The organism is Providencia alcalifaciens DSM 30120, assembly GCF_000173415.1.
GTDB classification, from domain to species: Bacteria; Pseudomonadota; Gammaproteobacteria; order Enterobacterales; family Enterobacteriaceae; genus Providencia; species Providencia alcalifaciens.
The window spans coordinates 1-57,671 of record NZ_ABXW01000044.1; the positions used below are offsets into that span (position 1 = coordinate 1).

A 57,671-nucleotide genomic window follows, 5' to 3' on the forward strand; every position below is an offset into this window, starting at 1 on the left:
GTCGCCCACCTGAATTTGCCATTTACCGTCTTGATCGGCACTGCTGTGATAGCGTTTGCCGTCAATCTCCAGCGTCACCGTCAACCCTGCTTCGGTCTCCCCGCTGAAGGTTGGCTGAGCCAGATTAGTGAGTGTCAGTGGGGTGTCTTCCGCTAAAGTCGGTGCTTGGGTATCAACGGTGATAACACCAGTTTGTTCGGTATTCGCTTCCCCTAAATTACCCGCGCTATCCTCCACTGCTACACGATAAACATATTGTCCATCCTCTAATGCGCTAGAAATAGGTAGTGTCAAAACCCAGCTACCATTCTCATCCGTTCTTACGGTTTGGCTTATATCTATCGTGTGAGATCCTACCTTGCTAATACTTAATATTACCAATGCAAAAGGTTCGCTTTGACCTTTAAAAGTGGGTGTCGCAGAGTTTGTTAATACCGTATTTTTAATGACTTGTTCTGATTCATGCCAAACACCTGCCGTCAGCTCAGTTGGTGCCGTTAAATCAATAGTGAACTCACCAGCCATCTCACCACGAATACCTTGCTTAACGTCATTCACTGTAACAATATAGTCATGATGCCCCTCTGCCAGTTCGGAAGTAACCTCGATAAACCAATGACCATTTTGGTCTGATTTTGTTTGGTAGGGTTGAGCCAATTGGTTATCAAAAATTACCCGCACATCCGCATTTGGCTCAGTCATCCCTCTTAATTTGGGTTTCTGAGTATTGGTAATATTGTCATTTTGCACTCCGGAGTCCGAGTCACTATCCAACCCAACTTCAACTAAAGGTGCAGTTTTGATCTGAATACTGCCGCTGAGACTTTGTGTACTCACCTGCCCTAAAATATCAGTCGCTGTTATCTGATAATCGTAATGGCCATCTTTCAACGCATTCTTATCCGGCAGTGTAAATAACCAATGACCGGCTGTATCTGCGGTCACTTGGTGTGTTTTCCCATCGATGATGATCGTCACAGTGGCATTCGCTTTCGTTTGTCCACTCAAGGTCGGTGTATTATCATTCGTTTGATGACCTAAAGATAAAACGTCTTCTAATTCAGCCGTTATCTCTGGGGGTTGGATATCGTAAACCAAATTGAAGTTCAGGTGAGTTTCTCGACCGATGAGGTCTTGTGCTGTCACCGTGAATTTAATTTCTTCATCTTGTTTAAGATTAAACGGAATACTTGTTTTAGGCAGTGAAATACGCCAGTTACCGCCATTATCTGCTTGAGTTGAACCAATCACTTTTCCATTGGCGTCTTTGATTTCAATGTGACTGGCAGATGTCGTTTTCCCCGTCAAGCTGAGAGCATCGCTATTAAACATTAGCTTACTGTTTTCTGCGGAGGTGAACTGTTTTCCATTGAGTTCAAATTCAACCTTAGGCGGAATATCTCGCTCTGCACCACTGAGCACTTTCAGTTCTAATTCATGTTCCGTCTTATTTCCTGCCATATCAAAAGCCGTAATTTTCGCGGGATAGATACCATTCGGTAAACGGATACTTTCCCCAATCATGGTCTCTTTACCATTAAATTCTTTTAGCTTTGTCGTATGTTTATAAATTTTTCCATTCACTTCGATCATGTAATAATCAATATTACCCGTGTACGTAATACGTAATCCGGCATTACTGTTATTCGCAACCCCCGTATCACCATGTAATTCACTGGATTTTATATAGAAATTATCGAATTGCGGTGCTGTTGTTAAGATATTTAGCGTGACCTGCCCGATGGCTAATCCGCTGTCCTCTTCCATAAATGTCACAGGATAAGCACCTTCACCATGAATCGGGACTTCAAAGCGCCATTCGCCATTAGCATTCATATCAACAGGATAAGATTTCCCATCTATTTTTGCGTACAGCATTGCCCCTGGCTCAACTTTACCTTTATAGGCAGGTTTTTGATGGCTCGTGTAGTGATTACCGGCAGTACCAGTATCAGTATCCGGGTCTAACCAAATTTTAAAGTCTGATACCGTAACATAAGAAGAATACGTTCGAATGGAACCGTAAACATCAGTAAATTCAAGGGTAAATGGAGTATCCCCTTTTGGTAATTGAAGTGTATCAGGTAGCTGCACCTCCCAATTTTTACGCCCATTTGACAGTGTTAATCCATAACTTTTACCCGCTATTTTAATCACGCCTCTTAGTTCATCGCGGTCAGCACTTCCCGAAATTGTCCCTTTTAATTTAGGGGAGCGAGAGACACTGAGATAGTTATCATCCATGCCTGTGGAACTCGATATGGCAGCAACTTGGCTAGTAACATGCAACACGCTGTCTTTAACCTGCATACCCACCTTATCAAATACTTTTTGTGAAACGTGACCTGCTGGCGATGTTGCAATGACAGTAATATTGTTGAGAAGGTAGCCTGAGTCCTTCACGAGGGTTCCTTCTGGAATACTAAAAGTCCAATGACCTTTCTCATCAATGTTAGTGATTGGAAAGGAAAACTTATGACTCTTTCCGCCGTGTACCCGTTCGAATTCAAATTTTAGCGTTGAGTTTGGAGAGGCTTCACCTGAGAAATCGGGGGTTAAGTCATTGGTTGATTTCGCACCATCAAACTTACCCGCTTTCCAAGGTACGTCTAAGCTAATCTCTGATAAATAAGGCGCGTGGCTTTCAATCACTAATTGTGATGTTTTTTCATAAACATTCCCTGCGGCATCCGTGATAATGATTTGATAATTTCCAATAAAATCCTTTGGCAATTCTTTGGATAGCTGTAGTGACCATTGACCATGCTTATCCGTTGTGGTTTTTATGGTTTCATTATTCAATGTCAGTGTGACTTGGCAGCCCACTTCACCTTGTCCAGTAAAGACGGGTTTATGGTGGCTCGTAATGAAATTACCTTTCGTGCCAGTGTCAGTTTCTGAAGTGAGCTCAATCGTTGATATTGGTAGCATCGAGTCAATGAAAACACTGCCTTGTACATCCAAGCTTCTCCCATTGATAGGATGGGTTGCGGTCACGATATAGCGATTATTTCCATCCTGTAGTGTTTCGGTCTTGATTTCCCACTTTCCAGTAGTGTGGTCGGCTGTGGTTTCATACCGTTTCCCTCCAATATCAAAACTGACTTTCGCCCCTTTAGTCGCCAGCCCTTTAAAACTCAAGATGTTAATGTTCGTAATGTAATCTTCTTTTACGCCACTATCACTACGTTCATCTAACATCACTGATAATGTAGGAAGTGGCGCTTCTGATGCACCGTTTCCTAGTGGAACGAAGGTAAACTGTTGTTCGATTGTCGTTTTATTTCCGGCAAGATCCTCAGCAATAATCCGATAATTATTCTCTTTCCCGACAGCTGCGTTGGTGTCAAAGGTCAAGGACCAATGTCCATTTTCATCGGTATAGGCTGTTTTTGTGGTTCCTTTAAATTCAGCCGTTATTTTACTTTTTGGTTCAGAGGTGCCGCTGATTTGGGGGCGGATTAAATTTGTTGTTATGCCATCAACCGCATGTTCACTTTGGCTCGTCGTATCTAGCTTCGCCGTTAACTCAACTTGGGTATCAACGGTCAATGATCCTTTATCTGTCGATGTATTTCCCGCCAGATCGTTAACTGTAATCTGATAATCATAAATACCATTGGCTAATACCTGTGGTATCGACCATGTCCACTCACCTGCGGTATCTGCGGTTACTGGATAATCTTGATTTTCAAAGTGAATTGTTACCGTTGCATGAGGCTTGGTTTTTCCTATTAGAGTCGGACTCGTATGATTCGTTAGCTGATCGCCTATTAGCCCACTATCTGTAGCAGTACTGAGCGTTGCATGGCTAGAAGGGTGCGCAGTATCAATATGTATGTTTTCAGTGAATGAAGCTTGATTGCCGGCAATATCCGTTACCGTAACCAAGAATAAATGATGCCCATCATGTAATGCTTCAGGCACCGCAAATGACCAATGACCTTGATCATCCGCTTTTGTCGTATAAATTTGCCCAGCAAGATTAATGGTGACAACGGCTTGTGCGTCTGTTTGCCCTAACAGCACAGGCATAGCCTTATTAGTGATAAAATTATCCGTATTTTCTAAATATGTTGTGGCATCTGGTAACGTCGTTTTGATCGTAACCACGCCATGGATTGTTTGGCTGTTATCGGCTTTATCTACCGCAGTCACTTGATAGGTTAACTCGCCTTCAGGCAATGCTTGCGCTACCGTAATCCGCCATTCCCCCTGCTCGTTCGCGGCTGTAGATAAATGTTGTCCGGCGATCACTAATGTAATCACACTCTTGGGCTCAGTTTTCCCCATGAATGTGGGCAGTGTTTGATGAGTGATAGCATCATTATCCACCCCACTATCTGAATAGCTTGCTAAATGAACAGTCACCTCAGGTAGCGTGGTATCAATGATTATATTTCCTTCCACAATCACAGGCTTATCGTCAGCACGAGATGCCACTAACTGATACTCATAAGCATCATCGGGTAATGCCGTATTGATTGATAACGACCAATTCCCTTCTTGATCTGCGTTAATCGGATATTTTTTGCCTGCAATTTCTAGATATGCCGTTGCATCAAGTGACACTTTCCCAATAAATGTCGGGGTATTTACTTTGGTTATCTGAACGCTCGAAATATCAGAATTCGTTGTGTCATCGAGCCGACCTTGAATAAAGATATTGGTTTTTAAAGGCGTAACCACATCCTTAGCCTTATTGACGGATGATGGTGTTGATGATGGTGTTGACGGTGAGGGAATGGTTGAAGAGGCTGGAGAGGACAAATCATTTTTTGTGATATCTATTTTAGTATCTTCAGCTTTAGTTTTTTGATTTAATTCATTTTTTGCTTGATTTAACTTTGTTAACGATGAACTTAATTGCTCTTTTTTTTCTTCATTTGACGATTCTAACGTGCGAACCGTTTCAGAGAGAGCCTTATTTTTTTGTTGTAATTCGGCAAGTGTCTCTTCGAATCGCTGCTCAGCATCGCCTTCTTCATTGTTCTGTTTTTTTTGTTCTACCGCGTCGACCTCCACCGTGTCGCTGACAAATTGTTCCTTAATATAAACAGCATCGGCTCCCACATTCATCGATATTGATGACAAAATCTCATCTTGGGTAAGCACAACCCCCTGCTCTGTGGATAAAACGACATCACCTAAAATGACATCCGATAAACCATTTTTTAATATTTCTGTTTTTCCATCGGGGGTTGTAATAATAAGGTCTAATCCTTGAACCTTAAAGTTTTTTACTTGAATCGTATTTATGTTATTTGAATTCATTGAGCTAGCCATTTAAAAGATATTAATGTGATTAATTAGATGCCAATTAGCAATTTTCATAAATCGCATTATATCTATTTTAAACCTAATTAAATCATGCAAAGCATATCGTGAACTCAGAACCTATATTTATGAACTTAAAACCAGATGTGTCAAAATTAATTATAATTATAATACCTGACATGAATTTATTTTAAAGAAAACAAAAAATGGAAGAAGACTATGATGGCTCAGATGAAGAGCTAGCACCTATGGTAGATGGATTAAGCGGAACACTTTGTATTATTATCTTAGTATCAATGGTATTTATTTTCAGTGGTTTAAAAACTGCAAGCACGTATATTAATTATGGGGAGTTGAAGTTTGAACATGTAGAGATCGATATATCAAACCGAGTTCTTTATTTCAAAGGCGGAATAAACCTTTCTGATGAAAAGATCGATTTATTAGCAAAAGAATTCAATGAGAATGATAAAAACAGCATTATTTTACATGGTTATATAGATAAAAACATCAAAAACAGTCAAGAAAAAAACACCTATAACTTACTTTATGTAGCATCAATCATTAAAAATCTTGGTCGCAATAAAAAAGTCATTCTAAAAAAAGGAACGAATGAAATTTGCCCAGGATGGAATTCATGTATCTATTGGGAATACAAATAAATGTACTATATCGGACTATTTCTTTACCTTATTACCTTTCTTGCATGCTGGCTAATCACTGGAATAAAAGACATGATACAGCAATGTATCCTACTTGCTCCTGAAATAAGCTATACCATGATTGGTATTTATATTTATCCATTGGCTATTTTCTTATGCCACAAGATCCTTAAAAAGAAATCACAAAAAAATTATATTTTTCTCGCTAATCAAACAAAATTATCAGCCTCGGTAACCGTATCCTTAGGTTTAGTCGGAACATTTATTGGTTTAACTGGAATGATAACGGCAATATCGGCATCTCTTGCTGGAGAAGGTGATGTAGCAGAAAAAATGAATGCGATGATTTCATCAATTTCCATGGCTTTAGACTCTATGTCATTTGCCTTTTTGACCTCTATTTTAGGTGTCTCAATTTCTGTTTTACTGTTAGTTAGCTTAAATTTCTTCCAATTCTTTTACATTAAAGATCAAAGCAAACATTCACAGCCTAATTTTGAAGAACTCAATGATATTCATAAAACCCTGTTTTCTCTGCAAGCCGTAAATGTAGGCATTGCCCAAAAGTTCGTATCAGTCTCAGAAGATAACCAATTAGCGACAGAAATTTCTAATACACTCAAAGAACTAACAAAAATAACAACAGCGAACTTACAAACATTAGTTACGATGAAAGATGCACAAAATGATTGGTATATAAAATATGACATGCATTTATTAGAAGAGAAAAAAAGCAGACTGTTGAATAATGAAAAAATAGAGAAAGAAATTTTAGAAGTAAAAAATTCTATTCAATGGATAAAATCCAAAGCCTTAGAAAGCAAGAAAAAATTAATATCATTATTATCAGTGGAATAGTTACATGCGTATATCTTATATTGTCTTAGGCTTATCACTTGGATTGATTTTAATCAACACCTGTTTAGCGAATAAAAAAGAAGATGGTTTCGAATCATTTATGAATAGAGTACTAGATAATTCTAATCCTATTAAAATAAAAATGTTAGAACTAGAATCTGAAGGGTATAAAGCAAAACAGACCGATTACTTTTATTTACCTAAAGTGAGTGCGACAAGCAAGTTGAAACATGGCGATGCTAATGTAAACAGTAGCTTGACGGCAACATCTCTTATTTATGATAGTGCGTTAAATCATCGATTTAATGAAAAAGAGCTGAAACTAAAAGTTTCACAATTGAATTTAAATAAAGAGAAAGACGATTTATATGCATCGATTACAAATAATCTTCTTAGCATTTATTTTCTTAACGAATTAACTAAAAAAACGGCTAATTTAAACAAAAACTCAAAAGAAATTTTTGATTTAATTGATCGTCGTTACAAAAATGGTGTTGCTAAATCCAGTGACTTAGAGCAAGCAATGCTACTAATGCAACGCATAGATATTGAGCAAAAAAATATTGAAAAAGAGATAATGCAATATAAATCCAATATTGAACTCATTTCCGGATTAGATTATCCAGTCAATGGCGTTAGTTTACCCAAAAATTTTATTAAAAATATACATAACATTAAAATTCAAAATGACCAAAGTATTCAAAATAACATTGAATATAATATATTGAAAATACAAGCAAATGTAATCAAGGAAAACGCTCAACAGCAAGATCCTTTTTTTAATGTGAATTTAATAGCTGAAGAACGATATTTAAATCAAAGTAGAAACCATAGCGAATCATATGTCGGCGTCGAGCTAAAGTTAAATATTTTTGATATTGATAAAAAATTGAATGAGTTATCCCAATTGAAACTCTATGAGGCCGCAAAGGGGAAAGTCGATTATAAACACAGTGAAATGACAGCCAAAGTCAAAAATTTAAACATCATTGCGACGTCGAATGAAATTGAGATAAATAACTTAAAAAATCAGAGAGATACATTATCTTCTATGATAAAAAGTCAAGAACGTGAGTATGATATCTCTCAATCTTCATTCTATGAAATGGTTAACACTTTATTTGACATGTTGACCATTGAAAGAAGAATCACTGAATCAATGATCGCTGATATGAAAAATAAAATGGAATACATCCAATTAACAGGGAAGCTCGCTGAAATTGAAAATCCATCTTAACTATCTAAAAAAAATTCCTAAAAAGATAAAAATTGTCTTTGCTCTTACCATCATTTTTTGGGGATATATTTTTCTTGCTGAAATTGATGTTTCATCCCCAGGTGATGGCGTCATTTCAGGCTTATCTAACAAGCTAGAGATAATCAGTCCAGCATCAGGATTTATCAACCAATTTAAGATTAAAACCGGTGATCATATAGAAAAAAATCAAATTCTATTTTCTTATACAAACTTAGATGTTTTTCATCAAGAAAAAACGCTGTCTAACTTAGTCAATTTTGCTAATGAACGCATTGATGATTTAGAGGAGAACAAAAAGTTATTAAATGGGCTTATTAATGGTCTAATCAATAATGAAGATGAATTTCAGTATATGGCAAAAAATGACAGAAGCAAAACCCTCAGTGCGTATAAAGAGTTATCTGAGCATATGCTTTTAATCATGGAAACCAATAACTTACAAGCACAATATTTAGCGCAGAACAAAGAGCTTACTGAGCTTCAAAATCAAATAAAAATTCTAAAAAGAAAGGAGGTGCTTTTAAATAATGCGAGAGCACCCGAGCTTGAAAAATTGAATAACAATACGGAAGTTAGCCGGACATTAGCACTGATCAATTCAGGTGAATTAACTGCTCAAAAATTAATACGTGAAATTTCTTTATTGGAAAAAAAGCACAAAACACGATTAATTAGTGAAATACAAGAAAATGAAGAGCAACTCAATCGCTTGAAAAAAGAAAAATTAGAAAATAGTGGTCAAATTGAATTACTAAGAAATAAAATCAGGGCAAACAGTGTTGTTTCACCCACTGATGGCATTATTCTGAGTATAGAAAAAGAGTTAGAACAAGGTTCATACGTTGAAGCTTCTAACCTAGTTATGGTCATAAAAAAACAACAAGATACGCGGGTTATCGACGCTAAAGTATATGCAAAATATCGCCCTTTTATTGCGGTTGAATTACCGGTAAAAATTGTCGTTAACTCTCCTGGATTTAAAAAAATAATCCATGGGAAAGTGTCAAAAATTAGTGCCGACTCATTTTCTGATAAAGATAGAATGACTCAAGAGCGCTTTTATTCTGTACAAATCACGCCAAATCAAGATTCGGTCATTGAACCGGAACATGATGGGTTACCCGTAATGATATATATTTCTAGTAAGAAAATTTCAGTATTAAATTATCTAACGGCACTCATTGGCGATAATATTTCATTTAACGTTTGGTAACGATATGTTAGGTTTTGTCTCCGCGCTTTCCGCGTCAGTTTCCGTCATGATTTTATTAATGGCCGTTCTTTTAGCGAATGTCATGTCTAGTGCTATGGATATGGAAGAAAATAAAAATAAAGCAAAAATATTGGGCATTGAAGATAATGGTGGTGAAAGTAAAGATATAAATAAAAATAAAAACATTCACAACACAATGAAATCATTAACTTTCAATTACGAAATACTCAATACGATTGATTATAATAAAATTAAAAGTATTGAAATCTATTGTAGCTATGGGAATAACCTAACACTTGATACTGCACTAACTTATACGGTTTACAATACTGTTTATCTAAAAAAGAACATTCCTCAAATAAGCATAAAGGCACTCAAGCCCGCTGAAGATAAGAATGGATTAAACAGTTGTTTCCTCAAGGGAAAAGAGAAAGAAAGTGAAAAAAAACAATCTAAACAATATCATTTTTATATACTTCAATGAACTTGGAGAAAAAATAAATTTAAAAAATAAACCTTATGAGCAATCCAATATTCTAAAGAATATTAACAGCTTTATTGATAATGATTTTTTTACTTATCAGTATTCATCCATTATTTACTCAAAAAATGAAAATTTACCTCAGCTTTTCATCATGGAGCTGAAAGATAGCGAGTACATTCTCATTAAGAATCAGGTTGGAATACTTTCTAACTTAACCAACAATGTCATTGTCACGAAAGAATTACTTGAAAGTAAAAACTTATTTTTCTTTCGCGGCATACCAAAAGACTTAGCTGAAGATTCAATGTTTAACTCATTAGTTAAGCTAACCCCAAAATCTTCTCTATTTTCTTTACCTTTAATTTTATTCGCTTTACTACTCCCTTTATATTCAAACTTATTTAATTCTCGATTAGTTTATAGCGAATCCATTAGCTCATTATTATATATTAGCTTTATTTTTGTTTTTATTATTGGAATTGAGTTTTTCATTAAACATTTCATTCATGAACAAAATCTCCAAGAAATAAAAATTAATATTGGTATTTTCAACCGCTATTTTCTGGATTTGCTGCAGCGTTCTAATTGCAAAAGTGCTTCAATTAAAGTCAGAACAGCGGAATCTTCTATTCTACAAGTCTGGGAGCTTAAGCCACAAATTATCTATGATATTGGATTAACGATTTTATTTTCATTATGCATTATCAGTATGCTGGGTTTTTATTCTATTTTGTTATTTTTATATTATTCTGCCCTTGCGTTTATCTGTGTGCAGGTTCGCTTCCGCTCTTATCAAAACATGTTGCGAACCAATAGCATTAACTATGAAAAATCAGCTCTGTACTACTCATTAGAGCAAAAAAAGCAGGAGCTTCGCTTCCTTGATGAAAATAATTTTCATCAATATGTCGATACCAAGAACCATGAAGATGAGAACGTTAAATTAAAATTAAATGATGCAAATCATCATTGGGCAGAGATCATCAGAACCAATTCATTTCTGTCTATGATGGTCATGTATATCACTTGCTACCTAGCCGTAGGAAATGGAATGCTCAGCTTGGCATCCATTATCGCCGTTTTAATTATCAATGGACGACTTTCAGCAGCCATCACAGGCGCAATTAACCGCAGTTTTGTTGTTAAAACACATTTATTTCACATCAGATCCAGTATTAATCAACTCATCAATAACCTAACACCTAGGTTTAAAGAAAATGGTTTGAAAATCAGTAAGTCACATATTTTTCAAACAACAAATTTAACACTCAATATTGATGAAAAAAAACGAGTTGATAATCTCAACATGACAGTTAAAGCAGGGGAGTTTATTGGTATTACTGGTATATCGGGGTCAGGGAAAACATCTCTGATAAACGTGCTTTGTGGTATTTCTCAAAATTACTCTGGCGATATCTCGATTAACAATATTAAATTGAATGAAATTTCCAGATCCTATTTTCAGCAAAAAATCGCATACTACTCGGGTGTTGCTGCCTATTTTAATGGTTCCTTGAGAGATAATTTTAATCTTAATGGAATTTTCGATGATGCAACTATGGCTCGCCTCATTATGCTTTGCTGCCCCCAATTAAAAATCAGCCAAGAAACCCTAGAAGATATACTTATCGCAGATCTTCCTATTTCTACAGGGGAAAAACAGAAACTCATGTTAGTGAGTTCCTTATTCAAGCAACCAGAGATCATATTTTTAGATGAAGCTACGGCTTTTATGGCATCAAAAGATGCACTCAACTTTATGCATCTCATTAGAAAAGAACTTAAGTTAGAAGACTCAATTGTTTTCTGTGCAACCCATGATTTAGGTCTCTCTTCACTGTTTACTCAGCATATTTCCTTAACGACTCAAGCCTCTCAGGCTCATAGAACATCGGTACCCTCAAGTAAAATGAACGACGTCATTTTGCCTAAAATATCATTAAATAAAACAGTGCTATAACGTAAAAAAGCCCACTTCAGAATCTGAAGTGGGCTTTCCATCTTGTCTACCAAAAAGAGTCTTACAAGAACGTGAAGAAAATCATTCCAACAACGGCCCCTGTGGTACCCAAAATAGTTTCCATCAGAGTCCACGTTTTCAAGGTTTGTGCTTCAGTCGCACCCGTAAATTTACCGAATAACCAGAAACCAGAGTCGTTCACATGACTCAGAATTAATGAACCACCTGAGATACAAATTGCTAGTGCAGCAAGTTGAGCACCGGAATAACCTAACTCACCGATAACTGGTAATACCAAACCTACGGTCGTTAAACACGCGACTGTCGCAGAACCTTGGATAACACGCACGGCGCCCGCTAACACGAAACACGCAACAGCAATAGGCAAGCCTGCACCAATCAGTGAATCACCGAGGGCTGGACCCACACCAGAATCCACCAGCACTTGTTTAAATACGCCACCAGCACCTGTGACTAACAGAATGATACCCGCAGGTTGAATTGCCGCAGAACACACTGCCATCACACGCTCTTTGTCCATACCGTAACGGAAACCCAGACCATAGATTGCCAATAAGCACGCCAGTAATAAGGCAGTAAATGGGTGACCAATAAACTCTAACCAGTTTTCTAAGTTAGATCCTTTTTCAACAAAGTGCGTACCAATCGTTTTTAATCCAACCAGTAACAGTGGGAACAACACGAGGCTTAAGCTGAATCCAAAGCTTGGCATTTTACCGTCAGCTGCTTTTGGCGCTTGGTAATCAGCAGGAATATCAATGTGAACAAACTTGCTAATAAAACTTCCGAACAGTGGACCGGCTAAAATCATGCTAGGGATAGCAGCACATAAACCGATTAAGATCATCCAACCGTAATCCGCCCCCATTTGCGAAGCCACCAGCATAGGAGTCGGTCCCGGTAACAAGAAGGCGGCCGCAGCAGCAACCCCTGCAAACAGAGGAATGGCTAAGCGCACAACGTTATGGCCTGTGCGGTTTGCGACGGCAAATACCACACCGATTAATAAAACGATCGCAACATCAAAAAATAGCGGTAATGCACAAATTAATCCGGCAATCCCAACAGCATAGTGCGCGCGTTTTTCACCGAATAAATCCAGCAGCTTATGAGCAACTTGGTCTAATGCCCCAGTTTCATGCAGAATTTTTCCGAACATAGCGCCCAGAGCAACCACTATTGCGAGAAATCCAAGCGTTCCTGCCATTCCTTTTTGCATGGTTGCGGTAATATCTTGAACTGGCATTCCAGAGAATAACCCTGCGCCAATCGAGACAATCATCAAAGCAACAAATGCATGTAAACGTGCGTACATGACTAAAAATAGCAATAACACCACCGAGCCAACGGCAGTCAGTACCAATGTTAAGGTACTTAATGTTTCTACAGGTGCGTTCATGCTTTATCTCCCGTCATAATTTGACGAATAGTGGCACAGGTATTATCGATAACCACATCGAGGGCAGGACGAATATCGACAGCATAAGCATCAGTTTCTTGCGCGTCAGGTTCTTGTAACGTTTCAAATTGTGATTTCAACATTTCAGGTTTAAAGAAATGACCACGACGTGCTTTTAAGCGTTCTTCAATAACGACTGCATCTCCTTTTAGATAAATAAAATATAGATTTTTATTATCTTGGCGCAGAATATCGCGATAACTTTTTTTCAATGCTGAGCAAACAACTAACGAGACTTGATTCGTTCTTTGCATTGCAAAAATAGCACTGTTAAGAGCTTCTAACCAAGGACGACGGTCATCATCATTCAAAGCCTGTCCTGATGCCATTTTCATGATATTGGATTTCGGGTGCAAAAAGTCCCCGTCTAAAAAAGCCGCGTTTAACTGCTGAGCAACGCCACTCGCTACTGCTGATTTGCCGCTACCCGATACCCCCATTAAGACAAATGAGTAGTTTTGATTTTGGGTATCACTCATAGGAAACTCCTCGGGTGTTGAAAAAAGGTGACTTAATTCTAGATTTTAAATTTGATTTAGGCTCTTAGCCTTGAGCTACCAAAGATGTTACCGGTAACAGGTTACGGGTAACATTATTGCCAGTGGATATTTATTTAGCAATTAGATAGGCGAAGAAAACGACGGAACTGTGATGATAATCGCAATAATATTTTGCTGACTCGATGCAACCTTACTAGATACTTTCACCAGTTAGTAACTTAAAACCAACATCGAATTTTTTCTGCGGTAATTTCTCTCCACGCATTCTGGATAACAACACTTCCGCAGCCTTGCGCCCCATCAGGTCTCGGGGTGTTAAAATACTCGCCAGTTTAGGGGTCATCACCTGCCCCACATCATGTCCGTGGAAACCCGATATTGCTAAATCGGTAGGAACGTTGATCCCTAAACGCTGGCATTCAAAAATGGCACCGATCGCTAAGTCATCATTGGTACAGAATAAGCCATCCGCATCAGGATATTTCACGCGGCACTCTTGAAGCAATTGTGCACCAAGGGAATATGAGGAGCTTTCTTGGGTCATCAAATTACGCGGGGTAAGCTTGGCATCAAGCATCGCTTTTTCATAGCCTTGCAAACGGATAATTGTTCGCTCATCCTGCCGAGCGCCTAAATAAACGACTTTACGGCAACCGCGTGCAATCATTGCTTCGGTCATTTGACGAGAAGCTTCAAAGTTGTCGATTCCCACCGCAATATCAAAACAAGGCGAAATACTGTCCATGATTTCAACCACGGGGATACCTGCTGTTTTTAGCATGCGTTGAGTACGGGCAGTATGAGTACGTTCGGCAAGAATAACGCCGTCAATATTATAAGAAAGTAGAGATGTTAAACGCTCTTCCTCTTTTTCCGCCCGATAGCCATAGTGCGCCAACATGGTTTGATAACCATAGCGATCCGTCACAGTTTCAATACCGCGAATCACTTCAGCAAAAACTTGGTTAGTTAAAGATGGAAGTAGGACACCAATGGCATGGCTTGTGGCGTTCGATAAAATGTCTGGTGCTTTATTTGGAATATAGCCTAACTCCTCAACTGCATTCGCAATTTTCCCACGCAACGACTCTGAAACTTGCTCAGGATTACGTAGAAAGCGACTCACCGTCATTTTCGTGATACCGACGCGGTCGGCTACATCTTGCAAAGAGGGTCTTTTATTCTTCATATATCCCATATATCTATAATACGCCTTTATATTTCATTATGTTCTGCGATCTGCCTATGGATAGCAATCCTTGTTATTGCTTTAAATCACAGAAACGTCGACTTTTCAGCCGTATCGCATTTTTACTGTTGACTCTCTTGCCTGACTTCGCTAATTTTCGCGCTATATAAATATAAGTATAACGATACTAATTATGGCAATGAATAGACGACATTTTCTCCAATCCTGCGCGGTCCTCACGGCATTCTATAGTTTACCTGCATTTAGCCGTAGCCCTGTCGCAGAGGCATTATTTGGTCATTTACCTTCCCATGAAAACATTCAAAAAGTGATCACGGCGGGACCGCCCGCAGATTTACTGATGTTTGCCCTTGCCCCTGAAAAAATGGTGGGTTTTGCCTCGATTTCGCTAAAAAAAGGCAATAGCGATTTGTTTGCGCCCCAATGGATGAACTTACCCGTTTATGGACGCCTTGCTGGGCGGGGTAGCACATTGTCCCTTGAGCAGTTATTGGCTTTTCATCCTAATTTGATCCTCGATACAGGCAATCTGGATGATACTTACCGTTCTCAAGCAGAAAAAGTCGCCAAACAAACGGGGATCCCTTATCTACTGATGGATGGCAAGCTTCTTGATGCGCCACAACAACTGCGCCAACTCGGTCGCCTATTGAATGTAAATCAACAGGCTGAAAAACTGAGTATGATCGCAGAACGCTATCTTAGCAATGCGCAACAATTTGCACTGACCCAACAACAAAACCCCCGCAGTTTTTACCTCGCAAGAGGTGCGAAAGGATTACAAACAGGTACAAAGGGCTCGATTCATACCGAAGCGATTGAAATGTTGGGTTTTCGTAATGTCGTGGATATCGAAGGATTCTACGGTTTAACCGATGTTTCCATGGAACAACTGTACCAATGGGAGCCTGACATTATCATTACCCAATATGATGAAGCCGTTGAACTCCTTACTCATTCCCCTCTGTGGGCAGGGCTCAGTGCCATAAAATCAAACAACCTATTGGTATTCACTGGCATGCCATTTGGTTGGTTAGACGGACCACCGGGCATCAATCGTTTACTGGGTATGAGACGCTTACAGAGCCACTTCGACAATGCCGTTGAAGAAACCATGACTCACGACCTCAGGCAATTTTTTGAGCTGTTTTATCATTCATCATTAACCTCACCACAGGTTGATTTGCTGATGGAAATGTCATGACTACGGGCTGGCTGAACACGAAAACTAAGCCTTTGCTGCTGCTGGTCATTTTACTGCTCTGTGCGTTGATAGCATTAACCAATGGTAAATACTCACTAACCTTGGAAGAACTGTATCGCCTATTCATGCAATCACCCGTGGATAACCCACGCAGCAGCACTGTATTTTGGCAAATTCGATTTCCTCGTGTCTTCGCAGCAATCATTATTGGTGGAGGACTTGCGATTGCAGGCGCGGCATATCAAGGCATGTTTCGTAACCCACTCGTGTCTCCTGATATTCTAGGGGTCTCAGCGGGTGCCGGTGTTGGTGCGGTTTTGGGAATTTTTTTAGGGCAATCCCTCGTTTCTATTCAGCTGTTCGCTTTCATAGGTGGGCTCATCACGGTAGCCGTGGTGTATCTGATTGCCCGTCTAGCGCACCAGCATGACCCTATCTTGTCTCTGGTACTGGTTGGCGTCGCGATCAGCGCTATGTGTGGCTCAGCGATTTCATTAATGAAAATTTTAGCTGATCCCTACACTCAACTCCCGTCTATTACATTCTGGTTATTAGGTGGGTTATCCTCCATTACTCAACAAGATTTATGGTCCGTGCTTCCTGTCATGATGGTGGGTTTTATTCCCTTATTGATGCTGCGCTGGCGTATGAATTTGCTCAGTTTGTCCGACGAAGAAGCCAAAAGTTTAGGGGTCAACGTCACCTTAAATCGAACCATTTTAATTATCAGCGCAACACTGATCACTGCCAGTACCGTGTCAATTGCAGGGATTATTGGATGGGTAGGGCTAATAGTGCCTCATATTACTCGAATGATAGTGGGTGCTAACTTTCGCTATCAACTTCCTGCGGCAATGGCAATCGGGGCGATATTACTCCTCATCACCGATACCCTCGCACGAACGATAGCAGCCATTGAGCTACCTTTGGGTATTTTAACCTCGGCGGTAGGCGCACCATTTTTCTTAGCCATTTTGCTGCAAACAAGGCGAGTAAAATGAGTATGTTAACCCTAAATAATGTCGCGATTGGTTATCATCGACAAGCCATCATTGAAGGCATCAATCTGCATTTACCTGAAGGGGAAATGACCTGCCTTCTTGGGGCGAATGGTTGTGGTAAAACCACCCTAATAAAAACATTATTAGGGCTGCTTCCTGCGATTCATGGAGATGTTCACTTACAAGGCAAATCTATCAGCCTGTTAAAACCACGGGATATAGCGAAAGTGATTGCTTACGTACCACAAGCACACGATACGCCATTTACATTTTCTGTTGTCGATATGGTCATGATGGGGCTTACACCGCATTTGTCCTTATTCTCAGTCCCGAGCGAGAAAGAGCAAACCGATGCTCTCGAGCAATTACAAAAATTGGGTATCGCCCACCTTGCCACTCGCTTGTACAGCACGCTCAGTGGCGGAGAAAAACAGCTCGTGCTCATTGCCAGAGCCTTAATCCAAAAACCGCAGTTATTGATTATGGATGAACCTGCCGCTAGTCTCGATTTTGGTAACCAAATCCGCTTGTTACAGCATGTCCAAGGGTTGAAGCAGCATGGCATCACCGTATTGATGTCCACCCACCATCCCCAGCATGCGGCTGCCATTGCCGACCATGTCATTTTGTTAGATAAGCACCATCAAGCGCGGCAAGGCTCTACTCAAAGTATGTTAACGCTCACTAACTTGGCAGAACTCTATAATATTGATGCGCCGAGCATTACGGCTCATTTTCAGCTTCCACTCAATTTTACTTGTTAAGGTCAGGGATTATGCTTATTCACCAACTCGATTTTGCACAGATGTACAAGCAGCACATGCAACAGGCTCAACGTTCACGTAAAGAACCTGAACATTGGGATAAAAAAGCCCAACAAATGGCACAAAACTGTGCCAACCCGAATGATCCATACTTAATTCGCTTTCGCCAATTAATGGATTTTACGGGCGCCAATACATTGCTGGATGTCGGGTGTGGACCGGGTTCCATTAGCCTATATCTCGCAAACCAATTTCAATCCGTTACAGGTATTGACTACAGTTCCGGCATGCTAGAGATGGCGAATATCCGAGCCAAAGAAATGAACATCACCAATGCCCAATTTAAACCACTAGCATGGGAGGATGGCTGGGACGAATTACCAAAAGCCGATATCTCCGTCGCATCCCGTTCTACCCTTGTAGATGATTTAAAAGCGGCGCTCTTAAAGCTGAATCGCCAGACTAACTTACGCGTCTATACCACTCATACCGTAAACCCAACCTTTATAGATGAAAAAATTATCCGTGAAATTGGGCGTGAGGTTGTTAGCCTGCCAACGTATATCTATGCGGTCAATATCCTTCATCAAATGGGAATTCATGCTCGTGTCGACTTTATTAACAGTCATAATGCTGGCGGATTTGACAGCGCAGAAGCATTCATTGATAGCATAAACTGGTCACTCAAAGATCTCACTGCCGAAGAAAAAGAAAAACTGCACGCCTATTACAATAAACAAACCGCAGAGGGCAAAACACTGCCATTCCCATCCCGAAGCTGGGCAATGGTGTCATGGGATGTCGTGGATGAAGCGGACCTCACATTATGATCTATATACCTGATGCTCTTATTGACCAGCTGCTCCTCGATGATATTCAGTACGGGGATTTAACCAGCCGTACTCTCGGACTTGATCATCAGCAAGGTTCCATGACATTCACCTCCAAATTAGGAGGCTGTATCAGTGGATTGGCTATCGCTCAACGCATGCTAAGTAAATTAGGCATTACCAGCGAATGTCACTGTCGTGATGGAGATATCGTGGAGCCACAAAGCTGCGTAATAAGCGCCTCAGGCTCAGTAGAGGCATTGCATCAAGGCTGGAAAGCCGTACAGAATGTGTTGGAATGGTGTGGCGGTGTCAGTCACTACACCTACCAGATGGTTACCCTATTAAAAAAATATCAGCCCAATGGGCAACTGGCTTGCACGCGGAAAACCATTCCCAATACGAAGCCACTCGCTCTGACGGCCATTCTTGCTGGTGGCGGGATCATCCATCGTGCAGGAAGTGCTGAAACTGTTTTACTGTTCACCAACCATCGCAATTGCTTAGCTGATCCTCATGATTGGCAAGCTCATATTCATACACTGCGAACCGCTGCACCTGAAAAACAGATTATCGTCGAAGCCGATGACTATGACCAAGCCTTACTCGCGATTGATGCCAAAGCCGATATTGTGCAGCTTGATAAGCTACCGGCAGAACAGATACAGCAATTACAGCGCAAAGTGGTCGATACCCAATCCCATAGCCGCTTATCCATTGCCGGAGGCGTTAACCTACAAACTATCGAGCGTTTTGCCCAAACAGGTGTCCCTTTATTAGTCACCTCAGCGCCCTACTACGCAAACCCGAGAGATATCAAAGTACAGATATTTAAATCTTAAACGTACTGAATAACAGATTTAAAACCTTGTCCTGCGGTTAGCCGCGGGATGCTGTTTTATGGCAAATGCGACGCCTATCGCTATATATATTTATATACATCGAAATTCATCGCAATAAAAACTAACTGGAAATCAATAATGAAAATAAAACAAATTACCTATTTAATAGGAATGGCATTATTCGCAGCACACGGGCAAGCAGCAGTAAACAACACCGAAAGTGCACCTAAAAAATTGCAAACTGAAACCAGCCATGACGTTATGTCAGTGTGGAGTACCCCACTTGCCGCAGATGCTAACGTGATCACTGAATCACAAATGAAGCAGCTTAATAAAACTAACGTCGCACAAGCACTCAGTACGCTCCCTGGTGTAGCCATTCAAAAATCCGGTAACCGTAATGAAACCCAAGTGAATGTACGCGGTTTTGACAGCCGCCAAGTCCCCGTTTTCTTCGATGGTATTCCAACCTATGTGCCTTATGATGGTACGCTCGATCTTGGGCGCTTTATGACCAGCGAACTCGCCAGTGTAGAACTCTCTACTGGCTATACATCCCTACTGCAAGGTCCTAACTTAATGGGCGGCGCAATCAACTTAACGACCGCAACTCCGAAAAAGCCGTTTGAAGCTAACTTAAGCTTTAATCAAGGTTTTGCTCGAGGTGCAGATAATGCTCATAACGTCAGTGCTCGTCTTGGTGGTCGTAATGACTTAGGTTTTATTCAAGTTAGTGGTAGTCAATATAAGCAACGCTTTATGGGGTTACCAAGTTCTGATGATAATAACCCTTATGCCGGTACTCATGGGCGCCGTACTAACTCGGCTACTGATGATAAGCGTTTAATGCTGAAAATGGGTTGGACACCACGCGAAGCCGATGAGTATGTCGTCACTTACATTAAACAAGATGGCGACAAAAATAGCGCGCCAAATGCCAACTCAGATAAACAACAAATCTGGCAATGGCCAGCCTATGATAAAGAGAGCATCTACTTTAATGGCACCACACAGGTCACCGATAATATTGCACTACAAAGCCGTATTTACCACGACTCATTCAAAAATACACTGCACCAATATAAATCCGTAAAAGACTATCAAAAAGGCAATTACAACTATAGCCGCTATGATGACTACAGCAATGGTGCCGATTTACGCGCTGACTTTACTGTACGCGAATTAGATATGCTGTCATTTGCCGCTCACTGGAAAGAAGATGTTCACCGCTCTCGTAGCAATAAAACCAATCCTTTTGACCGTTATAAAGACCAAACTTGGTCAGTTTCTACCGAATATCAATGGGTCGCTACGGATAAGCTCGATATTATCGGTGGTATTGGTTATGACTGGCGTGATAGTGATGATGGTAAGCGCTACATCTACAACAAAAAAACAGGGGCAATGGAAGGTGTTCAGCACTATGACAATAATAACCAGCATGCCTTTAATTGGGAAATGATGGCGCGTTACCATCTCGAAAATGAAGATACCGTTCAGTTCTCCGTATCAGAACGAAGTCGTTTCCCGACACAAAAAGAACGCTACACCGAAAACAAAATGAAGAATGACGATTCATTCCTCATTAACCCACATTTGGATGCAGAGCGCGCACTCACCTTTGATTTAACCTATAAAGGGCACTTCACTCCTGTGTGGAGCTACACGGCGAGTACCTACTATAACCACGTTTCGGATGCCATTATGGCGCACCATGTGGGCGAGAATAAAAAAGGCGGTGCACTGCTGCAAAACCGTAACAGCGGTAAAGTGAATTATGTCGGTGCAGATATAGGCACTACTGGGCAAATTACGGATTGGATGGAGGCGGGTATAAACTACAGTTACATCCATGCTGATCCTCAGCATTATAGCGTCCGCCATGTGGCTGAATTGCCAACCCATAAAGCCTTTGCATGGGTAAAATTTACACCTTATCAACCAATGAGCATCACCATTACAGAAGAAGCTAGAAGCTGGGCATTCAACTATGTAGATAGTGAAGACAAAGTGCGCGGGTTTGCCAAAACAGATCTGCGCGTAGACTATGACTTAGGGCATGGGCTCTCAGTGAATAGCTCAATCAACAATCTGTTCGACAAATCCTATGAATATACCGATGGCTATATAGAGGAAGGTCGTAACTATTGGTTAGGAATTGAATACAAATACTAGTACTTAATTATATAAGGCAAGAATTTACTTTCTTGCCTTATAATCAAAAAAAATAAATTGTTTTATTCATTAAACTAATTTATAAATAAAATTAAGCGAAATCACTTAGGATTATTCTTATAAATAACCCTGCCTAACTTTCTAAAAAATTTAGTTTTATCTGTCGATGTAACACAAAAAATGAATTTATTTATAATAATAATCTAGGATTATTGTTTAATTTAGTTAATAGCTCCATCTTCATATTCAAATCAATATTTTTGCTAATTTATTGCAAAAAAGCTCATCACCGAATACTTGAAGTTATTCAAATCCCTATTTAGACTATACTCATAATTAAATTAATAAAATCTATAAATCCCCAATATAAATTTCACTTAAATTACATTAAGCTAATAATTAATGAGTGGCTTAGCTATTGAATTATTTGAATTTCAGAGAGCTGATGGTAACTATGATTGAAAAACATGATTATACAATCGATAACAAATTTATTTTTGAGCAAAGAACAAACCGTATTTTTCTAAAAGATGATCCAGATCAACATATTGAATTATCTAAACCCGCTGCTCGTTTATTTGGTGAAATCCTTTTATTAAATCTAAAAAAAGGAATTGCAACTCGTGATGAACTTCTTACAAATGTTTGGGAAGAATATGGTCTTGTTGGCTCTAATAATAATTTAAATACTTATATCAGTGAAATCAGAAAAAAGCTTGAGCTGGTTGGTATTGATCCAAAAACAATTGTAACAGTTCCCAAAAAAGGATTTAGAATTGATAGCCACCTTTCCAGTATTGCAATGGATAATGACAATAAGCTAATTGTATCTAATGAAATTATCACCTCTGATAATTATCAGATTACAGAAATGCTCACTACACCATCTAAGAAATTATTAGCCCATCAACCCGATGAAGCTATAGACATTCCTATTTCTGATAATATTCATGGAACAATGTCATTTCAAACTCCATTCAGTAATATTACTAATGATTTAAATATAAAACCTATTGATTCTTTAGAAGAGAATACTGCAAAAAACAGTCATAAAAAGAAAAAATATTATTTTTTATGATATTACTACTGGTGGTAATATCATTATTTTACTTATTTATCAACAAGTTGACTAACAAAGAGGAAGTTAAAAATAGTTATACAACTTTCGGAATTCGAGATAGCTGTGTATTTCAATCACCTATAAAATTGAATGAACAAGCGATTAAAACTAATCTAGAGTTTATTAATAAAAAGCTAGATAAATATAATATTTCTTGTGATGAGCCCAAAAGAATTATTGTTCTATCTGACGTAAATGCATCTTATTCATTTGATAAGAATGCAGCAATAAGTATCTGCAAAGAAAAAAATAATCATTTTGACTGTGTTTCTATTAACGATCAGAGAATTTAAATGAAAAAGTATCTTATTACTGCGGCTTTAGCAGCAGTTATTGCCCCTATCTCATATTTAACATTCGAAAAAGAAAAAGAAGATATAAAACTTTGCCATTCTGAAATAGTATGGATAAAAGAAAATAGTACTCCTGATGGTATTATTCTCAAATCTAAAATGTCTCTACAGATTTCAGATAATCATAATGGGAGAATGAATTTTTATGGTTATATAAAAAACCAAGAAACCATTTATCGACTAGATCGTGCTGTTTATTTCTCTTATACCCCTGTAGATAAAAAGGGTAATTATGTAGTGATAATGAACTCCTCATCTGTTACAAATTCTGATAACACCCCTAATGACGTATTTTCTAATTTTATACAATTAGAAAAAGATAAAATAAAATATTATGTGAATGTTAATGAAATGGAAGATAATATTTATATTTTAAAAGATGAAGCTTATTCCGCTTTTACTTGCTCTGTTGAGTAAGAATAGAATTAGACAATCAAAATACCTAATGAGTATTATATTGAATAACCACTATTTCTAATAAATAAAAAATAGAATAAAAAAAGCCTACCAACAATTACGTTTAAGTAGGCAAAACCGTCAACATGGGAAAATGACGAATACAAAATTCTTGTTTCTTTACATCATGGAATAGTCATAACCAGAGTCAATACACCACTAAAATTCCCTGGTGCAACCGTACCATTTGTTTTCAACACTGATTCCACAGTTACAAGTTCATTCGTGTTTGCTCTTGCATTGATAATAGTACCAAACCATGCTGGCTGATCGTTCAATGTCACTCGCGACATTAATTCGCCATTCGAACGTAAAGGCACATATTCCTGCAACATATTTGAAGACACTTTTACTCGCATGTTTTGGTTGCAAACAATAGAGAAGAACCCGCGTTGAGTATTCCCATTCAGATCACCTGCATTTAACGATCCATGGTCTAATTCGAGCCGGTTATTGGCAACATAGTTGAAATAACATTTACCTGCTGGTGGTGGTGCAATGCCACAAATTCCGCCGGGTAACATTTTTGCTGAGCTACTGGTGCGGTTTGTATCTAAAAAGAAACCAACACACTCATCTGCGGTAATCGATCCAGAGTGACGAGTACTCCCTTTTCTAGGAAAACTCAGACCGCATTGGCTTTGCGCTGCATTAATAATCGATTCCATTGTCGGGTACGTTGCGAAATTTATGGCGCATTCCCAGTCCTTACGAGACCCCGCTCCCCCGATATTTGGGGCGGAATGTAAGTGGTTAATCGTAAAATAACAGTTTCTAGCTCCCGCGGAACCTAAAACAGCAACACATGGATTTGGCTCTGAAGAAGAACTCGCTTTCCAATAATCAAATTGGTAATAATAGGTATGGCTACTCCCTGAAGTCACAATATCTTCAACATACGAAAAATAAGTCGACCCATATCCAAGCGAGCTTATAAAAAGCAGTGGTATTAATAATAACCTTTGAATTCGTTTTCCCATTTCAGTTCTCTTTATATATTTAATAAAACTCAAATAAATCAAAGCAATACACTTTTAGAATAAAATTATTCGTATTCAAATATAAATGTTGCAGTGGCGGAGATTTTACCCACCTTCACTTGCTTATTATTCACAACATCAGATGTTGCTTTAATAAATGAATTAAACTGTAATTCATTTTTACCCGCTTTACTGATTGGCATTAGCGATGAAAATTGGTTAATTTTCATCGGAGTACCATCCGATAGCTCGATAAAAATCCCTAAGCCTGGATTTAAATCACTGCCTGTCAACGCGAGAGAACCGGGTAACTGTAAGTTTTCAGTTCCTGAGAATTTCACTTTCATTTTTTGTGCAATCGTCAGATCACAATCAGACAGTACTAACGTGAATTGCTCATTGGGAAATTGAAATCCAGGCTCGTAGATGTCCAAAAGTCGGATATCCCCATAGTCGACTTCAACCTTTGAATTTTCAGGTAAGACTACGCAAGGAGAATTCACTAACGTCCCTTTAATTTTCATATTATTCTGTGCAGCCTGCACAGGATACGTTCCCATCGCAACAAGGTTTCCCAGTAAGACAAATAAAATTCCAAAACGTATTTTTTTATTCATTATTGGTACTCCACAAGCAAGGTTCCGTTTGCAATAAAGTCACCTGTTTTGAGTTCCTTATTACCATCACGGACCAATACCGCCCAAAGTACACCAGGGTTACTTGGGTTGATTAAATATTTTTTACCTAAATCTAATGTTTGATCGCCCAGCTGAAACTTAACAGCAAGGTTAGGAATTCCTGCATTTAATCCATTGATATCAAATGTACTTTTGGCGCCATTCAACATTAAATACATGGCCCAGTTATTCTTATTTTCTTCACATTGAATTTGGTAATTTACTTGCCTTTTTTGAGCATTACCTTGAATAGACTTAATGGAGACGTTACCAAAATCCACTTCAATATCTTTGCCGTTATCAATATGGCACGGTGGAGGGGTAACTAAATTACCTTTAATCAGAATGTCTGTTTCATTGTCTTTCGCCACTGAAGAGAAAGGGAAGATGATAAACAGTAAAAACATCCCAATGAGCTTATAAATGTCCCGCATGTTTATCACCCTTATTGATATTCGACTTTGAGTGTTGCGTTGGCGGTAAAGGCTTTCGCTGGGAGATCTGCACCACTTTTCTTCACTAATACCGCAAATAATTTAGTGGGTGATGCAAAATTAACCGTGCGCTTACTTTTTAATGGGAAATCACTGGTATCCGCTTTAAAAAGTACTCCAAGATTATCAACACTCGTTTTAAGCGCCCGTTGGTCAAACACCGCGGGCACGCCGTCAATATACATATTCAATTTTGGCTGAACACCGTCTTTGCAAGTAATCGTGTAGTCCATTGGCTGCTTATACACTTCACCTTCAACACGCGTAGTCATGACATCGCCAAAATCGACTTCTATGGCTTGTCCATTATTAATCTGGCAGGGCTTGGATAAGACGACACCTTTAATTTCCACATACAGGTAACCTGAGAATCCAAAGGTACCTGACGTATAAAGAGTCGATGATATCAATAATACCTTGGCTAAATTTTTAATAGACATCATAGCGGCAGACCTTATTTTCTAGGTACGACAGAACACTCAACCGTGCTGCAGTTAAATTTCAAGTCAATCGTACCGCCAAAATCGTTGAGATAAACTAAGGTTGGTGATGCCCCGATATCTCCTGTGTTTTTGCCTAAACCAGCTTCACCACGCGGTGGAACCATAATTGGCTCAAAATTACTAACGTCCGTATTGCCTTTTTTCAATTGAGTTATGGATAAGAAATAAGGGCTTGGGTTTTTAACGATATATCCACTACCCTGCTTGACCAGTTTGATATCATTTTCCTGAGGAATTGAATCCATTCTTTCTTTAGTTGCAATTGCAGCAGGACGATAGAACAATTTAATTTTTGTCTGTAATGCAATTTGTAATACGTTGGCTTTTTCGCTACGAGGTGGAATTTCTCTCACGTTCAGGTAATAAACACTTTCCTGATCTTTAGGTAATTTAGCGATAGCCGGAACCGATTGAATTTTGATTTGGCTTTTTGTATCCGCTTCAAGTCGCTGCACTGGCGGAGTCACAATAAACGGTGAATTGACTTTTTCATCTTTATCGTTTTCTATCCATGCTTGTGCCAAATATGGGCTGGTTTTATGTTCATTACTTAAACCTACGCTCACCGATTTATCGCCCTCATTATAAATGACACGAGTTCTATCAATTGCAATTGCCGCATAGGCTGACTGAGCGAGTAATGAGGCACTTAACACTGCTACCACATTACGTTTATTTAATAAATTCATATTTTCACCGTTGACGTTAAAAATTTATTTATAATTATTTACATGGTAATAAAACATTATGTTCCATGTTGTTATCTAATTTTTCAGGCAATTGAATATGACATGAAGCATCATCACCCCACACCACATCAAGAGACTCTGATGGATTAACACCCGCTAAATAAACAAAACCTTTATCAGAAATAATTCCCACTTCTATTTTTTTCGCATTTTTGACTGAAGCCCCAAACGGTGGGTAGCCTCCATCAGCTAAGCTGATAATTCCCATTACTTTTTGCCCCGTAATGACATTAAACTTACGATATCCAATCGCACCTTCAGTCAACGTTGCATATTGTGTCGATTGCAATGCTTCGGCATTATCTGGCACATTTTTCAGATCGATATTTAAGTTATTACGGTTATAGTCCATCACACTCGTGATCACCGCTTTACCGTAGCGGTTAGTCCCGACGGGTGTAACACCATTTAAGATGGGCACATCCGCGACACCATTAGTATCGACTAATATTCTTGATCCGCCTTTAATTGAATTATTACGGTGTAATGCCCCGCCTTCGCCTGTCATGGTCATTCCGCCTTTTAACTGCATCGAGACGGTTGTTTGATTATCTTGAATATAAGTTCCGCTGAGGTTTAATTGGCTTCTATCACCATCATAACTATAGGTACCAGCTGTCGTTAACTTGTCTTTATCCCAGTTACCCGCAGAAACCGAGTAAGAAGAGCGATTATCAATTCGACTATAGTAGTTAACGTTATTGGTATTATTACCCCCTGCATACGAGCCGGAATAGCTAATACTTGATTCATTTTTATCCAATGAGATCATCAGATTTAAATAAATACCGTCATCATCGCTGTCACGTGATTTCGTTTTATATGCCGTCACACTCAGGCTGACATTTTTAATTTTGCCAATATCAAAATAGTTCGATAGCGTAAAGTTGTACTGGTTTGTAGACGCTCTATTCCAATAAGTTTGGTGTGAATAGTTCAAATACATATTCGCGTTGTAATCAGGGAATGCGGTACCAAAAATAATGGTATAAAGCTCTTTACCGCTATCGACCTTATCCCCTCTATAACGACGGTCAACAAATTGACTCATCGACATATAGTTTCTTTCAGAGAATCGATAACCCGCGAAGGTAATCTGACTATTAATTTCGTCGAATTGTTTTGAATACGTCAGGTTATAGGAATTCCCCGTCAACGTTTTATTGTCATCCAATCGCCCCATTTGCGCGTGTGAAATATTGATGTTTCCAGATAACACACCAAATGGCGCAAAGTCACGTCCCAAACCAAATGCGACGTTTTGATATTCGGATGATGCCAACAAACCGCCATAAACAGTGGTGTTATTCGTCGCACCCCAAGACAGCGACCCCATACTGAATGCAGGGCCTTGAGTGTTATGGTCATCTTTCGTTGGTTTACCCATCACAAATTGGTAAATCAACTGTCCCGGACGAGTTAACGTACCCAGTCGAGAAGTTTCAACACGGTAATTTGTTGTCGTGCCATCTTGTTCTTGGATAGACACGTCCAGTGTACCGCCACCGAATGAGTTCACATCTTGAATACGAAATGGACCAGGACTGACTTCTGTTTGATAAATAATACGACCATCCTGTTTAACTATGACTGTCGCATTCGTTTTTGCAACACCAGAAATTTCAGGAGCATAGCCTTGTAAACGAGGTGGTAGCATAGCTTCATTGGTTTCGAGTGTTGCACCAATAAAACGAATACTATCAAACAGATTTGATGTTAAATATTGTTCACCTAATGTCAGGCGAGCACTCATCGAGCGAATGGCTCTATACGCATATAACTGGTTCCAAGACCATGATTTACTGCCTTTATTCAGCTCACCATTTTGTGTTTGCCAGTCAGCACGCAAACGCCATGCTCCGATGTTTGCCCCCATAGTCCCCGTGGCCGTCAGACCTGATTTCGTTCCTTTATCGCCGGTTTGTTTATTAACAACGCGTCCTGTCGCGTTATAGTCAATAAATGCGCCCATAATCCCGTCATCCCAACGTGATGGTGGGTCCCAATCAGGGTCTGAATACTCCATGTAGGCCTGAGGAATATTGAACTCTACAACGTTCTTCGCCAAATCCCCTTGAATTGTCATATCGGGAATAGAACGAATATCCAAACATTTTCCATCATCTAGCCATTTGACTTGGCTATCCCATTCCTTTTTTAATCCCAATAGCGCATAAATTTCAGGGGTAACACATGCCAATGAAATTTTATCGTCGTAATTAGGATTAAAAAATGTGATAGGTTGTTCCATAGAAACTTTAGCGCGGTTGACTTCAATCGCTAAAGAGTAGTCTCCAGGTGGGACATAATTGGCGTGAGAAAATTTACTGAAATCGACGTTTTCTTTACCGTCAGAATCAATGAAGTCGGTGTTAAAATCAACGGCTTCTTCAGAGAGTGCAACCATTGGCGTTAACATTAAAAGCATTAATTTTGTAATTAGATTTAGTTTCATGCTTTTCATTAACTGCGCACCTATAAAAACAAAGACAATGAAAATAGTTTGAAAAATATGGCGTATGACTACGCCATATTTATTCTCTATAGAAACTTACTGTTATTGGTAAACAATTTTGAAGTTAGCGACAGTGTCAAAACGACCTGTTGTTGCTTTCTTAGTTGGGTCTTCGTTACCTTTAACGTATGCAGCGAAGTGCAGAGTAGTTTCTGAACCGTCACCATTGTTTAACGCATAACCGTCACCAGTACCTGGGAATGCTTTACCAAATTCAACAACTTTGTCAGCACCGTTAGTGATTACGATACCTGCGTTTTGAACTTTACCGCCTAAGCCCAGTAAGTCACCAGTGAAGCCTTGGAAACCGTTTACTGTTGAACCAGTAAAGGTGATTTTTGCGTTTTTATAAGTTTCAGTTGAGCAGTTTTTCAGAACGATATCGAACGTTTTGCTGTCTGAACGGAATTGGTTAGAAGTCAGTTCGTGTAACGCGATTTCGCCGAATTCAACTAATTGCTTCAGGTTGTCAGCGTCGATTGAACATGGAACATCATTGATGAAACCAGTAAAACGAATTTCACCTTGTGAACTTTCTACTGGGTCAGCAGCTAAAGCAGCACCAGAAACGCCAACACCTAAACCTAAAGCTAGAGTTAATGCTAATTTATTCAGTTTCATAAAAGTTTTCCTTTGAATGAGTAGGAACTGCTATTTCTCTTTCCTGTTTCTACGATGCAGAATTAAGTTTCTTTACTTAAGTAGTGCGCCCTTGAAGATTCCTCTAGCTTTCCTACTTGATGAATTTCATTCAGGTTAGAGATTTTTTTTATATAAACAAGATCCATCTCATCTATGTGATTTAAAAAACAGAAATCATTGAGCCAACATTCTCACTTCCAAATTAATTATTGATTCATTCATTAATTAATTAAAATTGATATAGAACACTAAATGAATTCTGATGACTACCTTGTGATATTTTCTGATGTCAATTCTACATATGTGATATATGTTGTCAAAAAACACCCAAATAGAGAGTTCGCTTGGTTTTTTATATCGAAAAACTGACATAAACAAGCTTTAAGCATTAAATGAGTAAGCAAACTTGAAGAAATAATAAATTACTTAGAAAGATTTATATGAAGACTTCATTTTGTATTTATAAAAATCTCAAAATATTGCAAAAATCTTATAATTATAAAAATCTATATTTATATTTATTTACAAACTAACAACCCAACAAAAGGAAAATTTATTAGATTTAACACCCAAGAATAGTCACTTTTACACAAGTAATTGCTATATAAAAAACAGACGGTAAGATAAGTCTTAATTAAAATACTCATCAAGCAGTAACCATAAATCTCAATATTTGTTTTTATTTGGTTAAATAAATCGTCAATTTATTAACCAAAATGTAGCAATTAGAGTTTTATTTAAAATAAAAAAGCTGACCATTTAAATAAGGTATCTGTTGTTTATTAACCATACGTTTATTAAAGTTAAAACTCTGTATTAATTGTAGGGAAAATTGTTTATTCCATAAACATCATTTCAAACGCAACAGGAGCCGAAGTTATGATAAACTAAACAGTAATAAACATTTGAAGCGCTATTTAGGTGGGGCCAGACAAGATGACAATAATCAGTGAAGATATGCTGCTTACGACGGCCGAACGTATTTGCCAGTCTCGAGGTGTTCGTTTAACTCCACAAAGAGAAACGGTTTTACGACTAATTGCACAGCAACATGGGGCGATTAGTGCCTACGACCTTCTTGATTTGCTGCGTGAAATAGAACCTCAAGCTAAACCCCCTACTGTTTACCGCGGCTTAGAGTTCCTAATGGAACAAGGGTTTATCCATAAAATTGAATCCACAAACAGTTATGTGGTCTGCCACCATGTGGATAATCCAAGCCATATCTCAGTGATGTTGATTTGTGATAATTGTGGGAATGTGACGGAAAGTGATTGTACAACCATAGAAAAGGCTATTAGTACGCTTGCTGAAGAAAATCATTTTCATCTCAGGCATACCGTTGTAGAAAACCATGGTTTATGCCAAAAATGCGTTGAAATCACCAGTTGCCAAGATCATGAACATTGCGATCATGACCATCAGTCCTCATCTAATCCAAAGAAAAAACCGTAAAAAACCTATCAGCCAAGGTTAATAAGATTTACGTCTCGCGCCATAGCTATAATAGATAACAACCTAATGGCAGAGGCAATAGATAGATAGATAGATAGATAGATAGATAGATAGATAGATAGATAGAGCGAAGTGAATAAGAGTTATATGGCTATATAAAAAGAAAAGCCTATATAAACGGAAGAACAATATAAAGAAAAAACACCCGATAAAAAGAGATATTGAGTCTGCTACCAGACTCAATCACTCATCATCAATGCCAGTCACTATTACGGATAACCCCAACAGCTAACCCTTCAATAGTAAAATTCTGTTCGCGTAAATCAACAACGATTGGCGCAAACTCAGGGTTTTCAGCAATCAATTCAACGCGATTGCCTTGTTGTTTAAAGCGCTTAACGGTGACTTCATCCTCGATACGAGCCACAACTATTTGTCCATTATGGACATTCTGAGTTTTATGCACCGCGAGTAAATCACCATCCATGATGCCGATATCCTTCATCGACATACCATTCACACGCAATAAAAAATCCGCATGAGGTTTAAATAACTCTGGGTCAACTTGGTAGTGACTTTCAATATGTTCTTGTGCAAGCAATGGTTCGCCGGCGGCGACACGCCCAATCAGAGGAAGCCCTAAATCTTCGGTTTCTTCTTCTAACAACAGACGAATGCCTCTGGAAGCTCCAGAAACAATTTCAATAACCCCTTTACGAGCTAAGGCTTTTAAATGTTCTTCTGCCGCATTAGGCGAACGAAATCCCAAACTTGCTGCTATTTCAGCGCGTGTTGGTGGCATGCCCGTCTGCGAAATGTGGTCACGCACCAGATCGTAAACTTGCTGCTGTCGAGCTGTCAGTGCTTTCATCCCGTTCCCCTGTTTGTTTATACAGTCAAACTGTGAGTATATACAGGTAAATGGGGATTGGGAACTGTTAAATTAGCCAAAATCTGTAATTTATTGCTGAATTCTTTGCTTTTTCTCTCTTTTGTTATTTTTAGACTATTAAAGTGCGAAATAACGTTCCCAGAGAACGGTAGCCCAAATAAATAACGCCAATCCAATGGTGACAAAGACCGCGGCGGAGCCAATATCTTTTGCTCGGCCCGATAATTCATGATATTCCGTGCCAACACGGTCAACAACGGCTTCAATAGCGCTGTTTATTAACTCGACGATCGCGACTAAAACCACTGAACCGATCAGTAAAATTCTATCAATTTGGCTAATGTCCAAGTAAAAAGCTATAATTATCGCAATAATAGCAGCAACTGCTTCCTGCCTAAATGCGGCTTCATTCACCCATGCTGCTTTTAAACCCTTAAGGGAGTACCCAGCTGCTTTGATAACTCGCGTGAGTCCCTTAGTTTGACTTGCCATATTTTTTCCTTAATTTTTAAACAATAATCAACTTTTGCAGTCAAAGTGAATTATCGATAACAGATCTAAACACTGCTTTCTGATATGATTGCGCAGCATTACTAACAAGAGGCTATAATCGTTTATGTCACTATGGCGTAAAATATATTACAACACGTTGAATTTACCACTGAAATTATTGGTAAAAAGTAAACTAATTCCAACGGACCCGATAACAGAGTTGCAGCTTGATCCAAACAAGCCAACGCTGTACGTTTTGCCATATCACTCAAAGTCCGACCTTCTCACGCTTCGCCAACAATGCTTAGCGATTGGTTTACCTGATCCTCTCGTGGATAACGACATCAATGGCACCCAGCTCCCTGCCTATGTGTTCATTGATGATGGTCCGCGTGTATTCCGTTACTACTCTCCAGATCCACGTAAAGAGTCAGTAAAAATATTCCATGCGTATCTTGATTTGCATAAAAATAATCCAAATCTAGATATTCAAATGCTGCCAGCATCGGTCATGTTCGGGCGAGCGCCTGGACGCGAAGGCCATAAGCCTGCACCCCTGAAATTACTAAACGGTGTGCAAAAATTCTTCGCCGTCCTTTGGTTAGGGCGCGATAGCTTTGTACGCTTTTCACCCAGTATTTCACTGGGTCAAATGGCGCAAGAGCATGGTACCGACACGATTATTGCCAATAAACTCGCTCGTGTGGCGCGTATTCATTACTCTCGCCAACGTTTGGCGGCTGTCGGTCCAAAACTGCCTGCACGTTATGAGCTTTTTAATAAATTACTTTCTTCTAAAGCGATTGAAAAAGCCGTCGAAGATGAAGCTCGCAGCAAAAAAATTCCATTACAAAAAGCCCAGCAAAATGCCGTGGCGATGATGGAAGAGATCGCCGCTAACTTCTCATATGAAGCAGTACGACTCACTGACCGAGTTTTAGGTTGGACATGGAACCGCTTGTATCAAGGGATTAACGTTCAGCATGCTGAACGTGTTCGTCAATTGGCTCAAGATGGTCATGAAATTGTCTATGTGCCGTCCCATCGTAGCCACATGGACTACTTGCTGCTTTCATATGTTCTCTATCATCAAGGGCTGGTACCACCGCACATTGCAGCTGGTATTAACCTCAATTTCTGGCCAGCAGGTCCCATTTTCCGCCGTTTAGGGGCATTCTTTATTCGTCGTACGTTTAAAGGCAATAAACTCTATTCTACCGTATTCCGCGAATACCTCAGTGAGCTCTTTGCTCGCGGCTATTCGATTGAGTACTTTGTGGAAGGTGGACGCTCACGTACAGGTCGCTTGCTGGAACCTAAAACCGGTACCTTGTCGATGACCTTGCAGGCCATGTTACGTGGAGACTCTCGCCCTATCACTATCGTCCCTATCTATATTGGATACGAACATGTGATGGAAGTGGGAACTTATGCGAAAGAATTACGTGGCGCGGAAAAAGAGAAAGAAGGCTTCTTCTCGATGGTACGTGGTTTACGTAAGTTACGTAATTTAGGTCAGGGCTATGTGAATTTTGGTCAGCCAATTTCACTCACCCAATACTTAAATAATCGCGTACCTAATTGGCGTGAATCCATTGACCCTATTGAGCCTCAGCGCCCAACCTGGTTGAACCCAACGGTCAGTAGTTTGGCTGATAACATTATGGTGAATATCAATAATGCGGCAGCCGCTAACGCGATTAACTTATGTTCAACAGCACTGTTAGCGTCGCGTCAACGTTCACTGACCCGCGAACAACTGATTGAGCAAATCGAATGCTATCTGCAACTACTGCGTAATGTACCTTATACCGCAGATGCAACGACGCCGAACAAAACGGCAGAAGAGCTTCTCGAACACGCATTGCAGATGAATAAGTTTGAAGTCGAAAAAGATAGCATGGGGGATATCATTATCCTGCCTCGCGAAAATGCCGTCTTAATGACTTACTACCGTAACAATATCCATCATTTACTGGTTCTGCCATCACTGATAGCCAGCATGGTGCTACACCATGAACGTATTAGTCGTGAAGAAATCCACCAGCAAGTTGGGCTGATTTACCCATTCCTGAAAGCTGAACTCTTTATGCGTTATGACACTAACGCACTCGTCAGCACTGTGGATACATTGATTGATGAGCTGAACAGCCAAAAGTTGATCTGCCTGAAAGACGATAATATGGTGGTATTAAATCCTCGCCGTATTCGTCCTTTACAGCTGCTGGCAGCAGGTGTTCGTGAAACACTGCAACGTTATGCCATCACGCTATCATTACTCAATGCAAGCCCAGAAGTCAGCCGCAATACATTGGAAAAAGAAAGCCGCATGCTCGCGCAGCGTCTGTCTGTTCTACACGGTATTAATGCCCCTGAATTCTTTGATAAGGCCGTGTTCTCGACATTAGTCGATACACTCAAAGATGAAGGGTACATCGATAATAACGAGAACGATATTTTCTCTACCAATGCGAAAAAACTGTATGCAGTGCTTGCCCACTTAATGTCACCGGAAATCCGTTTGACCATTGAAAGCGTGAGCCAAACTGAAGAGCTTTCAGCACCGAAACCGGCACCAATAAGCACACCGGAAACGACCGAATCAAGCTCAGAAGTACCGAAAGAGTAATCTCACAAGTCAGCGAGACGCACCAACAAAAAAGGGTAATGCATTTGCATTACCCTTTTTTTATCCATTTCACTGATTAGAAATAGCTGACAACCATACCGAAAAACAGAATTAAACCGACATAGTTATTATTCATAAACGCTTTAAAGCAGGGAGCTCGTTCACGGTTTATCATCAATTGCTGCTGATAAACAAACAACGCAGCGGCAAGCACCAATGAGCCATAATAGACAAGACCTAAGTTGGCTAAGACACCTATCACAACCAGTAGTCCTATCATCACAACCTGCAACAGCCCAATGATACGTTTGTCATATTGACCAAATAAAATGGCTGTCGACTTCACACCAATTTTTAAATCGTCATTACGGTCAACCATGGCATATTGTGTGTCATAAATCACTGACCAGATAATATTGACCAAAAACAGTAACCAACACACTAAAGGTAAAGACTCACTAACTGCGGAGAACCCCATTGGGATAGACCAGCCAAATGCAGCACCCAAGACCACTTGAGGTAAATGACTTACGCGTTTCACAAACGGGTAAATCCACGCTAACGCTAACCCCGCTACCGATAACCAAATGGTCATGGTATTTAAGGTCAAAACCAACAAGAAGGAGAGTCCCACCAACGCAGCGAATAAAATTTTCGCTTCTTTTTCAGTGACATCGCCGCTCGGTAATGGGCGATGCTTGGTTCTTTCCACATGTCCATCAAAATGACGATCAGCAAAATCGTTGATAACACAGCCTGCGGCACGCATAAAAAATACACCCGCCGTAAAGACAATCAGGATATGCAAACTTGGCGAGCCTTGGGCCGCAATCCACAGCGCCCAATAGGTTGGCCACAGCAATAAGAGTGAACCAATAGGTCTATCAATACGCATTAAACGGCTGTATGCATGCCATTTACTTAGCGCCATACTTCCCTCCACGTTGTCGTGCTCCTTTATGCTTCTATTTTACCCATAAACGTCATTTGAATTATGTTAGATAGTTATCTATATGCAGGTGATTCAGGTAAAAATATTTCGGTTAATAATAATGGTTTTTGGGACAGTCTAAGTAAGGAACGGCGAACCCAGCGGTCAGCACTGGTGCCCATTTCAATATAATCTCGGGTTAGGTGTTCATGACTAAAGAGATAGCGCCCTAATGGGACTCGCCCAAGCTCGACTAATTTTTTGTCATTATCGGTGAGCGTCTCTTCTGGGATCAGCGTTCTGCCAATCAACCAAGGGATATTATCCCCATACATAATCACTTCCCGTAGCCAATAACGCTCACTAATTGGTAAGCATTTTTGTTCGTCGGTGGTGAGCATATCCAGTGAGATATAGCGTTCTAAATAAGGTATCACCGTCACTTTCTGACAATGCTGCTCAAACCGTTTGGTCATCGACCTTTGCTCTTGCAACCAACCTAATACATTTTCAGGAACACTCTCTTCGCCTTCTACGAACCAACTTATAGGATGAGAGGTAAAAATCGTTTCATGCATTCAATCAAATTCCACCATAGAAATTATGGTTATCCCCTGATTGCTACTCTAGCGTGTTAAAGCCACAACCAGCATCGTTCATCTAAATTATTGGGCGATAGAATAGCACGTTGTGATAGTGCAAGGTTAAAGATAGATAACAATTTATATAAAAAGTCACTAATTCAACACAAATTGTGAAAATTTTGTAAAAAATATTTGATTTATAATGAGTTAGCTCAGATACCATATTTTATTAGGATACTAATAGCCTGCCAATTACAGGCTATTAGTCGCTTAAAAAAACGTCATTAACGCCAGTTTTTATAGCAATTAATCAAGCCATTCGTTGAGCTGTCATGGCTGGCAACAGCCTGACTATTTTCCAACTCTGGTAGAATTCGGCTCGCCAGTTGCTTACCTAATTCCACACCCCATTGGTCAAAGGTGAAAATATTCAAAATTGCGCCTTGGGTGAAAATTTTATGCTCATACATCGCAATCAGCGCACCTAATGAGTACGGGGTAATCTCTTTCAGCAAAATAGAGTTAGTTGGGCGGTTACCTTCAAATACTTTGTAAGGTGCAACATACTCCATCTCTGCTACCGTTTTACCTTGTGCTGCAAATTCCGCATCAACCACTTCGCGGGTTTTACCGAATGCTAACGCTTCAGTTTGTGCAAAGAAATTAGAAAGCAGTTTATCGTGATGATCGCCTAATGGGTTGTGAGTCACCGCTGGTGCAATAAAATCACATGGGATCATTTTAGTTCCTTGGTGGATCAGCTGGTAGAATGCGTGCTGACCATTAGTCCCTGGCTCACCCCAAATAATCGGACCCGTTTGGTAGGATACGGCATGACCATTTCGGTCGATGTATTTCCCATTCGACTCCATATTGCCTTGTTGGAAATAAGCAGCGAAACGATGCATGTATTGATCGTATGGAAGAATCGCTTCAGTTTCTGAACCAAAAAAGTTGTTATACCAGATGCCGATCAGCGCTAACAATACGGGGATATTACTTTCTAGAGGGGTTTGCGTGAAGTGTTTATCCATCGCATGAGCGCCGCTCAATAATTGAACGAAATTATCATATCCCACGGATAAAACAATTGATAAACCAATCGCTGACCACAGAGAGTAACGACCACCAACCCAATCCCAAAATTCGAACATGTTATTGGTATCAATACCAAATTTTGCAACTTGTTCACTGTTGGTTGATAACGCAACAAAATGCTTCGCAATATGCTTTTCATCTTTAGCGAACGTCAATAACCACTCACGAGCAGAGTGCGCATTGGTCATGGTTTCTTGAGTCGTAAAGGTTTTGGATGCGATGAGGAAGAGCGTCGTTTCTGGATTGAGGTCTTTCAGCGTTTCCGCAATTTGAGTGCCATCGACGTTAGAAACAAAATGCATATTCAAATGGTTTTTATAAGGACGTAGCGCCTCAGTCACCATGAATGGACCCAGATCTGAGCCACCAATACCAATGTTCACAACATCCGTAATTGCTTTACCAGTGTACCCTTTCCACTCACCACTAATAATACGCGCGCTGAACTGTTGCATCTTTTCCAGTACGGCATTCACGTCTGGCATAACATCTTTGCCATCCACCAGCACCGGTGTATTGTCGCGATTACGCAATGCCGTGTGCAGTACCGCACGGTCTTCGGTGCGGTTGATTTTTTCACCACTAAACAGACTTTTGATAGCATCTTCCAGTTGCGTCTCTTTGGCTAATGCCAAAAGTTTGTCTAATGTGTCTTGCGTAATACGGTTTTTGGAGAAATCCACTAAGATTTGATCATCAAAAGTGGCAGAAAACTTCGTAAAGCGCTGTGCATCTTGTGCAAATAAGTCACGCATATGCACATTTTTCATTTCTGCATAATGCTGCTCTAGCGCTCGCCATGCCGCCGTTTGGCTTGGATTGATACTTTTCATGGATAACACTCCCAAAACAATTTCAAATAAAAATAGATTGTAACTCGCAGAGAACACGAAGCTTATCGGTTTTCTGCGTTCTCATAATTTGCTGTCATTAAGTCTATTCTCCCAAACCTAACACCAACTGTCATCTCATACCCGAAAAGGTATTGAGAAAACCGATAATCTTTTATCCATCATTAGAATTACTGATTTACCTTGATTCATCATTGACGATACGTGCCAAAGTCGATAAATCTATTACTCCAACGTATTTCAAGCTGTTGATGTCTTACCTGATTCAGCCAGCACCACACGAATTATTTTGGATTTATGCACTATTTAAAGATAGGCGGTTTAATTAAAGGGATTGAGAAAATGAATACAGTAGCTGGCAGTAATCAGTTTGTTATCGCAAAATTCGGCGGCACTAGCGTCGCTAACTTCGATGCCATGAATAAAAGTGCGGATATCGTACTGGCAAATAACCATGTGCGAGTGGTTGTACTCTCTGCTAGTGCGGGGATCACCAATTTGCTCATTGAACTTGCCGAAGGTTGTGACACTGATAAACGTAACGAGCTACTGCAACAAGTTAAACAGACTCAATATGACATTATTGAACATCTGCAAACGGCGGATGTCATTCGCGAAGAAATTGACCGCTTACTTGAAAATATTGCCCATTTAGCTGATTCAGCCTCACTTGCCACCTCCGATGCCTTAACGGATGAAATGGTCAGCCACGGCGAAATTATGTCGACCTTATTGTTTGTCGAAGTATTACGCCAACGTGGGGCATCTTCGCAGTGGTTCGATGTCCGAAAAGTAATGAGAACCAACGAACAATTTGGTCGTGCTGAACCGGATCTTGAGCAGCTACACGTACTTGCTCAGCAGCACTTGCTACCCCGTTTAGACAATTCCATTATTATCACCCAAGGATTTATTGGTCGTGATGCCAAAGGACGCACAACTACATTAGGTCGCGGAGGCAGTGATTACACCGCGGCGCTTCTCGCTGAAGTATTGAATCTGTCTCGTGTGGATATTTGGACTGATGTTCCGGGAATTTACACGACCGATCCTCGTGTAGTCCCAAATGCTCAGAAAATCGATGAAATCGCTTTTGACGAAGCCGCCGAAATGGCAACTTTCGGGGCAAAAATTCTGCACCCAGCGACATTATTGCCAGCCGTACGTGCGGGGATCCCTGTTTTTGTCGGATCAAGTAAAGCGCCAGAAGCTGGCGGCACCATTGTAAGCGATAAAACGGAAAACCCACCACAATTTAGGGCGTTAGCACTACGTCGCAAACAAACATTACTGACATTGCACAGTTTGAAAATGCTGCATGCTCGCGGTTTTCTTGCTGAAATATTTACTATCTTACTGCGCCATAATATTTCAGTCGATTTGATAACCACCTCGGAAGTCAGTGTGGCGCTCACTTTAGATACAACGGGCTCCACCGGCACGAATGGCAGTTTACTGACCAATGCCTTAATGACGGAGTTATCGGCTCTGTGTCGTGTGGAGGTTGAAGAAGACCTTGCGCTCGTCGCAATCATCGGTAACCAGCTGTCACAAGTCAACGGGCTCGGTAAACAAATTTTTGGGGTGCTGGAGTCATTCAACATTCGCATGATCAGTTACGGTGCGAGCAGCCATAATATCTGCTTGCTTGTCCCCGGTAACGATGTGGAAGAAATTGTGCGTACTTTGCACAGCAATCTTTTTGAGTAAGCGTCTGTTAGAATCACAGTGAGATAAAAACGATAACGGGCAATCTTTTGATTGCCCGTTTGACTTGATGATAAAGAAATAAAGCTAGCGGCTAAGGAAAGACGTAATTAGCCCGCTAAAAGTTGACTCTCCCGCAAAAGCATAGGTACTTTTCAACTCTTCTCCACGAATATCAGCAAAGCGTGCTAGCGCTAATTCTTTGGTATTCGCATCTATCTCTTCAAACTGCTTTTGGTAACCCGCATTCAGCAACTCTGCCGCTGCTTGGCTTTCCGTCATCTCCAACGCAACCACTTCGTCGGATTTAATAAAAAAACAATAAGTGCTCATTTGACACCTCATTTTTTCATACTCAAAAAACAACTAAACTCGTTCTACTCTAATAGAGATATTCACAACAAATACTCAACAAAGAACCAGTTAATAAAACTATACTTCATTATTTAGGTAAATAAAAATACCATCCTAATTCACAAAGATTGATAATTTTTATGGTGTTGTAAATCGGTAATGTCTTTTAAAAAAGACATCAGAAAAAGTGCAGTTAAAATAATTATCAATAATATCAGAATGATATTTTGAAAATATGGTAATACAGTAAAATGTATATTAATGATTAAGAAGCCAATAACATCAATAAGACTATTGGCTTACAGAAGTCAATGGATCAAGGATGTTGTTCATTCATTTTTTAGAAGGTAATGAATTTTTTACACTTTCCGTGTATTCCAGCATGTTGGCTTTCGCATCTTGGTTTTTTTCCAATAATGCTAAGTTATTTTTTGCGGTCACATTCCCTAATTTATCTGCTCGCTCAAACCACATAATGGCACGGAAGATATTCTTGCTCCCGCCTTCCCCTCTCGCATACATCACACCGAGGTTATTTTGCGCATCACTGTTTTCATTGAAAGCGGCAGACTCTAAGAGCGATCGTGCTTTTTGGCTATCTTGTTGAACGCCAGTTCCTGTCAGGTAAAAAATTGCTAACTGGTTTTTGGCATCCATATTGTCTTTCTCAGTGGCTTGCAGCCACTTAACAATTTGCTGGATATCGACGTCCTTAATCTGACCGGCTAGGTATAAATTGGCGAGTTTTAATTGAGCTTCAACAATGTCTGAATCCGCAAGCTCCATATACCATTGAATCGCTTTGACCATATCGGGCTTAATACCACCCAGTCCTTTTTCATAATACTCCGCCACTTTCATGGCACCTTCAGCGGATTCATTATCTGCCGCCATTTGATACCATTTGAATGCTTCACTCAAATCTTGCCCAACGCCGTCACCTTGTTCATAGGCTTGCGCTAACGCATATTGCGCAGCTAATTCACCTTGCGTCGCGGCACGTTTATACCAATAAACGGCTTGGTAGCTATTTTGTTCAACTAACGGCGGATGACCTTTATGATAAAAATCACCCATATTTTTTTGTGCAACTGGTGAGCCCATATTCGCTGCTTGGCGATACAGATAAATTGCCGTACTTTCATCCTTTTCCATCCCTTCGCCGTTTTCATACATTACGGCTAAGTTATTGACTGCGGAAGCCACACCATTACTTGCACTGCGCTCATACCATGTCAGCGCTTTATCATAATCAATATCACCACCGAGCCCATCGTGGTAAAAAAGACCAATCGCAAACTGTGCATATTCTTGCTCTTGCTCAGCCGCTTCATAATACCAAGCACGGGCTTGTTTATAGTCTTTTTCGACGCCTAAGCCGCGCTCAAATAAATAGCCCATGGCGTATTGGCAATATGCATCACCTTTTTCGGCGCACTTGCGATACCAGCTCTCCGCTTGCACATAATCGTTTTTCCGCTGTGCCAGCATACCAATATAATAATCGCCATCATTACTATTTAAATCAGAGGCTTTTTTAAACCAGTAATACGCTTTATTTTCATCAGCATCGAGAAAATCAGTACCATCTAAATAAGCAACGCCAACATCAATCATGGCATCTACTTTGCCCGCATTTGCGTCTTTAATACGACTTTGAAAATCAGTTGGCAGATGGGTTGGCTCAGTCACTTCAAGCGCTTTAGGAAAAGGTTCCACTAATGCTGAATCCGCCTGAGGCGCTAAAACCACAGGGGTAATATTCGGGGTTGAAGACGGGTTATCGACCACTTTTGAAGATTGATGATGAAATTCACCCGACTCTATTGGCTCTGCTTGCACATAAGGGGCACAGATAATGCAGAAACTAAATAAGAGAGAGGGTAATTTCATGACATATACTCACAGCTTGGCATTGACCACTGCTATATAAGATATCATTCCCATACAAAAATCATAAGGACTATAAGTCGAAAATAAGCAAATGAAGTGAATATTTAAGAAAATAATTTGGGTGATTATCGTAATTGGTCACAAAACGAGCTAATCACCCTCTTATTATTCATTGAAGGGTTTAATTATGGGAATTAATTAACGCGATACCCGCCATGTTTACTCGCAAATAAATTAAATTTACCCCATTCAATTAAAATCAATTCCAATTGTTGGTGGCTAATTTTACATAGCGTCGATATTTGAGAAACCACAAAATGGTTTTCACTCACTAATTCTGCAGAAAATACCTCAGCAATTAATTCGCTTTCTTTTGCTGTAATTAACCAGCCATCATTAGTCGCGAATTTATGAACCGGAACCATACCTTCTTTTGGGCTTTCTTTAGAGAGTAACTTCTCTTCCGCTTGCTGAGCTTGATAGAATGCATCAATCTCCTCTTGCGAAGGAAGCGGCTCAACTCGCTCTTGGTTTTCTAAGAACAGATAAATTTCTTCCGCTCTCGCTGGCGTTAACTCACTTCTTAACCAAATTTGGTTAAAGCAATGTTCCGTCAATGAATCTTCAGTATCCAGCTTATCCATAATTTGCAAAATGCTCATCATGGCACTCACCGCACTTTCACTCATGAAAAATGTGTCTGGTGCTGCACTATTTTGGATCTGATAAGGATAAACTGCCGAAGACGGCAATTTTCCTTCAATTATAAATTCATAGCTCATCATTTGCTCCCAATAGATTTCTTACCTATAAGATGGAGGCGAATAACTGAAAAATCAATCCTCTGGATCATACCCTAAGTTCGGGGCTAACCAGCGCTCTAATTCCGCTACGGTCATGCCTTTACGTTTGGCATAATCTTCAATCTGATCTTTTTGCACCTGCGCCACTGCAAAATACTTACTGTCAGGATGACTAAAGTACCAACCTGATACGGATGCCCCCGGCCACATTGCATATGAGCTAGTCAATTGCATTCCAATTTTGTCTTCGACATTCAGAAGCTGCCAGATTTTTTCTTTTTCCGTGTGTTCAGGACAAGCTGCATAGCCAGGAGCAGGACGGATCCCTTGATAATTTTCACGGATGAGTTCTTCGTTACTCAGGCTTTCATCGGGTGCATAACCCCAATATTGCGTTCTCACCTGTTGGTGCAAATACTCAGCAAAGGCTTCTGCTAAGCGATCTGCCAATGCTTTAACCATAATTTTATTATAATCATCGTGGGCATTTTCATATTGTTCCGCTAGCGTATCTTCCTCTAACCCGCCTGTGACGGCAAACGCACCAATATAATCCGCTTTACCGCTCTCTTTCGGCGCCACAAAATCAGATAAACAGTAATTTGGAAAATCCGTTTTCAGTGTCTGTTGGCGTAAATTAAGTGACACCGCTTGCACCTGATCCCGTTCGGAAGAGCGATAGATCTCCACATCATCAACAACACGATTTGCAGGAAAAATCCCGAAAATTCCTTTGGGTGTGAGTAAATTTTGGCTATCTAGCTTATCGAGCATCGCATTCGCATCCGCCAATAATTTACGCGCCTCTTCCCCTACAACTTCATCTTCTAAAATACGAGGGTATTTGCCTGCCAATGACCACGTCATAAAGAATGGCGTCCAATCGATATAATCACGCAATATCTTAATCGATGCAGTCACTTCCTGAACGCCTAAGAATTTAGGGACCGGTGGCTGATAATGTTGCCAATCAATCTTCACTGCATTTGCACGCGCAACCTCTAATGGAACGGGCGGTGTTCTTGGCTTTTTGCGTCCGTGTTGCTGACGTACGGTGTCATATTCACGGCGCGTTCGCGCAACAAAGTCATTCTTTTGAATGTCTGAAAGTAACGCAGCGACAACACCGACTGTGCGAGACGCATTTTGCACGTACACAGTTGGTCCGGAATAGTTTTGTTCAATTTTCACCGCGGTATGTGCTTTCGAGGTTGTCGCCCCACCAATCAGCAGTGGCAATGTAAATCCTTGACGTTCCATTTCTTTTGCCACATGCACCATCTCATCCAACGATGGCGTGATGAGTCCCGATAACCCAATCACATCCACGTTTTTCTCACGAGCCGTTTTCAGGATAGTTTCACATGAAACCATGACACCTAAATCAATGATTTCATAGTTATTACATTGTAAAACGACTCCCACGATATTTTTCCCTATATCGTGTACATCACCTTTAACGGTGGCTAATAAAATTTTACCTGCGCTACTTCCAGACTGTTTTAATTCTTGAATATACGGCTCTAAATACGCGACAGCTTGTTTCATCACACGGGCTGATTTTACCACCTGTGGCAGGAACATTTTGCCTTCACTAAAGAGATCCCCGACCACGTTCATCCCATTCATCAAGGGACCTTCAATCACTTCAATCGGGCTTGCGGCTCGCTGCCGCGTCTCTTCCGTATCTTGAATAATAAATTCGGTAATTCCTTTAACTAACGAATACTCAAGACGCTTTTCAACTTCCCAACTACGCCACTCCGCTTGTTGAATTTGCTGCTCTTGTCCACCGCTCCCACGGTATTTTTCCGCCAGCTCTAACAGCCTTTCAGTCCCATCGTCGCGACGATTCAGAATCACATCTTCCACAGCATCTTTGAGCTCAATAGGAAGATCATCATAAATCGCCAATTGCCCCGCATTGACGATCCCCATATCCATACCGTTTCGGATTGCGTGATACAAAAATACAGCGTGGATCGCCTCACGCACAGGATCATTACCGCGGAATGAAAAAGAGACGTTTGAGACCCCACCAGAGATCAAAGCATGAGGTAATTGATCTTTAATATCTTTGCAGACTTCAATAAAATCAACCGCATAGTTATTGTGTTCTTCGATTCCTGTCGCTACTGCAAAAATGTTCGGGTCGAAAATAATATCTTCCGGTGGAAAGCCGACGGTTTCGGTTAAAATTTGGTAGGCGCGTCGGCAAATCTCAATTTTACGTGCTCGCGTATCTGCTTGCCCCACTTCATCGAACGCCATGACAACCATAGCAGCGCCGTATTTACGAACGAGTTTTGCATGATCAATAAATGCATCGATTCCCTCTTTCATCGAAATAGAGTTCACAATCCCTTTGCCTTGAATGCATTTGAGCCCTTTTTCGATCACATCCCATTTCGAGGAGTCGATCATAATTGGCACACGAGCAATATCCGGTTCACCCGCAATCAAATTCAGAAAACGTACCATCGCAGCATGGGAATCTAGCATTCCCTCATCCATATTAATGTCGATAATCTGCGCGCCGTTTTCCACTTGTTGGCGGGCGATATCAAGCGCTTCTTGGTAATTTTCTTCTTTGATTAAGCGCTTAAATTTCGCTGAGCCGGTAACGTTAGTTCGTTCCCCTACGTTCACAAACAAAGACTGTGCACCGATATTCAACGGTTCTAGACCGGATAACCGACATTCCACAGGAAGCGTTGGCAACTGCCGAGGTTTTACTCCCTCAACAGCTTGTGCCATTTTTTGAATATGAAGCGGCGTTGTTCCACAACATCCACCGACAATATTTAAAAATCCGGCCTCTGCCCATTCACGGATTTGCTGAGCCATATTTTGGGCATCAAGATCATATTCACCAAACGCGTTTGGCAATCCCGCATTTGGATGGGCGCTTACATAGCATTCTGAAATACGAGATAATTCAGCGATATATTGACGAAGTTCATCAGGACCTAAGGCACAATTAAGCCCAAAAGAAATAGGCTGAGAATGGCGCAGAGAATTATAAAATGCTTCCGTTGTTTGCCCTGATAACGTCCGCCCCGAGGCATCCGTAATTGTGCCAGAGATCATCACCGGCAAATGGATCCCTAACGCTTCAAACTCCGTTTCAACTGCAAAAATCGCGGCCTTGGCATTCAACGTATCAAAAATAGTTTCGATCATGATCAGATCTGCACCACCTTTAATCAGCGATCGCGTGGACTCCCGATAAGCTTCCACCAGCTGATCAAACGTGACATTACGAAATGCCGGATCATTCACATCCGGAGAAATGGAGGCAGTGCGGTTTGTGGGTCCAAGAACGCCAGCAACATAACGCGGTTTTTCCGGCGTTTTACGTGTCCATTCATCAGCACATTCACGAGCAAGACGAGCTGCGGTCTCGTTAATTTCAGCAGAAAGGGCTTCCATTTTATAATCCGCCATCGCGATGATGGTGGAGTTAAACGTATTGGTTTCAATAATATCCGCCCCTGCGGCGAAATATTGGTTATGAATATCACGAATAATGTCAGGCTGAGTGAGGACAAGCAGATCGTTGTTGCCTTTAAGATCACTGGACCAATCGGCAAAGCGCTCTCCTCGGAACTGCTCTTCGGAGAGTTTATGGCGCTGGATCATCGTTCCCATTGCACCATCAAGGACTAAAATTCTATTTTTTAATTGTTGTTCTAATTGGTTTTTCTTACTGGACACTGCACTGTCCTCCTGAAAAATGATAATCCTTCGGCCCCATCAGCCCCACATAACGATATTGCTAAACCATCAATAAATTGAAAATAAACTAAATTTGTATAAATCACATCCTATCACAACTTAAGATTGGAAAATTATTCGTCATGATGAGAGTTTCTCAGGTTGCCAAAGATCGACTTTTTGCTGATCCGATGAGTATTTTTGGGTGAAATCATTCATAATAGAAACGAATATTCATTCCTGTCAGGAGACACTTGATGGCGGCTTCACCAATTACTAAAAAAATAAAGAAGGCAAAGGGACCTGCAAGTGGGGCAACTGCTGCCGGACAAGTTCAATCCTTAAGCCGTGGGCTGACGCTTTTGGAATACATTTCCGAATCAACTGGTGGGATCGCTCTCACTGATTTAGCCCTTCAAGCAGGTTTACCTAATTCCACCACCCACCGTTTATTAATGACCCTCGAACAACATGGTTTCGTGCGTCAAACAGGGGATCTCGGATTATGGGTGATAGCTTCTCATGCCTTTATCATCGGCAGTAGCTTCCTTGAAAGTCGTAATTTATTAGCCCTTGTGCATCCTATATTACGTCGTTTGATGGAAGAATCTGGTGAAACGGTCAATTTAGCGATTTTGGATCACACTGAGTATGACGCGGTGATTGTTGACCAAGTGCAATGTAACGCATTAATGCGCATGTCAGCCCCTATTGGCGGAAAGCTGCCTCTACATGCCTCCGGCGCGGGAAAAGCCTTCATTGCCAACTTACCCGAAGAGCAGTTGATTCCTTTACTCAGTAAAAAAGGCTTACATGCCTATACACCACATACTTTGACTAACCCATCAGCATTGAAAGACAATCTGCAACAGGCTAAAAAACAAGGATTTTCTTATGATGATGAGGAACATGCCCTCGGATTAAGGTGCATAGGTGCTTGTATTTATGATGAACATAAAGAGGCATTTGCGGCGATCTCTATTTCAGGTCCACTTTCGCGGATCACGGATGATCGTGTGACTGAGCTTGGCGCGATGGTGATCAAAGCTGCTAAAGAGATCAGCCATGAATATGGTGCCAATCGCTAAATCGCAAAAGTGCGGGAAAATCCCGCACTTGCTTATCTAATCACCCTGCTGATTAGACGAGGCTTCTGGCTTGTTCGATTTCAAAGATTGTTTAAATTTCGGCATATTACGATATTTTTCAATCAATGCTAAAGCGATGGCTTCTGTTTCAGCATCAGGTCGCCCATCAATATCCCGCGGGCGGTAATGCATTTGGAACGCCCGAAGTGTCTGCTTAGTTTCTTTATCCAGCTTACCTGTCTGTGGGATCCCCGCATAACCATAAAATTTCAAGGCTTTTTGTAGATTTAGCACATTCACAGGCGCATTAACTTGCCGGTCCGCCAAATATTTAGTGACTGTTTGAGGATCTGGCCAAGCTCCTATTCCATGTAGCGCTAATGATTGCCACGGAAATGCGCGACCAGGGTCTTGCTTACGTAATGGCGCAATATCACTGTGGCCAATGACATTTTCAGGTGGGATATCATAGCGTTGCATAATATCTTTCAGTAATGGAATTAATGCATCAATCTGTGAATCATTAAAAGGTGGCCATATATCTTGACCATTTTTTCTCACAAAACCTTCATTAACAATCTCAATACCTATCGAGCTATCATTAAGACCATGATGATACTGCCAACGGCTATCGCCTGCATGCCACGCTTTTAAACGTTCAGGAACAAGCTGCAAAATTACCGGTTGACCATTTTTTTGCGCAGGTTGGCTCGGAATGAGGTAGTGAGAGCTTACCTTTCCTTTCGTCAAAGTTTTGATTGAATGAGCATCATCAGAAACAGTGTAATGTAGAACAATGAACTGAATACGTTCGCTGGTATTCTGTGACGGGTAACTCTGGTCGAGATAGTAACCCGTTTTTGAAGGTGTCGTTGAACAACCGACGAGTAGGAATATGACAAATATCCATATTGCCCTAACCATTTAAAACAGCCCTTTTTCCATGTTGAATTGCCGCACATTTAAGCACACCGCCCTCGATAAAACCATGAGAACTTTTCACTAAATTTAGCTTAAATATGAACTAACACGGTGAAAAAACGAATTAAATGTATCAATAAAGGCAAAGTAAGAATATTTTTATAAAAAATATTAATCTAATTTTATCGTTATCTGCTTTTATCATTTAAAAGCAGAATCGTCAGAACGTGATAATTCATTACTTAATAATAATAAAGAATTAATAATTAAAATCATTTAATCATTATAGTTTTTTTAAACTATCGGATAGTCTTCCCATTTAAATAAATTAAAAACTTGCTAACATGACTTCTTCAGAATTATTTTTTTCTTTTTCAAATTGCCGAGCTATCATCGTTGTAATTTCATGAATATCCATTTCAAGTAAAATAGCAATCTCGATTAATTTATCTAAACTAAGCTTATTAACGCCAAGTTCATATCGAGATACTTGCTGCTGGCTAAGTTGGATAATAGTCGCTAATTCCTGCCCTGATAATCCCTTACGAACCCTTGCCTTACGAAGATGGTTGCCAAGTAAAGCATAAATATTTTGTTTTTCTGACATGTACACACTCACCTCACTCTAAATAAAACTCCATCAAACATTAACGGGCATTATAAAAACAATCTATTTTTTTTAAAATAGATATAAACAATTGAATTAATGCTAATTGATAGGAATTCGAATGGGGTAGTCTGTAATTAAATCTATCATTTTACAACTCTAGGTTGTAATTCATTGCTTTATAAAATATTTTTCAACTTAGCTATATTATTTATTTTATTCAAAAAAATTATTAAAATGCCTTTATTTTCATAATATTTTACAATTTAAATAGTTATGGCAATAATTGGTAACTAAAAATCACTTGTCTTTACGATTACATTTTATTTTAAAAATTAAACTTTATTTAAAATAATAATCATCTAAAACTAAATAGCGATAATTACATTACTTAGCTTTTCGTGCTGATTTTATCTAAATACTATCATCCCGCTTTTCCCCTGAAGATAAGAAAATAACTCCACATCCATGACACGTAAATTTTTTCGTTGTGAAGAAGCATGACGAAATATAACCTTATCACCACTTCTAATAACAATGCCTACATGGCTAACATCTAATCCTGATGTGGGAGAATAAATACCTACGTAATCCCCTGTTTTTAATAGTTGCAGCACATTTTTATCAATAAATTGAGTCGGAATATATCGAATAACTCTCGGCTTTATTTTAATTGTCGGAATAATCAGTTCACCGTTACTTTTTTTATTGAGCTGTTTATTTACCGAAATTGTATGAGGGCTCAGCTGTGTCGTAATATCAGTGGCAATTTTAGAATCACCTTGTGCCCAATCCGAAAAGAAATGGCGACGCTGATTAAATGCCACATGAGCATCCACATAACGAATTTTTTCTAAATTGGATACAAACTGTTCAGCATCATCTGCATGCTTAAAAGCTTCGCTATACTCGATGAATGTCATGCAATCCACCGCAGTTAAATCAATAATCAGTCGTTCAGTAGAGAGTGCATTCATATTAAGAGTTTGATTGTTATAGGGTGTTCCTAATAAAGTGGTGGTCGCATTGACTATTTTTTGCTCTTCATGCCCCTGTTGGCTGGACAAAATGGCCATCTCTAAGACGCTATAAGATCCTATGGTTAATACCACGTCTGGCACTTCCGTGGCGTGAACAACGTGGGTATACGACCACAATACGCCCAACAGCCACCCAAGTTTCTTCAGCCTTCTCAACCCCGCCATATTTTCCCACTTTATGTTTATATAACCGCTATTAACCAACTCATTATAGTTATTATTTATCATTCTGTTAGGCTGAAAAAGCCACGATTATTCCCAAAATATCGATAATCCTCTTATTGATTCAGATCACAGATATGTCGAAATCTTCATTTTGATCATTGCAACCATTGTGTTTTCATTGAACAATGTTACCGGTAACATAAAGAGTACTGTTTGTATAATGGAGCCATTATCATGAGCAAAAATATTTCTGGAGTCACTTCTTCAACAAAGGTTAATGACACCCTTTTACAGATCACCAAACGCATTATTGCGCGCTCTAAAGACACCCGAGAAGCCTATCTCGCCAAAATTGAGCGTGCCCGTAGCAATACGGTACATCGCGCTGAATTAGCGTGTGGAAATCTGGCTCATGGTTTTGCGGCTTGCCAAAATGAAGAAAAAAGTATTCTCAAAAGCATGACCCGCTCTGATATTGCCATCATCAATTCCTATAACGATATGCTTTCAGCACATCGTCCCTATGACCGATATCCTGATCAACTTAAGCAGGCTCTATTGGAAAATGGCGCAATTGGCCAAGTCGCCGCAGGTGTTCCTGCCATGTGCGATGGCGTCACTCAGGGTCAAGATGGCATGGAGCTTTCCTTACTGAGTCGCGATGTTATTGCAATGTCCACTGCCATCGGGCTTTCACATAATATGTTTGATGGCGCACTCTACTTAGGTATCTGCGATAAAATCGTTCCGGGATTAATGATGGGAGCCCTCTCCTTTGGGCATTTACCCGCTGTTTTTGTGCCAGCAGGTCCTATGAGTACGGGCTTACCAAACAAAGAAAAAGTCAAAGTTCGCCAGCTATATGTCGAAGGAAAAGTCGATCGTAACGCGTTATTGGAGGCTGAAGCGGCTTCATATCACAGCATTGGTACCTGCACATTTTACGGTACCGCCAACTCTAATCAGATGGTCATGGAGGTCATGGGGCTGCATTTACCAGGCGCTTCTTTTGTTCCCCCTGATTCACCATTGCGCGATGAACTGACTCGCGCCGCCGCGCGTCAAATTACGCGGTTGACCGAACAATCTGGAAACTATTTACCCATTGGTAAGCTCGTCGATGAAAAAGTGATTGTAAATGGTATTGTGGCTCTACTGGCGACAGGAGGCTCCACTAATCTCACAATGCACCTTGTGGCAATTGCCCGTGCAGCGGGGATCATTATCAATTGGGATGATTTTTCTGATCTTTCTGCAATTGTTCCCCTTATTTGCCGAATTTACCCTAATGGTCAAGCGGATATAAACCAATTCCAAGCTGCTGGCGGCGTTTCGTTATTGATCCGACAATTACTTGCCAAGGGCTTACTCCATGATGATGTTCACACCATCGCAGGATTCGGGTTATCACGCTATACTCTCGAACCTTGGTTAGATAACGGTCAATTAGCATGGCGGGAAGGCGCAAAAAGCTCTTATGATCTTGAAGTGATCGCTGACATTGAACACCCTTTTTCTCATCACGGTGGGACGAAGCTATTGTCTGGCAATTTAGGGCGTGCGGTGATGAAAACTTCTGCCGTTCCTGTTGAAAATCAAGTCATTGAAGCACCCGCTATCGTATTCAATAACCAAAATGACATAGCACCGCGTTTCGAAGCAGGAGAGCTAGATCGGGATTGTGTGATTGTGGTTCGCTTCCAAGGACCTTCTGCGAATGGTATGCCAGAATTACATAAATTAATGCCACCGCTCGGGGTATTATTGGATAAAGGCTATAAAGTCGCATTAGTCACTGATGGTCGATTATCAGGGGCATCTGGTAAAGTCCCTTCTGCCATTCATGTGACGCCAGAAGCTTACAATGGTGGGTTGCTTGCTAAAGTTCAAGATGGCGACTTAATTCGCGTGAATGCATTGACCGGAGAAATCGAGCTCCTTGTCGATAAAGCAACACTATCCGCTCGCCAACCTTACCAAGCCGACCTATGTGCAGAACGAATTGGCTGTGGCAGAGAGCTATTTGGTGCATTAAGACAACATTTATCCGGTGCCGAAGAAGGCGCTTGTAGTATTAATTTTTAGCTTATACCGCTTAATAGGATTAATTATGAATAATTGGAAAATGACCGCTGAAGAAGTTCTAAAACAAGGTCCTGTCGTTCCTGTCATCGTGATCAAAAAACTTGAGCAAGCCGTTCCTTTAGCAAAAGCGTTACTAAAAGGCGGTATCAACGTATTGGAAGTCACCCTGAGAACAGAGTGTGCTATGGAAGCTATCCGATTAATTGCAGAAGAAGTCCCTGAAGCCATTGTGGGTGCAGGAACAGTCATTAATGCAAAACAACTCGCTGAGGTCACCCAAGCAGGCGCTCAATTTGCTATCAGCCCAGGATTAACCGATGAGTTACTAATGGCTGCGAGCCAAGGTAGCATTCCATTAATTCCCGGTATTTCAACCGTATCTGAATTGATGGCAGGTATGAACTACGGGCTCAAAGAATTCAAATTTTTCCCTGCTGAAGCCAACGGTGGTGTAAAAGCCTTGAAAGCTATTGCGGGTCCATTCTCTCAAGTTCGCTTCTGCCCAACAGGCGGCATTTCTCTTGCTAATTACCGCGACTATCTCGCACTAGAAAGTGTGCTGTGCATTGGCGGTTCGTGGTTGGTTCCTGAAGATGCACTTGAAAGTGGTAACTACGAGAAAATTACCGAACTGGCACAACAAGCTGTCCAAGGTGCTCAATAAATTGCTCGCCATACAGTGGGTCATTGTGGCCCACTTTCTATCTACTAAGCTGCTGAAATAGTTTGCTTAAATCGACGGCAAAAACGTTTCTCTTCTGAGTAAGCAAAAACATCTTCTACATACCCATCCAGAATACGCTGTTGTAATTTTTGCCAATAATCCGCGCTAAACAGATCCCGATGATGTTCCAGCAAATAATCCCGAATTTTTGGATCTTGGCATAAGAATTGAGCAAACTCTTCTGGAAAAACATCCTGCTCTCGTATGCTATACCAAGGCTCGCCAGATAGCTCTTGTTCAGGGTAAAGCGGTTCAGGGATACGACGAAAATTAACCTCGGTCATATAGCAAATTTCATCATAATCATAAAACACCACGCGACCATGGCGTGTCACACCAAAATTTTTAAATAACATGTCGCCAGGAAAAATATTGGCAGCAGCTAATTGCTTGATAGCACAGCCATACTCTTCAATAGCGTGATACAGCTGCTCATCCGAAGCTTCATCCATAAAAATATTCAATGGGATCATCTTACGCTCCATGTATAAATGGCGAATTAAGATTTTATCTCCCAGATCTTCAACTTGGGATGGTGCTTCTACCAATAATTCCGTCATCAGCTCATCGCTCACAAAACGCTTTTCGATGATAAAATTCTCAAACTCTTGCGTATCTGCCATCCTGCCCACTCGGTCATGCTCTTTGACCATCCGATAACACTCAAGCACCCGTGCTTTAGTGACTTCTTTTTGTGGCGCAAATTGATCTTTAATGATCTTAAATACGCGATCAAATGAGGGAGCCGTAAACACGAGCATGACCATCCCTTTCACCCCTGGCGCTAAAGTAAATTGCTCTTTTGAGAAATTTAAATAAGCCAAATACTCTCGGTAATATTCAGTTTTTCCATGCTTTTGACAACCAATCGCCATATACAGCTCAGCAATAGACTTACTGGGTAAAATCTCACGTAACCAGAACACTAATCCAGCCGGAAATGGCGCATACACCATAAAATAAGAACGTGCAAAACCAAACACAATGCTCGCGTCATCAAACCCTGTTAAACAGGTATCTATGTACATTAACCCTTGCTCATCATGATGAATTGGCAACAAAAATGGGTGTACCTGCTGATTGATATACAGTTTTCCAACTAACCATGCGGCTTTATTACGATAAAACAGTTCATTGGCAACATGCAGCTGAGCACCTTGTTCGACAATCTCAGGGAAACGCAACCTCAATATTTTTATAATACATTGAATATCAAAGGTTAAATCTCTCCACATCAAGCGAAGAGGTAAGCCACTTAGTATTCCTCGTAAAACATTTTCCATATTTCCATCAAGGTTATACTCACGCGCTAATGGTCTCGGTAAGGTACAAAAGCGCCTCGCGGGTTGCGAAGTGAAGATGAACAGGTTTTCCTGAGTGAGTTGTCGATGCTGAAACAACCGACAATAAACGGAATTAAAAAAGCTTTCTGCAATTTCAAAACGAGGGTATTCCGGCAATAATGTCGCGTAAACCTGTTTGATCCGAGCCAAATTATGTGGACTCAGCGTTTGTATTAGTCCCATACATTGCAGTTGAGCAACAACGAGCCCCACATGGTGGTCATACAGTTTGATCCTTTGTTTCATGGCATGTTGAACAGCATGCCAGTCGCCACGCTCAAAGCGTTCCTGTGCACCGGAGGTAATTTCAAGGAATCGCCCATATTGTGCATCAAAGCCTTGTAAAATGGTTTGGGCAATGATCTGTTCATTTTCGAAGGTCATCTTTACTCTCCCAATAAAAAACAGGCACTTGCGTGCCTGAAAAGTAGATAGATACACCAATGTCAACAACACACCGACCAATAGGAACCGTCTGTTTCTCCCTATTTAAAATTGCTCTTCTTCAGTTGACCCCGTTAACGCCGTGACTGAAGAACTTCCCCCCTGAATAACTGTGGTCACTTTATCAAAGTAGCCCGTTCCCACCTCTTGCTGATGCGAAGAGAAGGTATAACCTTTATTAATCGCGGCAAATTCACACTCTTGAACCTTATCAACATAGTGTTTCATGCCTTCACCTTGAGCATAGGCATGAGCAAGGTCAAACATGTTGAACCACATGCTGTGGATCCCAGCTAGAGTAATAAACTGGAAGCGATACCCCATATCTGAGAGTTCTTGTTGAAAACGTGCAATCGTGCTGTCGTCTAAATTTTTCTTCCAGTTAAATGATGGTGAACAGTTATATGCCAGCAATTTACCTGGAAACTTGGCATGAATGGCATCCGCAAATTGACGCGCGGCTTCCAAGTCCGGCTTAGACGTTTCACACCACACTAAATCTGCATAAGGGGCATAAGCGAGACCACGACTGATTGCTTGCTCAATTCCTGCCGTTGTGCGGAAGAAGCCTTCAGCAGTGCGCTCACCAGTAATAAAAGGCTCATCATAAGGATCGCAATCTGAAGTTAATAAATCGGCTGCATCCGCATCTGTTCTCGCGATTAAGATGGTTGGTACGCCAGATACATCCGCCGCCAAACGAGCTGCAACTAACTTCTGAATAGCTTCTTGAGTCGGAACCAAGACTTTTCCACCCATATGGCCGCATTTTTTCACTGCCGCCAATTGATCCTCAAAGTGCACTGCGGCTGCCCCCGCTTCAATCATATGCTTCATTAATTCAAAGGCATTCAAGACTCCACCGAAACCCGCTTCCGCATCCGCCACGATAGGTAAAAAGAAATCGATATATTCTTGGTTATCAGGACCGATGCCATTCGCCCATTGAATTTGGTCAGCTCGGCGAAATGTGTTGTTGATTCGCTGAACCACATTAGGGACTGAATCCACAGGGTATAACGACTGGTCTGGATACATACTAGAGGCGGAGTTTGCATCCGCAGCGACCTGCCAACCCGATAAATAAACTGCTTCAATGCCGGCTTTCGCTTGTTGCAAGGCTTGACCACCTGTTAATGCGCCCAATGCATTCACATAACCTTTTTTCGCGCCACCGTTCAGTTGCGCCCAAAAGCGCTCTGCACCTTTACGAGCCAATGTATGTTCTGGATTAACCGAGCCGCGTAGCTTAATCACTTCCTCAGCAGCATAAGGACGAGTGATACCTTTCCAGCGCGGTTTTTTCCATTCATTTTCTAATTGAGCAATCTGTTCTAAGCGCGATGTTGTCATGATTTACTTCCTTTATTGTTGTCAGTCTTTGTAGGGTAATGAAATATTGTGTTTATTTTTAAATCTTATTAATCAAGTAGTTGGTAACCAGGGATGGTTAAAAACTCGATTAGATCATCTTGGGTCGTGATCCGTCGCATCAGCTCACTTGCTTCACGGAAACGCCCGCTTTGAAAGCGATGATCGCCAAGCTCTTTTTGAATCACTTGCAGCTCTTCATCCAGCATCTCTTCGAACAGAGCTTTCGTCACCTTCATGCCGTTTGATAGCGATTTGCCATGACGAATC

At 40.5% G+C, this 57,671-nt stretch carries 46 protein-coding genes (1 of these 46 running past the window's edge); 20 read left to right on the forward strand and 26 right to left on the reverse strand.

Features of this window, described 5'->3' with window-relative positions; genetic code table 11:
• Positions 1–5,274: Ig-like domain repeat protein (locus tag PROVALCAL_RS07365; RefSeq protein ID WP_039861759.1), on the reverse strand; the 5,274-nt coding region annotated here is incomplete at its 3' end.
• A 209-nt stretch (positions 5,275–5,483) separates the two neighbouring features.
• Here PROVALCAL_RS07365 and PROVALCAL_RS07370 point away from each other — a divergent pair.
• From PROVALCAL_RS07370 to PROVALCAL_RS07395, 6 genes are all read left to right on the forward strand, one after another.
• A complete protein-coding gene (locus PROVALCAL_RS07370; protein WP_006658551.1) occupies positions 5,484–5,939 on the forward strand; it encodes a hypothetical protein in 456 nt (151 codons plus the stop codon).
• Positions 5,940–6,011: 72 nt separating this feature from the next.
• Positions 6,012–6,797, forward strand: coding sequence for a hypothetical protein (locus PROVALCAL_RS07375; RefSeq protein WP_112860679.1), 786 nt, complete (start codon positions 6,012–6,014; stop codon positions 6,795–6,797).
• A gap of 4 nt (positions 6,798–6,801) precedes the next feature.
• Complete coding sequence (locus PROVALCAL_RS07380) at positions 6,802–8,034, forward strand: TolC family protein (protein WP_006658553.1); 1,233 nt, start codon at positions 6,802–6,804, stop codon at positions 8,032–8,034.
• Entirely contained in the window at positions 8,018–9,268 is a 1,251-nt protein-coding gene (locus PROVALCAL_RS07385; protein ID WP_006658554.1) for a beta-barrel domain-containing protein, read from the forward strand. Before PROVALCAL_RS07380 ends, PROVALCAL_RS07385 begins: the two co-directional genes overlap by 17 nt.
• Positions 9,269–9,272: 4 nt before the next feature.
• A complete protein-coding gene (locus tag PROVALCAL_RS07390; RefSeq protein WP_006658555.1) occupies positions 9,273–9,752 on the forward strand; it encodes a hypothetical protein in 480 nt (159 codons plus the stop codon).
• A complete protein-coding gene (locus PROVALCAL_RS07395) occupies positions 9,706–11,712 on the forward strand; it encodes an ATP-binding cassette domain-containing protein (protein WP_006658556.1) in 2,007 nt (668 codons plus the stop codon). The genes PROVALCAL_RS07390 and PROVALCAL_RS07395 overlap by 47 nt, the downstream gene beginning before the upstream one ends.
• Before the next feature lie 61 nt (positions 11,713–11,773).
• Here the strand turns inward: PROVALCAL_RS07395 and gntU are convergent, their stop codons facing one another.
• The 3 genes from gntU to gntR form a co-directional block, all read right to left on the reverse strand.
• Entirely contained in the window at positions 11,774–13,132 is a 1,359-nt protein-coding gene (gntU, locus tag PROVALCAL_RS07400) for a gluconate transporter (protein WP_006658557.1), read from the reverse strand.
• Positions 13,129–13,671 (reverse strand): gluconokinase, encoded by a 543-nt coding sequence (gntK, locus tag PROVALCAL_RS07405; RefSeq protein ID WP_006658558.1) that lies wholly within the window; start codon positions 13,669–13,671, stop codon positions 13,129–13,131. Before gntK ends, gntU begins: the two co-directional genes overlap by 4 nt.
• Positions 13,672–13,885: 214 nt before the next feature.
• On the reverse strand, positions 13,886–14,881 hold the full coding sequence (gntR, locus tag PROVALCAL_RS07410; protein WP_006663368.1) for a gluconate operon transcriptional repressor GntR: 996 nt from the start codon (positions 14,879–14,881) through the stop codon (positions 13,886–13,888).
• A 193-nt stretch (positions 14,882–15,074) separates the two neighbouring features.
• Here gntR and PROVALCAL_RS07415 point away from each other — a divergent pair, with 193 nt between their 5' ends.
• The 8 genes from PROVALCAL_RS07415 (at position 15,075) to PROVALCAL_RS07455 (ending at position 23,608) form a co-directional block, all read left to right on the forward strand.
• Positions 15,075–16,106 carry an ABC transporter substrate-binding protein gene (locus PROVALCAL_RS07415; RefSeq protein WP_006658560.1) on the forward strand — a complete coding sequence of 344 codons (1,032 nt, stop codon included), beginning with the start codon at positions 15,075–15,077 and terminating at the stop codon, positions 16,104–16,106.
• On the forward strand, positions 16,103–17,107 hold the full coding sequence (locus PROVALCAL_RS07420; protein ID WP_006658561.1) for a FecCD family ABC transporter permease: 1,005 nt from the start codon (positions 16,103–16,105) through the stop codon (positions 17,105–17,107). Before PROVALCAL_RS07415 ends, PROVALCAL_RS07420 begins: the two co-directional genes overlap by 4 nt.
• Positions 17,104–17,871: an ABC transporter ATP-binding protein gene (locus PROVALCAL_RS07425; RefSeq protein ID WP_006658562.1), complete on the forward strand. Its 768-nt coding sequence runs from the start codon at positions 17,104–17,106 to the stop codon at positions 17,869–17,871. Before PROVALCAL_RS07420 ends, PROVALCAL_RS07425 begins: the two co-directional genes overlap by 4 nt.
• Before the next feature lie 11 nt (positions 17,872–17,882).
• Positions 17,883–18,701 (forward strand): class I SAM-dependent methyltransferase, encoded by an 819-nt coding sequence (locus PROVALCAL_RS07430; RefSeq protein WP_006658563.1) that lies wholly within the window; start codon positions 17,883–17,885, stop codon positions 18,699–18,701.
• Positions 18,698–19,543, forward strand: a complete 846-nt coding sequence (gene modD / locus PROVALCAL_RS07435) for a ModD protein (protein WP_006658564.1) — start codon at positions 18,698–18,700, stop codon at positions 19,541–19,543. Before PROVALCAL_RS07430 ends, modD begins: the two co-directional genes overlap by 4 nt.
• A 138-nt stretch (positions 19,544–19,681) precedes the next feature.
• Positions 19,682–21,718 (forward strand): TonB-dependent receptor plug domain-containing protein, encoded by a 2,037-nt coding sequence (locus PROVALCAL_RS07440; RefSeq protein ID WP_039861761.1) that lies wholly within the window; start codon positions 19,682–19,684, stop codon positions 21,716–21,718.
• A gap of 454 nt (positions 21,719–22,172) precedes the next feature.
• A complete protein-coding gene (locus PROVALCAL_RS07445; protein WP_080547034.1) occupies positions 22,173–22,796 on the forward strand; it encodes a winged helix-turn-helix domain-containing protein in 624 nt (207 codons plus the stop codon).
• Positions 22,797–23,131: 335 nt separating this feature from the next.
• Positions 23,132–23,608: a FidL-like protein gene (locus PROVALCAL_RS07455; protein ID WP_006658568.1), complete on the forward strand. Its 477-nt coding sequence runs from the start codon at positions 23,132–23,134 to the stop codon at positions 23,606–23,608.
• A gap of 164 nt (positions 23,609–23,772) precedes the next feature.
• Here the strand turns inward: PROVALCAL_RS07455 and PROVALCAL_RS07460 are convergent, their stop codons facing one another.
• The 7 genes from PROVALCAL_RS07460 to PROVALCAL_RS07490 form a co-directional block, all read right to left on the reverse strand.
• The gene (locus tag PROVALCAL_RS07460) at positions 23,773–24,627 is read right to left on the reverse strand and encodes an MrpH family fimbial adhesin (RefSeq protein WP_006658569.1); all 855 of its coding nucleotides are present in this window, start codon (positions 24,625–24,627) and stop codon (positions 23,773–23,775) included.
• A 65-nt stretch (positions 24,628–24,692) separates the two neighbouring features.
• On the reverse strand, positions 24,693–25,244 hold the full coding sequence (locus PROVALCAL_RS07465) for a fimbrial protein (RefSeq protein ID WP_006658570.1): 552 nt from the start codon (positions 25,242–25,244) through the stop codon (positions 24,693–24,695).
• Positions 25,244–25,738 carry a fimbrial protein gene (locus tag PROVALCAL_RS07470; RefSeq protein WP_006658571.1) on the reverse strand — a complete coding sequence of 165 codons (495 nt, stop codon included), beginning with the start codon at positions 25,736–25,738 and terminating at the stop codon, positions 25,244–25,246. Before PROVALCAL_RS07470 ends, PROVALCAL_RS07465 begins: the two co-directional genes overlap by 1 nt.
• 11 nt (positions 25,739–25,749) lie before the next feature.
• The gene (locus PROVALCAL_RS07475; protein ID WP_006658572.1) at positions 25,750–26,241 is read right to left on the reverse strand and encodes a fimbrial protein; all 492 of its coding nucleotides are present in this window, start codon (positions 26,239–26,241) and stop codon (positions 25,750–25,752) included.
• A gap of 11 nt (positions 26,242–26,252) precedes the next feature.
• Positions 26,253–26,990, reverse strand: a complete 738-nt coding sequence (locus tag PROVALCAL_RS07480; protein ID WP_006658573.1) for a fimbria/pilus periplasmic chaperone — start codon at positions 26,988–26,990, stop codon at positions 26,253–26,255.
• Between the two features lie 34 nt (positions 26,991–27,024).
• Positions 27,025–29,514 (reverse strand): fimbria/pilus outer membrane usher protein, encoded by a 2,490-nt coding sequence (locus PROVALCAL_RS07485; RefSeq protein ID WP_006658574.1) that lies wholly within the window; start codon positions 29,512–29,514, stop codon positions 27,025–27,027.
• A gap of 93 nt (positions 29,515–29,607) precedes the next feature.
• Entirely contained in the window at positions 29,608–30,186 is a 579-nt protein-coding gene (locus PROVALCAL_RS07490; protein WP_006658575.1) for a fimbrial protein, read from the reverse strand.
• 957 nt (positions 30,187–31,143) lie between these two features.
• On the opposite strand from PROVALCAL_RS07490, the gene zur reads away from it, so the two are divergent.
• Positions 31,144–31,662 carry a zinc uptake transcriptional repressor Zur gene (gene zur, locus PROVALCAL_RS07495; protein ID WP_006658576.1) on the forward strand — a complete coding sequence of 173 codons (519 nt, stop codon included), beginning with the start codon at positions 31,144–31,146 and terminating at the stop codon, positions 31,660–31,662.
• 253 nt (positions 31,663–31,915) lie between these two features.
• Here the strand turns inward: zur and lexA are convergent, their stop codons facing one another.
• The gene (lexA, locus tag PROVALCAL_RS07500; protein WP_006658577.1) at positions 31,916–32,533 is read right to left on the reverse strand and encodes a transcriptional repressor LexA; all 618 of its coding nucleotides are present in this window, start codon (positions 32,531–32,533) and stop codon (positions 31,916–31,918) included.
• Positions 32,534–32,671: 138 nt separating this feature from the next.
• Positions 32,672–33,046 (reverse strand): diacylglycerol kinase, encoded by a 375-nt coding sequence (locus PROVALCAL_RS07505; protein ID WP_006658578.1) that lies wholly within the window; start codon positions 33,044–33,046, stop codon positions 32,672–32,674.
• Positions 33,047–33,170: 124 nt separating this feature from the next.
• On the opposite strand from PROVALCAL_RS07505, the gene plsB reads away from it, so the two are divergent.
• Entirely contained in the window at positions 33,171–35,675 is a 2,505-nt protein-coding gene (plsB, locus tag PROVALCAL_RS07510) for a glycerol-3-phosphate 1-O-acyltransferase PlsB (protein WP_006658579.1), read from the forward strand.
• 76 nt (positions 35,676–35,751) lie between these two features.
• Here the strand turns inward: plsB and ubiA are convergent, their stop codons facing one another.
• From ubiA to pgi, 3 genes are all read right to left on the reverse strand, one after another.
• Entirely contained in the window at positions 35,752–36,606 is an 855-nt protein-coding gene (ubiA, locus tag PROVALCAL_RS07515; RefSeq protein WP_006658580.1) for a 4-hydroxybenzoate octaprenyltransferase, read from the reverse strand.
• 74 nt (positions 36,607–36,680) lie between these two features.
• Positions 36,681–37,184, reverse strand: coding sequence for a chorismate lyase (gene ubiC, locus PROVALCAL_RS07520; RefSeq protein ID WP_006658581.1), 504 nt, complete (start codon positions 37,182–37,184; stop codon positions 36,681–36,683).
• Between the two features lie 290 nt (positions 37,185–37,474).
• Entirely contained in the window at positions 37,475–39,121 is a 1,647-nt protein-coding gene (gene pgi / locus PROVALCAL_RS07525; RefSeq protein WP_006658582.1) for a glucose-6-phosphate isomerase, read from the reverse strand.
• A gap of 360 nt (positions 39,122–39,481) precedes the next feature.
• Here pgi and lysC point away from each other — a divergent pair, with 360 nt between their 5' ends.
• Positions 39,482–40,849 (forward strand): lysine-sensitive aspartokinase 3, encoded by a 1,368-nt coding sequence (lysC, locus tag PROVALCAL_RS07530; RefSeq protein ID WP_036968598.1) that lies wholly within the window; start codon positions 39,482–39,484, stop codon positions 40,847–40,849.
• A gap of 84 nt (positions 40,850–40,933) precedes the next feature.
• On the opposite strand, the gene PROVALCAL_RS07535 is transcribed toward lysC, so the two are convergent.
• The 4 genes from PROVALCAL_RS07535 to metH all read right to left on the reverse strand — a co-directional run bounded on the left by PROVALCAL_RS07535 (position 40,934) and on the right by metH (position 47,613).
• On the reverse strand, positions 40,934–41,179 hold the full coding sequence (locus PROVALCAL_RS07535) for a hypothetical protein (RefSeq protein ID WP_006658584.1): 246 nt from the start codon (positions 41,177–41,179) through the stop codon (positions 40,934–40,936).
• Positions 41,180–41,533: 354 nt separating this feature from the next.
• A complete protein-coding gene (locus PROVALCAL_RS07540) occupies positions 41,534–43,093 on the reverse strand; it encodes a tetratricopeptide repeat protein (RefSeq protein WP_006658585.1) in 1,560 nt (519 codons plus the stop codon).
• 194 nt (positions 43,094–43,287) lie between these two features.
• Complete coding sequence (locus PROVALCAL_RS07545; RefSeq protein WP_006663385.1) at positions 43,288–43,875, reverse strand: hypothetical protein; 588 nt, start codon at positions 43,873–43,875, stop codon at positions 43,288–43,290.
• A gap of 54 nt (positions 43,876–43,929) precedes the next feature.
• Entirely contained in the window at positions 43,930–47,613 is a 3,684-nt protein-coding gene (metH, locus tag PROVALCAL_RS07550) for a methionine synthase (RefSeq protein ID WP_006658587.1), read from the reverse strand.
• Between the two features lie 257 nt (positions 47,614–47,870).
• On the opposite strand from metH, the gene iclR reads away from it, so the two are divergent.
• Positions 47,871–48,701 carry a glyoxylate bypass operon transcriptional repressor IclR gene (gene iclR / locus PROVALCAL_RS07555; RefSeq protein ID WP_006658589.1) on the forward strand — a complete coding sequence of 277 codons (831 nt, stop codon included), beginning with the start codon at positions 47,871–47,873 and terminating at the stop codon, positions 48,699–48,701.
• 36 nt (positions 48,702–48,737) lie between these two features.
• Here iclR and PROVALCAL_RS07560 read toward each other — a convergent pair whose 3' ends face one another.
• From PROVALCAL_RS07560 to PROVALCAL_RS07570, 3 genes are all read right to left on the reverse strand, one after another.
• On the reverse strand, positions 48,738–49,625 hold the full coding sequence (locus tag PROVALCAL_RS07560; protein WP_006658590.1) for an N-acetylmuramoyl-L-alanine amidase: 888 nt from the start codon (positions 49,623–49,625) through the stop codon (positions 48,738–48,740).
• A 325-nt stretch (positions 49,626–49,950) separates the two neighbouring features.
• Positions 49,951–50,229 (reverse strand): helix-turn-helix domain-containing protein, encoded by a 279-nt coding sequence (locus PROVALCAL_RS07565; protein ID WP_006658591.1) that lies wholly within the window; start codon positions 50,227–50,229, stop codon positions 49,951–49,953.
• A gap of 410 nt (positions 50,230–50,639) precedes the next feature.
• On the reverse strand, positions 50,640–51,497 hold the full coding sequence (locus tag PROVALCAL_RS07570) for an N-acetylmuramoyl-L-alanine amidase-like domain-containing protein (protein WP_006658592.1): 858 nt from the start codon (positions 51,495–51,497) through the stop codon (positions 50,640–50,642).
• A gap of 171 nt (positions 51,498–51,668) precedes the next feature.
• On the opposite strand from PROVALCAL_RS07570, the gene edd reads away from it, so the two are divergent.
• Positions 51,669–53,519 (forward strand): phosphogluconate dehydratase, encoded by a 1,851-nt coding sequence (edd, locus tag PROVALCAL_RS07575; protein WP_006658593.1) that lies wholly within the window; start codon positions 51,669–51,671, stop codon positions 53,517–53,519.
• Positions 53,520–53,544: 25 nt separating this feature from the next.
• The gene (locus PROVALCAL_RS07580) at positions 53,545–54,183 is read left to right on the forward strand and encodes a bifunctional 4-hydroxy-2-oxoglutarate aldolase/2-dehydro-3-deoxy-phosphogluconate aldolase (protein WP_006658594.1); all 639 of its coding nucleotides are present in this window, start codon (positions 53,545–53,547) and stop codon (positions 54,181–54,183) included.
• Positions 54,184–54,227: 44 nt separating this feature from the next.
• Here the strand turns inward: PROVALCAL_RS07580 and aceK are convergent, their stop codons facing one another.
• From aceK to aceB, 3 genes are all read right to left on the reverse strand, one after another.
• On the reverse strand, positions 54,228–55,970 hold the full coding sequence (gene aceK / locus PROVALCAL_RS07585) for a bifunctional isocitrate dehydrogenase kinase/phosphatase (protein ID WP_006658595.1): 1,743 nt from the start codon (positions 55,968–55,970) through the stop codon (positions 54,228–54,230).
• Positions 55,971–56,075: 105 nt separating this feature from the next.
• Positions 56,076–57,383 (reverse strand): isocitrate lyase, encoded by a 1,308-nt coding sequence (aceA, locus tag PROVALCAL_RS07590; RefSeq protein WP_006658596.1) that lies wholly within the window; start codon positions 57,381–57,383, stop codon positions 56,076–56,078.
• Between the two features lie 68 nt (positions 57,384–57,451).
• Positions 57,452–57,671: the 3' end of a malate synthase A gene (gene aceB / locus PROVALCAL_RS07595; protein WP_039861765.1), read on the reverse strand. The gene runs 1,379 nt beyond the window's last position; the window shows 220 of its 1,599 coding nt (coding positions 1,380–1,599); its start codon lies beyond the right edge, outside the window — the gene reads right to left on this strand; its stop codon occupies positions 57,452–57,454.

What these genes read in the sequence shown, in the direction of transcription:
- aceA (WP_006658596.1), bottom strand. Translation starts at nt 57,383, where the DNA reads ATGACAACATCGCGCTTAGAACAGATTGCTCAATTAGAAAATGAATGG.
- pgi (WP_006658582.1), bottom strand. Translation starts at nt 39,121, where the DNA reads ATGAAAAGTATCAATCCAAGCCAAACGGCGGCATGGCGAGCGCTAGAG.
- PROVALCAL_RS07370 (WP_006658551.1), top strand. Translation starts at nt 5,484, where the DNA reads ATGGAAGAAGACTATGATGGCTCAGATGAAGAGCTAGCACCTATGGTA.
- PROVALCAL_RS07565 (WP_006658591.1), bottom strand. Translation starts at nt 50,229, where the DNA reads ATGTCAGAAAAACAAAATATTTATGCTTTACTTGGCAACCATCTTCGT.
- PROVALCAL_RS07540 (WP_006658585.1), bottom strand. Translation starts at nt 43,093, where the DNA reads ATGAAATTACCCTCTCTCTTATTTAGTTTCTGCATTATCTGTGCCCCT.
- lexA (WP_006658577.1), bottom strand. Translation starts at nt 32,533, where the DNA reads ATGAAAGCACTGACAGCTCGACAGCAGCAAGTTTACGATCTGGTGCGT.
- PROVALCAL_RS07390 (WP_006658555.1), top strand. Translation starts at nt 9,273, where the DNA reads ATGTTAGGTTTTGTCTCCGCGCTTTCCGCGTCAGTTTCCGTCATGATT.
- zur (WP_006658576.1), top strand. Translation starts at nt 31,144, where the DNA reads ATGACAATAATCAGTGAAGATATGCTGCTTACGACGGCCGAACGTATT.
- PROVALCAL_RS07460 (WP_006658569.1), bottom strand. Translation starts at nt 24,627, where the DNA reads ATGGGAAAACGAATTCAAAGGTTATTATTAATACCACTGCTTTTTATA.
- PROVALCAL_RS07480 (WP_006658573.1), bottom strand. Translation starts at nt 26,990, where the DNA reads ATGAATTTATTAAATAAACGTAATGTGGTAGCAGTGTTAAGTGCCTCA.
- modD (WP_006658564.1), top strand. Translation starts at nt 18,698, where the DNA reads ATGATCTATATACCTGATGCTCTTATTGACCAGCTGCTCCTCGATGAT.
- PROVALCAL_RS07485 (WP_006658574.1), bottom strand. Translation starts at nt 29,514, where the DNA reads ATGAAAAGCATGAAACTAAATCTAATTACAAAATTAATGCTTTTAATG.
- PROVALCAL_RS07465 (WP_006658570.1), bottom strand. Translation starts at nt 25,244, where the DNA reads ATGAATAAAAAAATACGTTTTGGAATTTTATTTGTCTTACTGGGAAAC.
- PROVALCAL_RS07430 (WP_006658563.1), top strand. Translation starts at nt 17,883, where the DNA reads ATGCTTATTCACCAACTCGATTTTGCACAGATGTACAAGCAGCACATG.
- iclR (WP_006658589.1), top strand. Translation starts at nt 47,871, where the DNA reads ATGGCGGCTTCACCAATTACTAAAAAAATAAAGAAGGCAAAGGGACCT.
- aceK (WP_006658595.1), bottom strand. Translation starts at nt 55,970, where the DNA reads ATGACCTTCGAAAATGAACAGATCATTGCCCAAACCATTTTACAAGGC.
- gntK (WP_006658558.1), bottom strand. Translation starts at nt 13,671, where the DNA reads ATGAGTGATACCCAAAATCAAAACTACTCATTTGTCTTAATGGGGGTA.
- PROVALCAL_RS07475 (WP_006658572.1), bottom strand. Translation starts at nt 26,241, where the DNA reads ATGATGTCTATTAAAAATTTAGCCAAGGTATTATTGATATCATCGACT.
- PROVALCAL_RS07535 (WP_006658584.1), bottom strand. Translation starts at nt 41,179, where the DNA reads ATGAGCACTTATTGTTTTTTTATTAAATCCGACGAAGTGGTTGCGTTG.
- PROVALCAL_RS07580 (WP_006658594.1), top strand. Translation starts at nt 53,545, where the DNA reads ATGAATAATTGGAAAATGACCGCTGAAGAAGTTCTAAAACAAGGTCCT.
- ubiA (WP_006658580.1), bottom strand. Translation starts at nt 36,606, where the DNA reads ATGGCGCTAAGTAAATGGCATGCATACAGCCGTTTAATGCGTATTGAT.
- PROVALCAL_RS07415 (WP_006658560.1), top strand. Translation starts at nt 15,075, where the DNA reads ATGGCAATGAATAGACGACATTTTCTCCAATCCTGCGCGGTCCTCACG.
- PROVALCAL_RS07455 (WP_006658568.1), top strand. Translation starts at nt 23,132, where the DNA reads ATGAAAAAGTATCTTATTACTGCGGCTTTAGCAGCAGTTATTGCCCCT.
- PROVALCAL_RS07420 (WP_006658561.1), top strand. Translation starts at nt 16,103, where the DNA reads ATGACTACGGGCTGGCTGAACACGAAAACTAAGCCTTTGCTGCTGCTG.
- edd (WP_006658593.1), top strand. Translation starts at nt 51,669, where the DNA reads ATGAGCAAAAATATTTCTGGAGTCACTTCTTCAACAAAGGTTAATGAC.
- PROVALCAL_RS07570 (WP_006658592.1), bottom strand. Translation starts at nt 51,497, where the DNA reads ATGATAAATAATAACTATAATGAGTTGGTTAATAGCGGTTATATAAAC.
- gntR (WP_006663368.1), bottom strand. Translation starts at nt 14,881, where the DNA reads ATGAAGAATAAAAGACCCTCTTTGCAAGATGTAGCCGACCGCGTCGGT.
- PROVALCAL_RS07425 (WP_006658562.1), top strand. Translation starts at nt 17,104, where the DNA reads ATGAGTATGTTAACCCTAAATAATGTCGCGATTGGTTATCATCGACAA.
- ubiC (WP_006658581.1), bottom strand. Translation starts at nt 37,184, where the DNA reads ATGCATGAAACGATTTTTACCTCTCATCCTATAAGTTGGTTCGTAGAA.
- PROVALCAL_RS07375 (WP_112860679.1), top strand. Translation starts at nt 6,012, where the DNA reads ATGATACAGCAATGTATCCTACTTGCTCCTGAAATAAGCTATACCATG.
- PROVALCAL_RS07545 (WP_006663385.1), bottom strand. Translation starts at nt 43,875, where the DNA reads ATGAGCTATGAATTTATAATTGAAGGAAAATTGCCGTCTTCGGCAGTT.
- PROVALCAL_RS07440 (WP_039861761.1), top strand. Translation starts at nt 19,682, where the DNA reads ATGAAAATAAAACAAATTACCTATTTAATAGGAATGGCATTATTCGCA.
- PROVALCAL_RS07470 (WP_006658571.1), bottom strand. Translation starts at nt 25,738, where the DNA reads ATGCGGGACATTTATAAGCTCATTGGGATGTTTTTACTGTTTATCATC.
- gntU (WP_006658557.1), bottom strand. Translation starts at nt 13,132, where the DNA reads ATGAACGCACCTGTAGAAACATTAAGTACCTTAACATTGGTACTGACT.
- PROVALCAL_RS07490 (WP_006658575.1), bottom strand. Translation starts at nt 30,186, where the DNA reads ATGAAACTGAATAAATTAGCATTAACTCTAGCTTTAGGTTTAGGTGTT.
- PROVALCAL_RS07380 (WP_006658553.1), top strand. Translation starts at nt 6,802, where the DNA reads ATGCGTATATCTTATATTGTCTTAGGCTTATCACTTGGATTGATTTTA.
- PROVALCAL_RS07445 (WP_080547034.1), top strand. Translation starts at nt 22,173, where the DNA reads ATGATTGAAAAACATGATTATACAATCGATAACAAATTTATTTTTGAG.
- PROVALCAL_RS07505 (WP_006658578.1), bottom strand. Translation starts at nt 33,046, where the DNA reads ATGGCAAGTCAAACTAAGGGACTCACGCGAGTTATCAAAGCAGCTGGG.
- plsB (WP_006658579.1), top strand. Translation starts at nt 33,171, where the DNA reads ATGTCACTATGGCGTAAAATATATTACAACACGTTGAATTTACCACTG.
- PROVALCAL_RS07560 (WP_006658590.1), bottom strand. Translation starts at nt 49,625, where the DNA reads ATGGTTAGGGCAATATGGATATTTGTCATATTCCTACTCGTCGGTTGT.
- lysC (WP_036968598.1), top strand. Translation starts at nt 39,482, where the DNA reads ATGAATACAGTAGCTGGCAGTAATCAGTTTGTTATCGCAAAATTCGGC.